Source organism: Leifsonia soli, assembly GCF_013408745.1.
Lineage (GTDB): Bacteria > Actinomycetota > Actinomycetes > Actinomycetales > Microbacteriaceae > Leifsonia > Leifsonia soli.
The window spans coordinates 1,637,980-1,694,827 of record NZ_JACCBJ010000001.1; the positions used below are offsets into that span (position 1 = coordinate 1,637,980).

The 56,848-nt window shown below is 71.3% G+C and carries 50 protein-coding genes and 1 tRNA gene (2 of these 51 running past the window's edge); 15 read left to right on the forward strand and 36 right to left on the reverse strand.

Going from position 1 to position 56,848, the window contains the following annotated elements; all coding sequences use genetic code 11:
* From BJ963_RS07915 to hisS, 7 genes are all read right to left on the reverse strand, one after another.
* Positions 1-47, reverse strand: the 5' end (the start) of a protein-coding gene (locus tag BJ963_RS07915) for an NAD(P)/FAD-dependent oxidoreductase (protein ID WP_089909486.1). The gene continues 1,369 nt to the left of window position 1, outside the view; the window shows 47 of its 1,416 coding nt (coding positions 1-47); it begins with the start codon at positions 45-47; the stop codon falls past the left edge of the window.
* A 39-nt stretch (positions 48-86) separates the two neighbouring features.
* A complete protein-coding gene (locus BJ963_RS07920) occupies positions 87-1,460 on the reverse strand; it encodes a S8 family serine peptidase (RefSeq protein ID WP_179455753.1) in 1,374 nt (457 codons plus the stop codon).
* Positions 1,461-1,481: 21 nt separating this feature from the next.
* Entirely contained in the window at positions 1,482-1,997 is a 516-nt protein-coding gene (locus BJ963_RS07925; protein ID WP_020077199.1) for a DUF501 domain-containing protein, read from the reverse strand.
* A gap of 4 nt (positions 1,998-2,001) precedes the next feature.
* Positions 2,002-2,535, reverse strand: a complete 534-nt coding sequence (locus BJ963_RS07930) for an FtsB family cell division protein (protein WP_089909475.1) — start codon at positions 2,533-2,535, stop codon at positions 2,002-2,004.
* A 108-nt stretch (positions 2,536-2,643) separates the two neighbouring features.
* Positions 2,644-2,907 carry a hypothetical protein gene (locus tag BJ963_RS07935; RefSeq protein WP_231947084.1) on the reverse strand — a complete coding sequence of 88 codons (264 nt, stop codon included), beginning with the start codon at positions 2,905-2,907 and terminating at the stop codon, positions 2,644-2,646.
* 91 nt (positions 2,908-2,998) lie between these two features.
* Positions 2,999-4,279 carry a phosphopyruvate hydratase gene (gene eno, locus BJ963_RS07940; protein WP_179455755.1) on the reverse strand — a complete coding sequence of 427 codons (1,281 nt, stop codon included), beginning with the start codon at positions 4,277-4,279 and terminating at the stop codon, positions 2,999-3,001.
* A gap of 64 nt (positions 4,280-4,343) precedes the next feature.
* A complete protein-coding gene (hisS, locus tag BJ963_RS07945) occupies positions 4,344-5,636 on the reverse strand; it encodes a histidine--tRNA ligase (RefSeq protein ID WP_179455757.1) in 1,293 nt (430 codons plus the stop codon).
* Between the two features lie 444 nt (positions 5,637-6,080).
* Here hisS and BJ963_RS07950 point away from each other — a divergent pair, with 444 nt between their 5' ends.
* Genes BJ963_RS07950 through BJ963_RS07965 form a run of 4 tightly spaced genes read left to right on the forward strand, consistent with a single transcriptional unit; the run spans position 6,081 to position 10,090 of the window.
* Complete coding sequence (locus tag BJ963_RS07950) at positions 6,081-7,133, forward strand: iron-siderophore ABC transporter substrate-binding protein (RefSeq protein WP_179455759.1); 1,053 nt, start codon at positions 6,081-6,083, stop codon at positions 7,131-7,133.
* 5 nt (positions 7,134-7,138) lie between these two features.
* Complete coding sequence (locus tag BJ963_RS07955; protein WP_179455761.1) at positions 7,139-8,218, forward strand: iron chelate uptake ABC transporter family permease subunit; 1,080 nt, start codon at positions 7,139-7,141, stop codon at positions 8,216-8,218.
* Positions 8,215-9,261 (forward strand): iron chelate uptake ABC transporter family permease subunit, encoded by a 1,047-nt coding sequence (locus BJ963_RS07960; protein WP_179455763.1) that lies wholly within the window; start codon positions 8,215-8,217, stop codon positions 9,259-9,261. The genes BJ963_RS07955 and BJ963_RS07960 overlap by 4 nt, the downstream gene beginning before the upstream one ends.
* A gap of 1 nt (position 9,262) precedes the next feature.
* Positions 9,263-10,090: an ABC transporter ATP-binding protein gene (locus BJ963_RS07965; RefSeq protein ID WP_179455765.1), complete on the forward strand. Its 828-nt coding sequence runs from the start codon at positions 9,263-9,265 to the stop codon at positions 10,088-10,090.
* Between the two features lie 9 nt (positions 10,091-10,099).
* Here the strand turns inward: BJ963_RS07965 and BJ963_RS07970 are convergent, their stop codons facing one another.
* Positions 10,100-10,846 (reverse strand): nucleoside triphosphate pyrophosphohydrolase, encoded by a 747-nt coding sequence (locus BJ963_RS07970; protein WP_089909461.1) that lies wholly within the window; start codon positions 10,844-10,846, stop codon positions 10,100-10,102.
* Between the two features lie 113 nt (positions 10,847-10,959).
* Between BJ963_RS07970 and nhaA the strand changes: the two genes are divergently transcribed.
* Positions 10,960-12,114: a Na+/H+ antiporter NhaA gene (nhaA, locus tag BJ963_RS07975; RefSeq protein WP_179455768.1), complete on the forward strand. Its 1,155-nt coding sequence runs from the start codon at positions 10,960-10,962 to the stop codon at positions 12,112-12,114.
* Between the two features lie 76 nt (positions 12,115-12,190).
* Here nhaA and mfd read toward each other — a convergent pair whose 3' ends face one another.
* Together mfd and BJ963_RS07985 are read right to left on the reverse strand one after the other, a co-directional pair.
* A complete protein-coding gene (mfd, locus tag BJ963_RS07980; protein WP_179455770.1) occupies positions 12,191-15,811 on the reverse strand; it encodes a transcription-repair coupling factor in 3,621 nt (1,206 codons plus the stop codon).
* Between the two features lie 58 nt (positions 15,812-15,869).
* Positions 15,870-16,574 (reverse strand): alpha/beta fold hydrolase, encoded by a 705-nt coding sequence (locus BJ963_RS07985; protein ID WP_179455771.1) that lies wholly within the window; start codon positions 16,572-16,574, stop codon positions 15,870-15,872.
* 98 nt (positions 16,575-16,672) lie between these two features.
* Here BJ963_RS07985 and BJ963_RS07990 point away from each other — a divergent pair, with 98 nt between their 5' ends.
* Entirely contained in the window at positions 16,673-17,143 is a 471-nt protein-coding gene (locus BJ963_RS07990; RefSeq protein ID WP_089909448.1) for a hypothetical protein, read from the forward strand.
* Positions 17,144-17,591: 448 nt separating this feature from the next.
* On the opposite strand, the gene pth is transcribed toward BJ963_RS07990, so the two are convergent.
* The 11 genes from pth to BJ963_RS08045 all read right to left on the reverse strand — a co-directional run bounded on the left by pth (position 17,592) and on the right by BJ963_RS08045 (position 28,375).
* Positions 17,592-18,206, reverse strand: a complete 615-nt coding sequence (gene pth, locus BJ963_RS07995; RefSeq protein ID WP_089909445.1) for an aminoacyl-tRNA hydrolase — start codon at positions 18,204-18,206, stop codon at positions 17,592-17,594.
* Between the two features lie 9 nt (positions 18,207-18,215).
* Positions 18,216-18,833, reverse strand: a complete 618-nt coding sequence (locus BJ963_RS08000) for a 50S ribosomal protein L25/general stress protein Ctc (protein ID WP_179455773.1) — start codon at positions 18,831-18,833, stop codon at positions 18,216-18,218.
* Between the two features lie 346 nt (positions 18,834-19,179).
* Complete coding sequence (locus tag BJ963_RS08005; RefSeq protein WP_179455775.1) at positions 19,180-19,683, reverse strand: gluconokinase, GntK/IdnK-type; 504 nt, start codon at positions 19,681-19,683, stop codon at positions 19,180-19,182.
* 25 nt (positions 19,684-19,708) lie between these two features.
* Positions 19,709-20,968: a D-mannonate dehydratase ManD gene (manD, locus tag BJ963_RS08010; RefSeq protein WP_179455777.1), complete on the reverse strand. Its 1,260-nt coding sequence runs from the start codon at positions 20,966-20,968 to the stop codon at positions 19,709-19,711.
* Complete coding sequence (locus BJ963_RS08015) at positions 20,965-22,260, reverse strand: mannitol dehydrogenase family protein (RefSeq protein ID WP_179455779.1); 1,296 nt, start codon at positions 22,258-22,260, stop codon at positions 20,965-20,967. Before BJ963_RS08015 ends, manD begins: the two co-directional genes overlap by 4 nt.
* Entirely contained in the window at positions 22,257-23,120 is an 864-nt protein-coding gene (locus BJ963_RS08020; protein ID WP_179455781.1) for a sugar phosphate isomerase/epimerase family protein, read from the reverse strand. The genes BJ963_RS08015 and BJ963_RS08020 overlap by 4 nt, the downstream gene beginning before the upstream one ends.
* A complete protein-coding gene (locus BJ963_RS08025) occupies positions 23,117-24,253 on the reverse strand; it encodes a Gfo/Idh/MocA family protein (RefSeq protein ID WP_179455783.1) in 1,137 nt (378 codons plus the stop codon). Before BJ963_RS08025 ends, BJ963_RS08020 begins: the two co-directional genes overlap by 4 nt.
* Entirely contained in the window at positions 24,250-25,095 is an 846-nt protein-coding gene (locus tag BJ963_RS08030; protein WP_179455785.1) for a sugar phosphate isomerase/epimerase family protein, read from the reverse strand. Before BJ963_RS08030 ends, BJ963_RS08025 begins: the two co-directional genes overlap by 4 nt.
* A 27-nt stretch (positions 25,096-25,122) precedes the next feature.
* Positions 25,123-25,995 (reverse strand): carbohydrate ABC transporter permease, encoded by an 873-nt coding sequence (locus BJ963_RS08035; protein WP_179455787.1) that lies wholly within the window; start codon positions 25,993-25,995, stop codon positions 25,123-25,125.
* Positions 25,992-27,005 (reverse strand): carbohydrate ABC transporter permease, encoded by a 1,014-nt coding sequence (locus BJ963_RS08040; RefSeq protein ID WP_179455789.1) that lies wholly within the window; start codon positions 27,003-27,005, stop codon positions 25,992-25,994. The genes BJ963_RS08035 and BJ963_RS08040 overlap by 4 nt, the downstream gene beginning before the upstream one ends.
* Positions 27,006-27,013: 8 nt before the next feature.
* Entirely contained in the window at positions 27,014-28,375 is a 1,362-nt protein-coding gene (locus BJ963_RS08045; RefSeq protein ID WP_179455791.1) for an ABC transporter substrate-binding protein, read from the reverse strand.
* A 134-nt stretch (positions 28,376-28,509) separates the two neighbouring features.
* On the opposite strand from BJ963_RS08045, the gene BJ963_RS08050 reads away from it, so the two are divergent.
* The 4 genes from BJ963_RS08050 (at position 28,510) to BJ963_RS08065 (ending at position 33,028) form a co-directional block, all read left to right on the forward strand.
* Positions 28,510-29,571, forward strand: coding sequence for a LacI family DNA-binding transcriptional regulator (locus BJ963_RS08050; RefSeq protein ID WP_179455794.1), 1,062 nt, complete (start codon positions 28,510-28,512; stop codon positions 29,569-29,571).
* Positions 29,568-30,983, forward strand: coding sequence for a glucuronate isomerase (gene uxaC / locus BJ963_RS08055; RefSeq protein ID WP_179455796.1), 1,416 nt, complete (start codon positions 29,568-29,570; stop codon positions 30,981-30,983). The genes BJ963_RS08050 and uxaC overlap by 4 nt, the downstream gene beginning before the upstream one ends.
* Positions 30,984-31,156: 173 nt before the next feature.
* Entirely contained in the window at positions 31,157-32,566 is a 1,410-nt protein-coding gene (gndA, locus tag BJ963_RS08060) for an NADP-dependent phosphogluconate dehydrogenase (RefSeq protein WP_218857441.1), read from the forward strand.
* Between the two features lie 111 nt (positions 32,567-32,677).
* A complete protein-coding gene (locus tag BJ963_RS08065; RefSeq protein ID WP_089909409.1) occupies positions 32,678-33,028 on the forward strand; it encodes a hypothetical protein in 351 nt (116 codons plus the stop codon).
* Positions 33,029-33,462: 434 nt separating this feature from the next.
* Here the strand turns inward: BJ963_RS08065 and BJ963_RS08070 are convergent, their stop codons facing one another.
* The 3 genes from BJ963_RS08070 to BJ963_RS08080 all read right to left on the reverse strand — a co-directional run bounded on the left by BJ963_RS08070 (position 33,463) and on the right by BJ963_RS08080 (position 35,986).
* Entirely contained in the window at positions 33,463-34,440 is a 978-nt protein-coding gene (locus BJ963_RS08070) for a ribose-phosphate diphosphokinase (RefSeq protein ID WP_089909400.1), read from the reverse strand.
* The gene (gene glmU, locus BJ963_RS08075; protein ID WP_179455800.1) at positions 34,441-35,883 is read right to left on the reverse strand and encodes a bifunctional UDP-N-acetylglucosamine diphosphorylase/glucosamine-1-phosphate N-acetyltransferase GlmU; all 1,443 of its coding nucleotides are present in this window, start codon (positions 35,881-35,883) and stop codon (positions 34,441-34,443) included. It abuts the gene before it with no gap.
* A gap of 31 nt (positions 35,884-35,914) precedes the next feature.
* A tRNA-Gln gene (locus tag BJ963_RS08080) sits at positions 35,915-35,986 on the reverse strand.
* A gap of 67 nt (positions 35,987-36,053) precedes the next feature.
* Between BJ963_RS08080 and BJ963_RS08085 the strand changes: the two genes are divergently transcribed.
* Positions 36,054-36,557 (forward strand): MarR family winged helix-turn-helix transcriptional regulator, encoded by a 504-nt coding sequence (locus BJ963_RS08085; RefSeq protein ID WP_089909394.1) that lies wholly within the window; start codon positions 36,054-36,056, stop codon positions 36,555-36,557.
* Between the two features lie 39 nt (positions 36,558-36,596).
* Here the strand turns inward: BJ963_RS08085 and BJ963_RS08090 are convergent, their stop codons facing one another.
* Genes BJ963_RS08090 through BJ963_RS08110 form a run of 5 tightly spaced genes read right to left on the reverse strand, consistent with a single transcriptional unit; the run spans position 36,597 to position 40,198 of the window.
* Positions 36,597-37,697, reverse strand: a complete 1,101-nt coding sequence (locus tag BJ963_RS08090; protein WP_179455802.1) for a hypothetical protein — start codon at positions 37,695-37,697, stop codon at positions 36,597-36,599.
* Positions 37,694-38,314: an ATP-binding cassette domain-containing protein gene (locus BJ963_RS08095; RefSeq protein WP_089909386.1), complete on the reverse strand. Its 621-nt coding sequence runs from the start codon at positions 38,312-38,314 to the stop codon at positions 37,694-37,696. The genes BJ963_RS08090 and BJ963_RS08095 overlap by 4 nt, the downstream gene beginning before the upstream one ends.
* Complete coding sequence (locus BJ963_RS08100) at positions 38,314-39,396, reverse strand: peptidoglycan-binding domain-containing protein (protein ID WP_179455804.1); 1,083 nt, start codon at positions 39,394-39,396, stop codon at positions 38,314-38,316. Before BJ963_RS08100 ends, BJ963_RS08095 begins: the two co-directional genes overlap by 1 nt.
* An 8-nt stretch (positions 39,397-39,404) precedes the next feature.
* Complete coding sequence (locus tag BJ963_RS08105) at positions 39,405-40,013, reverse strand: hypothetical protein (protein WP_179455806.1); 609 nt, start codon at positions 40,011-40,013, stop codon at positions 39,405-39,407.
* Positions 40,010-40,198, reverse strand: a complete 189-nt coding sequence (locus BJ963_RS08110; protein WP_179455808.1) for a hypothetical protein — start codon at positions 40,196-40,198, stop codon at positions 40,010-40,012. The genes BJ963_RS08105 and BJ963_RS08110 overlap by 4 nt, the downstream gene beginning before the upstream one ends.
* A gap of 173 nt (positions 40,199-40,371) precedes the next feature.
* Between BJ963_RS08110 and BJ963_RS08115 the strand changes: the two genes are divergently transcribed.
* Entirely contained in the window at positions 40,372-42,870 is a 2,499-nt protein-coding gene (locus BJ963_RS08115; RefSeq protein WP_179455810.1) for a glycosyltransferase, read from the forward strand.
* 118 nt (positions 42,871-42,988) lie between these two features.
* Here the strand turns inward: BJ963_RS08115 and BJ963_RS08120 are convergent, their stop codons facing one another.
* Together BJ963_RS08120 and BJ963_RS08125 are read right to left on the reverse strand one after the other, a co-directional pair.
* Entirely contained in the window at positions 42,989-44,620 is a 1,632-nt protein-coding gene (locus BJ963_RS08120; RefSeq protein WP_179455812.1) for an acyl-CoA dehydrogenase family protein, read from the reverse strand.
* Between the two features lie 40 nt (positions 44,621-44,660).
* On the reverse strand, positions 44,661-45,284 hold the full coding sequence (locus tag BJ963_RS08125; protein ID WP_179455814.1) for an Abi family protein: 624 nt from the start codon (positions 45,282-45,284) through the stop codon (positions 44,661-44,663).
* A 414-nt stretch (positions 45,285-45,698) separates the two neighbouring features.
* Here BJ963_RS08125 and BJ963_RS08130 point away from each other — a divergent pair, with 414 nt between their 5' ends.
* Together BJ963_RS08130 and BJ963_RS08135 are read left to right on the forward strand one after the other, a co-directional pair.
* Positions 45,699-47,513 (forward strand): ABC-F family ATP-binding cassette domain-containing protein, encoded by a 1,815-nt coding sequence (locus BJ963_RS08130; protein ID WP_179455816.1) that lies wholly within the window; start codon positions 45,699-45,701, stop codon positions 47,511-47,513.
* Between the two features lie 130 nt (positions 47,514-47,643).
* Positions 47,644-50,475: an AAA family ATPase gene (locus BJ963_RS08135; RefSeq protein ID WP_179455818.1), complete on the forward strand. Its 2,832-nt coding sequence runs from the start codon at positions 47,644-47,646 to the stop codon at positions 50,473-50,475.
* A 253-nt stretch (positions 50,476-50,728) separates the two neighbouring features.
* On the opposite strand, the gene BJ963_RS08140 is transcribed toward BJ963_RS08135, so the two are convergent.
* The 5 genes from BJ963_RS08140 to rsmI form a co-directional block, all read right to left on the reverse strand.
* Positions 50,729-51,664 carry a 4-(cytidine 5'-diphospho)-2-C-methyl-D-erythritol kinase gene (locus BJ963_RS08140; protein WP_089909361.1) on the reverse strand — a complete coding sequence of 312 codons (936 nt, stop codon included), beginning with the start codon at positions 51,662-51,664 and terminating at the stop codon, positions 50,729-50,731.
* 111 nt (positions 51,665-51,775) lie between these two features.
* On the reverse strand, positions 51,776-52,627 hold the full coding sequence (rsmA, locus tag BJ963_RS08145) for a 16S rRNA (adenine(1518)-N(6)/adenine(1519)-N(6))-dimethyltransferase RsmA (protein ID WP_179455820.1): 852 nt from the start codon (positions 52,625-52,627) through the stop codon (positions 51,776-51,778).
* Positions 52,624-53,553 carry a TatD family hydrolase gene (locus BJ963_RS08150; protein WP_089909355.1) on the reverse strand — a complete coding sequence of 310 codons (930 nt, stop codon included), beginning with the start codon at positions 53,551-53,553 and terminating at the stop codon, positions 52,624-52,626. The genes rsmA and BJ963_RS08150 overlap by 4 nt, the downstream gene beginning before the upstream one ends.
* Positions 53,550-55,139 carry a methionine--tRNA ligase gene (metG, locus tag BJ963_RS08155; RefSeq protein WP_179455822.1) on the reverse strand — a complete coding sequence of 530 codons (1,590 nt, stop codon included), beginning with the start codon at positions 55,137-55,139 and terminating at the stop codon, positions 53,550-53,552. The genes BJ963_RS08150 and metG overlap by 4 nt, the downstream gene beginning before the upstream one ends.
* A 122-nt stretch (positions 55,140-55,261) precedes the next feature.
* Positions 55,262-56,080 carry a 16S rRNA (cytidine(1402)-2'-O)-methyltransferase gene (rsmI, locus tag BJ963_RS08160; RefSeq protein ID WP_179455824.1) on the reverse strand — a complete coding sequence of 273 codons (819 nt, stop codon included), beginning with the start codon at positions 56,078-56,080 and terminating at the stop codon, positions 55,262-55,264.
* 57 nt (positions 56,081-56,137) lie between these two features.
* On the opposite strand from rsmI, the gene BJ963_RS08165 reads away from it, so the two are divergent.
* On the forward strand, positions 56,138-56,848 hold the beginning of the coding sequence (locus BJ963_RS08165; RefSeq protein WP_179455827.1) for a phospholipid carrier-dependent glycosyltransferase. Its footprint extends 903 nt past the window's final position; the window shows 711 of its 1,614 coding nt (coding positions 1-711); the start codon lies at positions 56,138-56,140; its stop codon lies beyond the right edge, outside the window.

The following is a 56,848-nucleotide window of genomic DNA, read 5'->3' on the forward strand; positions in this document are numbered from 1 at the left end:
GTGTAGAAGCCGGCGTATCCGCCGCCGACGATCAGGATTTTGGGCACAGTGATGCGTCTCCTCTAACCGATAAGTTTGGGCCTACATTACTCCTTGCTGCGCATCCGCCTGAAATGCAGCCACGCGCCGACGCCGCCGAGGGCGACGAGAGCGAGCAAGCCGGCGATCAGACCGAATGGCAGCCAGAATGCGGTGAGGACGCTCCATTGCGGCCAGAAGAACCGACTCCATGGTAGCGCGCGCTCGGGGGTCAGTTTCGCCGGGACGGGCGCTGCCTGCGGATCCCCGCCGGGAGCGGGGGTCGACGGCGCCGGCGTCGACGGCGATTCCGCCCGGCGGTGGATGCGGATCCAGTCCCCCAGATCGCCCATCGGGTTCGCGGTGACGTGCGGGACGGAGGCCGTCACCGCCGCTGCGGCATCCAGCAGGCCGTAGCCGTAGATGGGGCTCGGAACGGCCCCTCCCGCGGGTCTGGCCGTGCGGATGATGCGCTCGATCACATCCGGGGCCTTCAGTTCGGGATGCGCGGCGCGCACCAGGGCGATGGCTCCCGCGACCAGCGGCGTCGCACCGCTGGTGCCCGCCCACTGCACGTACCCTCCGCCGGGGCTCGCGCCGACGAGCTGCTCGCTCGGCGCCGAGACGCCGATCGTGATGCCCTGGGCGGACGCGTCGAAGCTCGCCTTGCCCGCCCGGTCGACACCCGCGACGGTGAGCACCCCGGGGATGGTCGCCGGCGCCCCGACCTCGCTGGTTCCGCTCCCCCGGTTGCCCGCGGCGGCCACGATCACCACGTCGTGCGCGAAGGCGTACTGGAAGGCGTCGTCCCAGCTGGTGGGCCAGTCGAGCGTGTTGCGGGTCAGCGACATGTTGATCACGGACGCGCCGTTGTCCACCGCCCAGCGGACGGCCTCGGCGATCTGCTCGTCGCTGCCGACCGGTCCCATCGCCTTCCCCAGGGCGACGGAGGCGGTGAGGATGCCGGCCTCCGGCGCCGCGCCCAGCACGCCGCTGTCCGGTCCTGTCCCCCGGCCGGCCAGGAGGGAGGCGACCCACGTTCCGTGGTCGGCGCTCTCCGCATCGCCGAGCGGCTTCTGCCCGGAGGCGGCGCCGACGCCCGAGACGTCCGTGCCGCCGACGACCGCGCCGGCGAGGTCGCGCACGGAGCCGTCGACGCCCGTGTCGATGACGGCGACCTTCACGCCCGCGCCGCGGGTCGTCTTCCAGGCCTGGGTGAAGCCGTAGTCGTTCAGCCAGTACTCGAGGTCGCGCACCTGGTCGGCGTGGGCGGCCGTGACCGGGACGAGGGCGGAGGCGACGGCGATGGCGGCCACAGCGGCGGCCGAGGCGAGGCGGCGGACCCGGCGTGCGGCAGCAGGCGGACGCGCGCTGCGACGACGGACAGGCGCCTCCCCGCCGCGCCCCGCCCCGTCGGGCTCACGCGCGGCCGATCGCCGCATCCGGTCCCCCACCGTGCACCCCTACCCGGCGACGTCGATGCGGCACTCGCAGACCGCGGGCGACCAGTCGCCGCGGGCGAGCGCCAGGTCGCCGATCGGGTTGACGCCCGGGCCTGCGGCGAGGGCGTGCGCGGCGAGGGCGTGCAGGCACTTCACACGGGAGGGCATGCCGCCGGCCGAGATGCCGGCGATCTCCTCCACCACGGCGATGGACTCGCGGTCCGCCAGGTACTGTTCGTGCGCCGCGCGGTAGGCGGTCGCGACGTCGTCGTCCTCCGCGAGGAGGTCGTTGTACTCGGCCATCACCTGCGTCGCCTCGAGGGCGGACATGGCCGCGGTGGCGGCGGGATGCGTCAGGTAGTAGAAGGTCGGGAACGGCGTGCCGTCGTCCAGGCGCGGCGCCGTCGAGACCACGGTCGGGCGGCCGCAGACGCAACGTGCGGCGATGCCGACCACATTGCGCGCGGGGCGGCCCAGCTGCTCGGAGACGACGGCGATGTCCTCGTCGGTCACGGGGTCGAACGGAGGTCTGGTCATGGCGCTACTTCTTCGGGGTGGGCGACCCGGTGGCGGGAGCCGTCGGGTCGGGGGCCGGGGTTCCGCTCAGCTGCTGCGGGGTCGCCTGCGTCAGTCCGGCGCCCATGAAGGAGCCGAACAGGGAGCCGACCCAGTCGGTCTGCGTCTTCACCAGCTTGGAGCTGACCGGGGTCGTGTCCTGCTTCGCCGCCGGAGGGCGGTCGTCGATCACGAGGTAGCTGACCTCGCCGGGCATGACGTAGTAGAGCCGGTCGCGGGCCTGGGCCCGCAGATAACTGGGGTCGTTCCAGCGCGCCCGCTGGTCGGTGAGGGTGTCGACCTGGGCCGCGAGCTGATCGACGGCGTGCTGCTGGTCGGCGATCTGCTGGCGCTGCGCGATGAGCGCCTGGACGGTCGGCGCGAGGATGAGGACGGCGACCACGAGGACGCCCATCATCACCAGCGAGAACGCCGAGAAGTGCAGCTGGCGCAGCCACCGGCCGGTGCCGCTCGGGCGGGACATGCGCACCGGGACGCGTTGCGTGCGCGGCTTCGGCATGAGCCCTCCGGGTGGGATGCTGCTGGCGGATCGGGACCGGTCGGCCCCCTCCCATCGTAGGCGATCGCATCCCCGCGGCCCGTGGCGGCACGGGGTGTCGGGATGCGCTCAGCCGGCGGTCAGGATGCCCGCGAGACGCACGGCGCCGAGCGCGACGAGCGCGCCGCCGCCGACGAGGAAGACCGCGCCGAGCGCCCGCACGTCGCGTGCGCGGAACCGGCGGTGCGCATCCTCATCGGCGAAGAACTCGGCGCTCCGGCCCGGCCGCAGCACGAGGAACAGCCCGAGCAGGGCGAAGAGCGCCGCGAGCGCCAGGAACAGGACGAGCGGGACGACCTCCGACTCGGTCCGCATGAGCTGCTCGATCCGCACCCCAGCACCCTACCCTCGCCCCGCGAGGTGCTCGCAGTGGCGCGCGACACGCCGCGCGGGGGCGCATCTACGAGCACCTCGCGGCCAGGCCCTACGCGGTGAAGCGCGGGAACGCGCTGCGGCCGGCGTAGACGGCGGCGTCGCCCAGCTCCTCCTCGATGCGGAGCAGCTGGTTGTACTTGGCGACGCGCTCCGAGCGGGCCGGGGCGCCGGTCTTGATCTGGCCGGCGTTCGTTGCGACGGCGAGGTCGGCGATCGTGGTGTCCTCGGTCTCGCCGGAGCGGTGCGAGAGCACGGCGGTCATGCCGCTGCGCTGCGCGAGCGACACGGCGTCGAGCGTCTCGGTCAGGGTGCCGATCTGGTTGACCTTGACGAGGATGCTGTTCGCCGCGTGCTTCGTGATGCCCTCTGCGAGACGCTTCGGGTTGGTGACGAACAGGTCGTCGCCGACGAGCTGCAGCTTCGTACCGAGCTCGGCGGTAAGGTGCGCCCAGCCCTCCCAGTCGTCCTCGGCCAGCGGGTCCTCGATGGAGACGAGCGGGTAGTTCGCCGCGAGCTCCTGGTAGTAGGCGCTCATCTCGGCGGCGGTGCGCTCCTGGCCCTCGAAGCGGTAGACGCCGTTCTCGAAGAACTCGGTGGATGCGACGTCGAGGCCGAGGGCGATGTCGCGGCCGACGGTGAAGCCCGCCTTCTCGATCGCCTCGGAGATCAGGTCGAGCGCCGCACGGTTGTTCTCGAGCTCCGGGGCGAAGCCGCCCTCGTCGCCGAGGCCGGTGTTGAGCCCCTTCGACTTCAGCAGCGCCTTGAGCGAGTGGTAGGTCTCGACGCCCCAGCGGAGACCCTCCGAGTACGTCTCCGCACCGAGCGGGAGGACCATGAACTCCTGGATGTCGACACCCGTGTCGGCGTGCGCGCCGCCGTTGATGATGTTCATCATCGGGACGGGCAGGACGTGGGCGTTCGGTCCGCCGACGTAGCGGAACAGCGGCAGGTCGGCCGAGTCGGCCGCGGCCTTCGCGACGGCCAGGCTGACGCCGAGGATGGCGTTCGCGCCGACGCGCTTCTTGTTGTCGGTGCCGTCGAGGTCGATGAGGGCCTCGTCGACCAGGCGCTGCTCGGAGGCCTCGAAGCCCTCGATGGCCGGGCCGAGCTCGTCGAGCACCGCGTCGACGGCCTTCAGCACGCCCTTGCCCTGGTAGCGCTCCTTGTCGCCGTCTCGCAGCTCGTAGGCCTCGAACGCCCCGGTGGACGCGCCGGACGGGACGGCGGCACGGCTGACCGTGCCGTCCTCGAGGAGCACCTCGACCTCGACGGTCGGGTTGCCGCGCGAGTCCAAGATCTCGCGAGCGCCTACAGCTTCGATTGCAGCCACAACTGTCTCCTTGCGTGGTTTTCGTGGGATTACGACGTCAGTCTAGTGATGCCGGATGAGCCGGTCAGTTCAGCGGCTTCACCTGGAGGGCGGCGGCGTCCGCCGTGTCCGCGTCGACGAACGCGAAGGAGCGGAAGCCCGCCGCGGCCGCGCGGTCGAGCACGGCCTTCAGGTTCTTGGCGCGGCGGTCCAGGCGGACCCGGTGGCCGCGTGCGATCAGCTCCGACTTGATGGCGACGAGACGGTCGAGCGGGACGCTGGGGTCGTACACCAGAACGACGGACTCCGCGGAGGCGTCCTCGGGCACCTCGATCAGGTCGACGACCCGCTCGAAGCCGATCGAGAACCCCGCGGCCGGCACGTCGGTGCCGAGGAACCGGCCGATCATGCCGTCGTAGCGGCCACCGCCGCCGACCGAGCTCCCGGAGCCCGGGTGCGCGATCTCGAAGATGGTGCCGGTGTAGTAGCCCATTCCGCGAACGAGCGTCGGGTCGAACCGCAGCGCGACGCCGGGCGGGAGGGTGTCGAGCGCGTGCGCGAGCGCCTCCAGATCCGCGACGGCGTCGGTGTCCATCCCCTCGGGGAGGATGCTCGTGATCGCCTCGACGGTGAGCTCGACGCCGCCGTCGGCCAGGTGCGGCTCCAGGTCGGAGAGGATGCCGCCGAGCACGGCCGCCGCGTCCGCCCCGCCCTCGGCGAGCTCGGCGACGACGCCGTCTGCGCCGATCTTGTCGAGCTTGTCGATGGAGATGAGCACCTGCGGCCAGCGCGTCTCGTCGAAGCCGCAGTACTCGAGCAGCCCGTTGAGGATGCGCCGGTCGTTGATGCGGATCGTGCAGTCCGTCAGCCCCAGGGCCTCCAGCGCGGCGGCCGTCGCGGTGATCAGCTCGACCTCGGCCAGCTGGGACGCCTCGCCGATGATGTCGATGTCGCACTGCACGAACTGCCGGTAGCGGCCCTTCTGCGGACGCTCGGCCCGCCACACCGGGGCGATCTGGATGCTGCGGAACACCGGGGGCAGCTCGGCTCGGTGCGTGGCGTAGAAGCGGGCGAGCGGCACCGTCAGGTCGAACCGGAGGCCGAGGTCGGCGAGGCTCAGCAGGTCGCCGGTGTCGATCGCAGCGGTGAGGTCGTCGCCGTCGAGCCCACGCTTCAGGATGCTGAACGAGAGCTTCTCGTTGTCGCCGCCGAGACCCGAGTGCAGGCGCTCGACGTCCTCGACGACGGGGGTCTCGATCTCATCGAACCCGTGCGCCGAGAAGCTGCGTCGGATCACCCCGAGGGCATGCTCGCGGCGGGCCTTCTCAGCGGGGAGGAAGTCGCGCATGCCGCGGGGCGGGGTGATCGGAGTGGCCATGGCTCGATTCTTCCATGACGGGGCGGCGAGGCGCCGATTCCGGGTATGGTGCACGCCCGCCGCTCCGGCGTAAACTCCCCCCGTTGCCACCCTGAGGCCGCGCCGTTGTGCGGGGCTCGGTGGTGTCCTCACCACAGGACCTGGCATGAGTCGCATCCGTCCGACCACGGCGCTTGCTCGCTGCCAGACACAGGCCGACAACGCGTCCGCCGACCACCAGGAGCGCGCCGCCGCGAGGCGCCGTCTCACCCGAATGGCGACCTGAACCGGGCGGACGCGCTGCCGGCCATCCGCGCGCTGCTGCGTTGCCGCACGTCTCGCGGCCGCGCGCCCGGCGCTCACGACGGGTCTTGGTTCCGTCATCCGGATTAGGTTAGGCTTGCCTTACATCGCGCCGACCGTGTCGTCGGCAGCCGCCCATCCCATCCCCTCCCGAGGAGAACCATGCTGCCTGTCCCCCGTGCCCGCCGCCGGTCGCGTCTCGCCGTGATCGCCTCCGCGATCGTGGCCTCCGCCGCCCTCGTGCTCACCGGCTGCAGCGCCGGCGGATCGGCTGCGCAGAGCAGCTCGAGCGCCGACTCCGGCTCCTTCCCGGTCACGGTGAAGAGCGCCCTCGGCTCCGCGACGATCGACGAGAAGCCGAAGCGGATCGCGACCTGGGGATGGGGTGCGCAGGACATCGTGCTGGCGCTCGGCATCGTCCCGGTCGCCATGCCCTCGTTCAGCTACGGAGGCGACAGCGACGGCGTGCTGCCGTGGGATGCCGACCGCATCACGGAGCTCGGCGGGAAGACCCCGCAGATCATCGACGCCGACAGCGGCGAGGTGCCGTTCGAGCAGTTCGTCACGGCCAAGCCCGACATCATCCTCGCGCCGTACTCCGGCCTGACGCAGGCCGAATACGACACCCTCAGCAAGATCGCCCCGGTCGTCGCGTACCCGGACAAGCCGTGGGCGACGAGCTGGCGCGACCAGACCGCCATCGTCGGCAAGGCGCTCGGCATGACGAAGGAGACCGACGCCCTGGTCGCGAAGACCGAGGACTCGGTGGCCGCGCTGGCCGCCAAGTACCCGGTGCTGAAGGACAAGACGTTCTTCTACGCCGCCGCCAACGAGCCGGGCAAGCTCAACGTCTACCGCGCGGAGGACCCGCGCGTCCAGCTCCTCAACGACCTGGGACTGAAGAACTCCGCGAGCATCGCCGCGCTCGACTCCTCGAAGGGCGACGGGAGCTTCTTCTACCAGCTCAGCTACGAGAACCTGTCGAAGATCGACACCGATCTCCTCGTCATGTACTTCGACAAGCAGTCGTCGGTGGATGCATTCACCTCCGACCCGCTCGTCGCCGCGATGCCCACCATCAAGGACGGCCGTTTCGCCCCGATCGTCGGCGAGTCGTTCGTCGCCGCCACCAGTGCGCCCAGCGTGCTCAGCATCCCGTGGATGCTCGACCGCTACGTGCCCGAGCTGGCCAAGGCCGCCGACAAGGTCGAGTAGAGCAGGTGTCCGCGAGCGTCGACGCGCCCGCCGCCGGGATCCCGGGCGGGCAGGCGGGCGGTCGCGTGGGGTCGTCCCCGCGCGCCCGGCGCCGCCGCCTGCTCGCGGGCTTCGCCGTCGCGGCCGTCCTGCTCGCGGTCGTGGCGGTGCTGAGCCTCATGGTCGGCGCCCGCACCATCGCGCCGGCCGACGTCGTCCACGCCCTGCTGCACTACGACCGCACCGACCAGGACTCCCTGGTCGTCGTGGACAGCCGGCTCCCCCGCACGCTGCTCGGGCTCGTGGCCGGAGTCGGTCTCGGCCTCGCGGGAACCGTCATGCAGGGACTGTCGCGCAACCCGCTGGCCGACCCCGGCATCCTGGGCGTGAACTTCGGGGCGTCGCTCGCCGTCGTCGTCGCGATCGCCGTGCTGGGCGTCACGTCGCCGTCGGGGTACCTGTGGTTCGCGTTCGCCGGGGCGGCGCTCGCCTCCGCGCTCGTCTACGCCGTGTCGTCGCTGGGGCGCGAGGGCGCGACGCCGGTCAAGCTGGCGCTCGCGGGGGCGGCCGTCTCCGCCGCGCTCGGCTCCCTGATCACGGCGGTGGAGCTGACCAGCCGGACATCGCTCGACGCCATGCGGTTCTGGCAGGTCGGGTCGCTCGCGGGCCGCGGGTTCGGCGTCCTGTGGCAGGTCCTGCCGACGCTCACGGCCGGCGCGATCCTGGCGCTCGGTCTCGGGCGGCTGCTCAACGGCCTCGCGCTCGGCGACGACGTCGCCCGGGGCCTCGGGCAGCGGGTCGGCGTGACCCGTGCCCTGTGCGGCGTCGCGATCGTGCTGCTCTGCGGCTCCGCCACCGCGGCGGTCGGCCCGATCGCGTTCCTGGGCCTCATCGTCCCGCACATCGCCCGGCGGGTGGTCGGGGCTGACTACCGCTGGATCCTCGCGTACTCCGCGGTGGCCGCGCCGGCGCTTCTGCTCGCCTGCGACATCCTGGGCCGCGTCGTCGCCCCGCCCGGAGAGCTGCAGGTGGGCGTCGTCCTGGCGTTCGTGGGGGCTCCGGTGTTCATCGCGCTGGTGCGGCGCCGGCGGCTGGTGAGCCTGTGAGCGGGACGGTCGAGGCGGCCCGTGCCGACGTCCGCGCCGACCGTCGGCGCGGACGCTCGCGCGCACTCCGGGTGTCGCTGGTGCTCGCGCTGCTCGTCGTGCTCGTCGCCGCCGTCTCGCTCACCCTGGGGGCCGCAGCGGTCGCCCCGGCGGACGTGCTGGCCGCGCTGATCGGCCGGGCCGACCGGCTGACGTCGTTCGTGATCCTCGAGCTGCGCCTGCCGCGGCTGGTCGCGGGCGCCCTGGTCGGAGCGTGCCTCGGGATGTCCGGCGCGCTCATCCAGTCGGTCGCCCGCAACCCGCTGGCGAGCCCGGACATCATCGGCATCACCGCTGCGGCGAGCGCCGCCGGCTCCGTCGCGCTGATCTGGTTCGGGCTGACCGGGCCGGCGCTCTCGGCCGTCGTGCTCGCAGGCACCCTCGTCGCCGCCGCCCTGATCTACCTGCTGGCGTGGCGGCGCGGCGTCAGCGGCTATCGCTTCGTGCTGATCGGGATCGGGATCGCAGCCTTCAGCGCCGGGATCGTCTCGTACGTGCTCACCCGGGCCGACATCTCCGATGTGCAGCAGGCGCTGGTCTGGATCACCGGCAGCCTCAACTCGGTCGACCCGGCGGCGCTGCTGGTGCTCGGCATCGGGACGGCCGTGCTCATCCCGTGCGCCCTGCTGATCGGCCGCCCGCTCGGCGCGCTGTCGCTCGGCGACGACCTCGCCGCCGGCCTCGGCGTGCGGCCGGAGCGCACCCGTCTGCTCGTGGTCGCGGTGGCCGTCGCCCTCGCCGCGCTCGCGGTCGCCGTCGCCGGCCCCGTCTCCTTCGTCGCGTTCCTGGCGGCGCCGATCGCCCGGAGGCTGCTCGGCCGCGGGTCGCTGGCCCTGGTGCCGTCGGCGCTCCTCGGCGCGCTCATCCTCGTCGTCGCGGACATCGTCGCCCAGTTCGCCCTGCCCGGGGTCGTGCTGCCGGTCGGCGTCGTCACCGGGATCGTCGGCGCCCCCGCCCTGCTCTGGCTGCTCGCCAGGACCAACCGCATCGGCCGTGGAGGCTGACATGACACACGACACCCCATCCGCCGTGCCGGAGCTGGCCGCCCGCGACCTGTCGCTCGCCTATGAGGGACGGGTGGTGGTCGACGCGCTCGACCTCGACATCCCGTCCGGCCGGGTGACCGCCATCGTCGGACCGAACGCCTGCGGCAAGTCGACCCTGCTGCGCGGGCTGTCGCGGCTGCTGCCGCCCGCCTCCGGCAGCGTCCTGCTCGACGGCTCCGACATCCACTCGCTGCCGACGAAGCAGGTGGCGCAGCGCCTGGGGCTGCTCCCGCAGTCGCCCACCGCACCCGACGGCATCACCGTCGCGGACCTCGTCTCGCGCGGCCGCTACCCGCACCAGGGCTGGTTCCGGCGCTGGACGGCCGCCGACGACGAGGCCGTCGCCGAGGCGATGACCGCGACCGGCGTCACCGACCTCGCCGACCGGCCCGTCGACGAGCTGTCCGGGGGTCAGCGGCAGCGCGTGTGGATCGCGATGGCGCTCGCCCAGCGCACCGACATCCTGCTGCTGGACGAGCCGACGACCTTCCTCGACCTCAGCCACCAGCTGGATGTGCTCGACCTCATGCTCGACCTCAACGCCGCCCGCGGGACGACCGTCGTCATGGTGCTGCACGACCTCAACCTGGCCGCGCGCTACGCCGGGCACCTGGTCGCCATGCGCTCGGGGTCGGTCGTGGCGGCCGGCGATCCGGCCGCGGTGGTCACCGCCGAGCTCGTTCGCGACGTGTTCGGGGTCGAGTCCGTCATCGCCGACGATCCCGTGACAGGGACCCCTCTCGTCGTCCCCCTCGGCCGCCACCACCGCCCGGGCGTCGAACGGTGAGCGGATGCCCTAATCCGGGTCGAATTCGGACGTGATGTCACCACTCGGCGGGAGGGACTCCTGGTCGCGGATCTCGTCCTGCAGGTCGCGCAGCGTCGAGCGCAGCGCGCGCTCCGCATCCAGCCCCTGCGCTTTGGCCGACGCGACGATCGCGAGAAGCAGCGGGCCGAGCTCGTCCTCGCTTCCCACCTGGACGCCGCCCGACTCCTGCAGATCGAGCAGCCCGACCTTCTGAGCGCGGCCGAGCAGCTTGTCGGCCAGCGCGAGCGACGGCATGCCCTGAGGGATGCCGTCGAGCACGCTCGTGCGGCCCGGCTTCTCCTGCTTCTTCAGCTCGTCCCAGAACCCGACCACGTCGTCCGCGGTCTCCGCGCGCCGGGCGTCCGCGGCGGTGCGGTCGCCGAAGACATGCGGGTGGCGGCCGACCATCTTCGCGGTCATGTGGGCGGCGACATCCTGGATGTCGAAGTCCTCCCCGGGCGTGTGCGCGGCGATGTCGGCGTGGAAGAGCACCTGGTAGAGCACGTCGCCCAGCTCCTCGAGGAGCTCGTCGCGGTCACCGGTCTCGATGGCGTCGATGAGCTCGTAGGTCTCCTCGATCAGGTACTGCACCAGCGATTCGTGGGTCTGGTCGGCATCCCACGGGCACCCGCCCGGAGCGCGCAAGCGGGCCATCACGGCGACCAGCTCGTCGAGCTTCGTCGCGGCCTCCGGAACCACGACCGGTCCGGCGTCCCGACCCACTGCCTCGCCCATGCGGACCTCCTCGCTCTACGATTCATCCATCCTGCCACCGGGTAGAGTCGAGAGCGGTGTGCCGGGAAGTCTGGTCGGCGTCGTTTCCGTGACCCCGCATGATTGGTGACCGCATGAGCATCATCCGATCCGAGCGCACCGCCGCCGGACTCCTCCTCGGCGCCGCCGCGCTCGGCCTCCTCCTCGCCAACACGCCCGTGGGCCCTGCGCTGCTCGACGTGCAGCACGCCCACCTCGGCTCCGGCCCGCTCGACCTCAGCGTCGGCCATTGGATCAGCGACGGCCTCCTCGCGGTCTTCTTCTTCATCGTCGCGGTCGAGCTCAAGCACGAGCTCGTCGTCGGCGAGCTGAACAGCGTGCAGAAGGCCATCCACCCGGCGATCGCCGCGGTCGCCGGCGTCATCGTGCCGGCCGGGATCTACCTGGCGTTGACCGCGGGCACCGGCCTGTCGCAGGGCTGGCCCATCCCGACGGCGACGGACATCGCCTTCGCCCTGGGGGTGCTCGCCGTCTTCGGCCGCGGTCTGCCCAACCGGCTGCGCGTCTTCCTGCTCGCCCTCGCCGTGCTCGACGACCTCATCGCGATCGTCATCATCGCCGTGTTCTTCACCACCGACCCGAACCTGGTGGAGCTCCTGCTCGCCGCCGTCGCGGTCGCCGTGTTCGGCGTGCTGAGCCGGATGCTGCACGGGCGGATGCGGTGGCCGCTGGGCGTCCTCATGGTGCTGCTTGCGCTGCTCACCTGGTGGCTGGTCTACGACTCCGGCGTGCACGCGACCATCGCGGGCGTCGCCCTCGGCCTGGTGATGTCGCGCCGGCCCGCCGGGCGGGTCACCCACGTGCTGGAGCCGTGGTCGAACGGCCTCATCCTGCCGCTGTTCGCGTTCTCGGCGGCGCTCGTCCCCATCCCCGCCGTGGCTCCGTCGGAGCTCTCGCCCGCGTTCTGGGGCATCCTGGTCGCGCTGCCGGTGGGCAAGCTGATCGGCATCACCCTCGGCGGATGGCTGGGCTCGTTCACGAAGCGCGGCGACGAACGCGGCCGCATCTCCCTCTTCGGGCTCATCACCGTCGCCGCGCTCGGCGGGATCGGGTTCACCGTGTCCCTGCTGATGAACGAACTGGCGTTCGCCGGGTCGGAGGAGGTGCGGGCGGAGGGCACGCTGGCCGTGCTGCTCGGGTCGGCGGTCGCGATCGTCGTCTCCGGGTTCCTCGTCAGCGCGCTGGCCCGCCGCAACCGCCGCGAGCACCCGCACCCGGCACACCCCTGACCCTGCGCATCCGTGGGTCGCAACACGCCGTTTCGGCTGCCGCATAACGGCGTGTTGCGACCCACGGATGCGGCGGTCAGCTGGCGCGCTCGGCCGCGGCCGGCTCCTTCTCGGGGAACAGCGCGCCGAGCAGGTCCGCCACCCAGGTGATGAGCGACGTGTCGTCCAGCGCCTCGCCGTTCACCCGCGGAAGCGGGACGGTCGCGACCTTCGGCGCGGCGTGGTACTTCGACCCCGGGTACATGCGCTGCAGGCGCACCTGCAGCGAGTCGGGCAGGACGGCCGGCGCCAGGCGCAGGTTGGATCCCATCGCCACGACCTCGCCGAGGCCCGCCTTCTGCGCTGCGCGACGCAGACGGGACACCGCGACCAGGTTGGTCACGGCCTCCGGCGGCGTGCCGTAGCGGTCGGTCAGCTCCTCCAGCACGAGATCGATCTGGCCGTCCTTCGCGGCGGGCGAGCTGGCCGTCGAGAGCTTCTGGTACGCCTCCAGCCGCAGCCGTTCGCTGTCCACGTACTCCTCGGGGATGTGCGCGTCGACCGGGAGCTCCAGCCGCAGCTCGGTCTGCCCCTCGGCGACCTCCCCGCGGAAGGTGGAGACCGCCTCGCCGATCATCCGCAGGTAGAGGTCGAAGCCGACGCCCGCGATGTGACCGGACTGCTCGCCGCCGAGCAGGTTGCCCGCTCCACGGATCTCGAGGTCCTTGAGGGCGACCTGCATGCCGCTGCCCAGGTCGTTGTTGGCGGCGATGGTCGACAGCCGGTCGTGGGCCGTCTCGCTCAGCGGCTTGTTCTCGTCCCACAGGAAGTACGCGTACGCGCGCTCGCGGCCGCGGCCGACACGACCGCGCAGCTGGTGGAGCTGGCTCAGGCCGTACTTGTCGGCCCGGTCGATGATGATCGTGTTCGCGTTGGCGATGTCGAGACCCGTCTCGATGATCGTCGTGGAGACGAGCACGTCGAAGCGCCGCTCCCAGAAGTCGACGACGACCTGCTCCAGGGCGTGCTCGTTCATCTTTCCGTGGGCCACGCCGATCCGGGCCTCCGGCACGAGTTCGGCCAGCTTCGCCGCCATGCTCGTGATCGAGCCGACCCGGTTGTGCACGAAGAACACCTGGCCTTCGCGCAGCAGCTCGCGGCGGATCGCCGCCGCCACCTGCTTGTCCGAGTACGGCCCGACGAAGGTCAGGATGGGGTGCCTGTCCTCCGGCGGTGTCGCCAGGGTCGACATCTCGCGGATGCCGGTGACCGCCATCTCCAGCGTGCGCGGGATCGGCGTCGCGCTCATCGCGAGGATGTCGACGTTGGTCTTCAGCTTCTTCAGCGCGTCCTTGTGCTCGACGCCGAAGCGCTGCTCCTCGTCGATGATGACGAGCCCGAGGTCTTTGAAGCTCACGCCGTCGGCCAGGATGCGGTGGGTGCCGATCACGACATCCACCGTGCCGTCGGCCATGCCGCGCAGGGTCTCACGCGCCTCTTTGTCGGTCTGGAACCGGCTGAGCTGGCGCAGGTGGATGGGGAACCCGGCGAAGCGCTCTTGGAACGTCTCAGCGTGCTGCTTCACGAGCAGCGTCGTCGGAACGAGCATCGCGACCTGCTTGCCGTCCTGCACCGCCTTGAACGCGGCGCGCACGGCGATCTCGGTCTTGCCGAAGCCGACATCGCCCGAGATCAGGCGGTCCATCGGGATGGGCCGCTCCATGTCGGCCTTCACCTCGTCGATGGTCTGCAGCTGGTCGGGCGTCTCGGCGAACGGGAAGGCCTCCTCCAGCTCGCGCTGCCACGGGGTGTCCGGAGCGAACGCGTGGCCCTTGCTGGCCATGCGGGCCGAGTAGAGCTTGACCAGCTCCACGGCGATGTCGCGCACCGCGCGGCGCGCGCGGCCCTTCGCGGCCGCCCAGTCGCTGCCGCCCATCTTGGAGAGCTGCGGAGCCTCCCCGCCGACATAGCGCGTGAGGAGGTCGAGCTGGTCGGTGGGGACGTACAGCTTGTCGCCTGGATAGCCGCGCTTCGACGGCGCGTACTCGAGCACGAGGTACTCGCGCTTCGACTTCACGGCGTTGCGCCCGCCGCTGGAGACCTCGCGCTGCGTGAGCTCCACGAACCGGCCGATACCGTGCGTCTCGTGCACGACGTAGTCGCCGGGCTTCAGCGCCAGCGGGTCGACGACGTTCTTCCGCCGCGCGGCCAGCTTCTTGACCTGGCGGGAGTCGTAGCCGGCCGCACGGCCGTAGAACTCCGCCTCGCTGATCAGCGCGAGCTTCGTCTCCGGCATCTCGAAGCCGTGCTCGGCCGTGGCCTTGACGAGGTAGGCGATGCCGGGCTCCGGGTCGGCCGGGAACTCGTCGACGGGACGCGCGGGCAGCTCGGACTCGGCCAGCACGTCGGCCGCGCGCTCGACCAGGCCGTTGCCCGCGGCGACGATGGCGACGCTCCAGCCGTCGCGCAGCCGGGCGGCCACGTGCTCGACGGCGCCGGAGACGTTGCCCTGGAAGCTGGGGACGGCCTCGGCGTGGATGCGCACCTGCAGGTGCTCCTCCAGCTCGCGCTCCTCGGGGAGGACCTCGTCGGCCTGGAAGCCGCTCATCGTCCACCACGCGTGGTCGGGGCTCGGGGAGCCGGGACGACTGAACTTCACCGAGTCCTTCAGCTGCTGCAGCGTGAGGAAGTCGCCGGCGGCGAGGTCGATCGGGGCGGCCGCGCCGACGGTCGCCGCGCTCCAGGCGGCGGAGAGGAACTCGCGATTGGTCTCGGCCAGGCTCACCGCGCGCGAGGCGACGCGCTCGGGCGACAGCACCGCGACGGCGGCGCCGTCGGGGAGGTAGTGGGTGAGCGGGACGAGGCGGTCGACGAGCGCGGGAGCCAGCGACTCCATCCCCTCGACGGGGATGCCCTCGCCGATCTTGGCGAGCATGGCCGACAGGCTCGGGAACTCGTGCTCCATCTCGCGCGCCCGCTGGCGCACCGACTCGCTGAGCAGCAGCTCGCGGCTCGGCGGCAGGCTCACCTCGGCGATCGGCTCGGGCATCGAGCGCTGGTCGGCCACCGAGAAGGCGCGGATCGCATCCACCTCGTCGCCGAAGAAGTCGATGCGGTACGGGTGGTCGGCCGTCGGGGGGAAGACGTCGAGGATGCCGCCGCGGACGGCGAACTCGCCGCGCCGGGTGACCATGTCGACGCGGCCGTACGCCAGGTCGACCAGCTGCGACGCCAGACCGCCGAGGTCGAAGCCGCGCGCGCCGGTCCGCAGGGCGACCGTCGCATAGTCGGTGAGGTTGTCGGCGAGCGGCTGCAGCGCCGCGCGCACCGATGCGACCAGGATGAACGGGGTGCTCCGGTCGCCCTCCGACCAGTCCGCGAGCCGCCGGAGGGCGCTCAGCCGCTTGCCGACGATCTCGGGGCTGGGGCTCAGCCGCTCGTGCGGCAGCGTCTCCCACGCGGGGAACTCGACGATCTCGGCATCCGGCAGGATGCACGGCAGCGCGCCGCGGATGGACTCGGACTCGCGACCGGTCGCGGTGATGAGCAGGATCGCCTGCGACGCCCCCTGCTCGGCACGGCGCCGCAGCAGCCCCGCGAGGAGCGGTGCGCGCAGGCCGTCGGTCAGCGAGAAGTCGGCGTCGCGCGCCGCATAGCCGAGCGCATCGGCGAACGAGGACTCGCGTGCGAGAGCGGCGACCAGACCCTGGAGTATCACTCGGACGATTCTACGTGGGACGGCCGACAGATCGAGGGGGTACGGACAGGTCGGAGGCTCAGATCCATCCCTCGAGCGCCCGCATGAAGCCCTCGTGGTCGTCGCGGTTGATGACATGCCCGGAGCCGGGCACGATCCGGACCTCGTACCCCTCCGAGCTCAGCCGCTCGGCCAGCTCCGGCTTCACCAGCTGCGAGTTGTCCGCCAGCATGACGAGCGACGGCACCGACATGACCTCGGGGGCGCGCATGGCGGAGGGGGTCACCACCACCGGGAGGACGGCCCGGTCGAACGCTTTGAAGGTCTCGACCTCGATGGCGACGTCGGCCGGATCCCAGCGCGGGTTGCGCTTCGCGATGCGCGCCGCCGACTGCCGCGCCAGAGTGCGCAGGAAGGCCGGAGCGAGCAGCTGCTGGAACCGGTTCGCGGCCGGGCACGAGAAGGCGGGGTCGACGTAGATCACACGCCGCGGGTCGAGGCGCTCGATCGCGAGGCTGACGGTCAGCCCGCCGAGCGAGTGGCCCATGACCAGCTCGGGATGCGCGGGCACCGTGTCCACGATGTCCTGGGCCATCAGCTCGGCCGAGTACTCCTCCGTGCGGGGGCTGTGGCCGTGACCGCGCAGGTCGACGGCGATGACGCGGTAGCCGCGCTCGGCGAGCACCGGCCCGACCCGGCGCCAGTTCCGCGAGTCCGACATGACCCCGTGGACCAGGATCGCGAGGCGGTCGCCGGTGCCCCACTCGCGCGTGAACAACTCCATGCCGCTCACGGTACGCGTGATGGCTGACCCGGGGCCGCGTGTCCGCTACGCTCTGGCTGAGCATCCGCCGTGAGGCGGCCCGAATACGAGGGGGACCCGTGACCGACCCGAACCAGCCCGCGTACTACAGCGCCTATCCGCCCCCGCCTTCGGCCTTCGCGCCGGCCGGCTGGGCGGCCCCGCCCGCTCCCCCGCGCTCGCGTGCCCTGGGGGTCACCGCGATGTCGATCGCCATCCCGGTGTTCGTCCTCTCGGTGATCGCGTCCGTGGTCGTCGGCGTCTCGGCCGGACCGCTCGCGACGCGCACGTCGTCCAGCTTCTCCTTCAACACGAGCGACCTGACGGCGCAGCAGGCGGAGGCGTTCGCGCCCGTCGCGGTCCTCATGGGCGTGCAGATCCTGCTCGGGACGGCGCTGGGCATCCTCGCGCTCGTGCTCGGCATCGTGGCGGTGGCGACGAAGCGCGGACGGCCGTTCGGCGTCGTGGCCATCATCGTGGCCGCGGCGGCGCCGATCGTCTCGTTCGCCGTGTACACGGCGACCCTGATCGCGACGCTCCCGCCCGCCTGACGGTCCCTCGCGGCCCCCGTCCCTCCGTTTCCGGCGGCGTCGCGGACGGAGGTCGCCGCGGCCGTCCGTGACGCTCTCGCCTCCGTTTCCGGCCGACACGCGGTAGACGGCTGCGTTTCTCCTCCCTTTCCGACCTGCAGAGAGGGAGGCGAAAGCGGAGGTTCGGCCGAGCAGGGAGGACGAAGTGACGGAAAGGGAGGATCGCCCGGGCCGACACGGGGTGACCAGCGTGCGGAAAGGGAGGACATTTCGCCGCGACGCGCCGGCCGACGCGGAGTAGCAGCGTGCCGAAAGGGAGGACATTTCGCCGCGACGCGCCGGCGGACGCGGGGAACGGAGGTTGCGAGGGCCGGGAGGGCCGAGATGTCCTCCGTTCGCTGCGCCGAGCGGCGCGCGAGCGGCGCGGGCGGGGGCGGCGCAGGGGACGGACGGCTCCGGGCGGTGCGGGTCAGCGCGCGTGGAAGCGGTTCTGCGCCGGGGTGAGGCCGTCGGAGGCGATCTGCTCGACGGCGTCGGCCGCATCCGCCACCAGCACCGGCAGGTTCGTACGCTCCGTCGACGAGAAGCCCTTGAGCACATGGTCGGCCGCGGCCGACGAGCCGGGCGGCCGGCCGACGCCGACGCGGACGCGCGTGAAGTCGCCCGTTCCGATCGCGGCGATCACGTCGCGGACGCCGTTGTGGCCGCCGTGTCCGCCGCCGTGCTTGAGGCGGATGGTGTCGAACGGGATGTCGAGCTCGTCGTGCACCACGATCAGGTGCGACGGGTCGAGCGAGTAGAAGCGCAGCAGCTGCGACACCGGGCCGCCGGACACGTTCATGTACGTGTTCGGCTTGGCCAGGACGAAACGCGGGCCGCCGGGGGTCAGCCGACCCTCGGCGACCGTCGCGTTCGTCTTGTGGGTCTTGAAGGTGAGACGACCGCGCGAGGCGAGCTCGTCGAGCACCATCTGACCGACGTTGTGACGTGTGGCGGCGTAGCCGGGCCCGGGGTTGCCGAGCCCGACCACGAGCCACGGCCCGTCGGCGGGTCCCGTGGACGACGCCGGACGGGGGGATTCCATGGGAGGGACTTACTCGGCGCTCTCGCCGGCCTCGGCGTCCGCGGCGGCCTCGGCCGCTGCGGTCTCCTCGTCCTCGGCACGGGCGGACGCCGGCACCGCGATGTTGACGATGAGGAGGTCCTCGTCCTCGGCCAGGGTCGAGCCGGCCGGGAGGTCGAAGTCCTTCGCGAGGTACTGGGTGCCCTCCGGCGCGTCGGTGACGTCGACGACGATGCGCTCCGGGATGTGGGTCGCCTCGGTCTCGAGGCGGATGGTGCTGACCTCGAGCATGGCGATCGTGCCGGAGTAGGGCTCGCCCTCGATGTGCACGGGCACCTCGACGGTGACCTTCTCGCCGCGGCGGATCAGGATGAGGTCGAGGTGCTCGATGATCTGCGACACCGGGTCCTTCTGCACGTCCTTGACGAGCGCGAGCTGTGCCTTGCCGGCGATGTCGAGGTCGAGGACCGCGTTCGCCTTGCGGAGCAGCAGGCCGACCTGGTGCGCCGGGACGGTGATGTGGACGGGGTCGGTGCCGTGACCGTAGATGACGGCGGGGATCTTGCCTGCGGCACGGATCTTGCGCGCCGCGCCCTTGCCGAAGCTCTCGCGCAGCTCGGCTGCGACCTTGTTGGACTCGTCTGCCATGGTGTCTCCTCACCGGACGGGGTCCGGCTGTCGGGCGAGCCGCGAGGCCCGCAGTGTGGTTGTTGTTCGACTCGAACGCATCGAAGTGCGCGAGGAAAGACTGCGTAGCCTGCTCCACCGCGTCGATCACGGATGCTGGGGGCAGCATCCCTCGCCGAAGTTCAGTTGCCGAGTCTACCCGATCGCGGCGCCCTCGCAGGTCGGCCGTACTCTGCCGCGGCTGGACGTGACCGGCGCACTCATTCCCTGGGTCGCAACACGCCGTTACGGCCACGCCATGACGGCGAGTTGCGTCCCACAGACGGACCGGACGGGCCGGTCGGACCGGACGGGCCGGACGGGCCGGTCAGGCGCGGGCGGCCAACTCTGCCGCGATCGCATCCACGAGCTCGTGCGGCGGGCGGGCGACGTCGAGGCGCATGCCCCTCTCGTCGTCCTGGAGCGGCTGGAGGGTGGCGAGCTGCGAGTCGAGCAGCGACACCGGCATGAAGTGGCCCGGCCGGGCGGCCATCCGCGTCGCGAGCAGCTCCCGCGAGCCGTCGAGCTCCGCGAACACCGCACCGGGCGCCTCCGACCGGATCAGGTCGCGGTACGCCCGCTTGAGCGCCGAGCACGCCACGACGACGCCCTCCGGGGCGGTGTCCTCCAGGACCCGGCCGACCTCGCGCAGCCACGGGATGCGGTCGTCGTCGGTCAACGGGATGCCCGATGCCATCTTGGCGACGTTCGCGGGCGGGTGCAGCGCGTCGCCGTCGACGAAGGGCACGCCGAGGCGCGCCGCGAGCTGCTCCCCCACCGTGCTCTTGCCCGAACCGGACACGCCCATCACCACCACCTGCACACGCTCCACGTGCGCTCCTTCCCTGCGTCGCCGGTCACCAGTCGTGCATCGAGCCGTCGAGCAGACGGTTCACCGGCAAGTATGCCGCCTGGTACGGGAAGGATTCGGCGAGCACCTCGTCGTAGTCGACGCCCAGGCCCGGCTCCTCGCCGGGGACGAGCAGTCCGTCCTCGAACCGGTACCCGGGCCGGAACACCTCGTCCGTCTCCGGGCTGTGCTTCATGTACTCCTGGATGCCGAAATTCGGGATCGCGACCCCCAGGTGGATGGCCGCGGCGAGGCCCACGGGCGACACGTCGGTCGGCCCGTGCACTCCGGACTTGATCTGGTACACCGCCGCGTAGTCGAAGATGCGCCGCAGCCCGGTGATCCCGCCGGCGTGGGTGACGGGGCTCCGCACGTAGTCGATCAGCTGCTCCTCGAACAGCTCCCGGTAGTCCCAGATGGTGTTGAAGACCTCGCCGATCGCGAGCGGCGTCGTGGTGTGCTCCCGCACGCGGCGCAGCACGGCCTGATTCTCGGCCGGGGTCACATCCTCGAGCCAGAACAGGTCGTACGGCTCCAGCGACTTGCCGAGCTTCGCCGCCTGGATGGGCGTGAGCCGATGATGGGCGTCGTGCAGCAGCGGCAGCTCCGGCCCGAATTCGTTGCGCACCGCCTCGAAGACGCCGGGGATGTGGCGGAGGTACGCACGCGTGTCCCACTGCTCCTCCACCGGCACCGCACTGCGGCGGGCCGGCTCGTGGTCGTAGCGGGCGGTGCTGCCTCCCGCGCCCGCGTCCGCCCCAGCGACCGCGTTCGGCGACGACGCCACGCCGTACACCGAGCCGAGGCCGGGCACGCCGGTCTGGATGCGGATCGCCCGGTAGCCCTGCTCGAGGTGCGCACGCACCGAGTCGAACAGCTCCGGCAGCTCGGCGCCGGAGGCGTGGCCGTAGGTGAGGCACCCGGTCCGGCTGCGGCCGCCGAGCAGCTGGTAGAGCGGCAGGCCGGCGACCTTGGCCTTGATGTCCCACAGCGCCGTGTCGACCGCCGCGATCGAGGCCATCGTCACGGGGCCGCGCCGCCAGTACGCGCCGCGGTACAGGTACTGCCAGGTGTCCTCGATCCGGTGCGCGTCGCGGCCGATCAGCAGCGGGACGACGTGCTCGCTCAGGTAGGCGGCGACCGCCAGCTCCCGGCCGTTGAGGGTGGCGTCGCCGAGTCCGACGACGCCGTCCTCCGTCGTGATGCGGAGGGTGACGAAGTTGCGGCCGGGGCTGGCGACGAGGACGTCGGCGGAGGTGATTCTCATGCGGGGGCTCCTTGCAGGGATGCGATGCGGTCGGCGATGAGGCCGGCCAGGTCGGTGCGTTCGGTGAGGTCGGGGGCGAGGGCGTCGAGGACGAGGGCGGCGCGGTCCCGGTCGGTCCGCGCGTCGCGGAGGCGCACCGCGAGCCCGGCGGCCCCCGCGTCGTTCACATCCGCGGGGGCGGAACCGGCGAGGTGCCGGGCCCACGCGGCGAGGACGCCCGCCTGCGCGACGCCCGGGGCTCGGCCGCCGGCGAGCCGGGCGCGCAGCGGGTCGAGGATGCGCGGGCCGAGCTTCTGCGAGCCGTCCGCCCCGATCTGGGCCAGCCGGTGCGCGATGCGCCCGTTGGCGAACCGGTCGCGCAGGGCGGCGAGCGCCTCATCCACGACGGCGTCGTCGAACGGGAGCTCGGTGCGCTGTTCGGACCAGAGCAGCTCCAGCTCGTCGCGCAGGGCGGGGTCGCCGACGGCCTCGGCCACGGTCGCCCGGCCGCGCAGCAGCCCGTGGTAGGCCAGCAGCGAGTGGCCGGCGTTGAGCAGCCACAGCTTGCGGCGCTCGAACGGCTCGATGTCGGCGACGAACCGCGCTCCCCCGGCCTCCCAGTCCGGCCGTCCCGCGGGGAAGGCGCCCGCGAGCACCCACTCCGTGAACGGCTCGGTGACGACCGGCGCCGCGTCGTCCCAGCCGGTGAGGCGGCGCACCTCCTCGCGGTCGGCGTCGGTGGTCGCTGGCGTGATCCGGTCGACCATGCTGGAGACGAACGACACTTCGGTGCGGATCCAGTCGCTCAGGCCGGCGTCGGCGGCGGCGAGCGCGAGCACCGCCTCCCGGATGACGTCGCCGTTGCTCGGGAGGTTGTCGCAGCTCACCACCGCGAGGGGGCCCGCGCCCGCCGTCCGGCGGGCGGCGAGGCCGTCGAGCACCCGCGCCGGGGCTCCGGCGCCCGGCCGGTACCCCGCCTCCGTGATGGTGAGGGTGAGCACCGCGACGTCCGGGTCGGCGATGGTCGCGCGCCAGGCGTCGCCATCGGCGCCGTCGTGGACGCGGCTCAGGGCGTCCACCGCCCGGGCGGCGTCGCCGTCCGCGCCGCGCTCGACCAGCGTGTAGACGGCGTCCTGCGCGGCCAGCACGCGTGCGGCCTCGGGGCTGCGACCGGTGAAGGCCGCGATCCCCCAGTCGCCGCCCGCGTCGTTCGCCGCCTGCGTGTACCAGGCCTGGTGGGCGCGGTGGAAGGCGCCGAGGCCGAGGTGCGCGACCCGGACGGCGTGGCGGGCCGACCTCGGCGGCGGCGTCATGCCGCCGCCGTCGTGGCGGTCCGCGCCGCGACCGCGCGCAGATAGGCGAGGTCGTCGCGCGTGCGCTCCCGGAGCGGCACGTCGGTCGAGAAGTCCTCGCAGGTCACCCAGCCGTCATACCCGAAGGCGTGCAGCGCGCGGAAGTACGCATCCACGTCGCCGGCACCGGTGCGGAGAGGCGCCCACTCGTGGTGCCAGCGGACCGTGCCGTCCTCCTCCGGGTCGCCCGGCACCCACGCGGCGTTCTTCACGTGCACGTGGGCCAGGTACGGGCCGAGCAGCTGGAGAGACGCCAAGGTCTCCTCGCGCCCCTCGATGACGAGGTTGCCGAGATCGTGGATGACGCCGACGTGCTCCGGATCGAGCCCGTCGAGCAGCCGGAACGCCGCGGAGGCGGACGGCGTGATCGTCTCGTGGTGAAGCTCGACCAGCGCTTTGACCCCGTGCGCCGCCGCCCGTTCGGCGGCCCAGGCGATGTCGGCGCGGGCGGCGGCGAACAGGGCGCGGTAGTCGCCGGTGTCGGTCCGCGGCATGGTGACGCGCACCTGCCCGGCGCCGAGCCGCGCGGTGGCGGCCAGCATCCGCTCGACGTCCTCGTGCTGGTCGCAGCGGGCGTAGCCGCCGATGCCGGAGAACGCGAGGCCCGACTCCCGGGTGATCCTGGCGATGTCGTCCAGCCGGTCCTCCAGCCCGGTGAGCGGCCAGGTGGCGCGGTTGCCGGCCCAGAATCCCGGCTCGGCGGCGTCCTGCTGGTCGGTGATGCGCCACTCGATGCCGTCCCAGCCCTGCTCGGCGAGGATGCCGGCCGCCTGCTCGGGCGTCCATTCCGGAGTGGATGCGGTGAAGACCGAGAACCTCATGCCGGCACCCCCGTCGTGACGACGACATCGTCGAGCTCGCCCGCGACCACCTCGTCGAAGCGGACCGGTCGGCCGAGCGTGGCCGACAGGTACACGGCGCGGACGACGCACAGCGACGCGAACGCGTCCTCCACCCGCACGCCCGGGGCGCGACCGGAGTCGATCGCGTCGACGATGTCCTCATACTGCCGCAGGTGCCCGGTCACGAAGGCGTCCGGTCCGCGGTCGCCGCCGCGCAGCTCGCCCGCCGGGACCACGTCGGCTGCGCGGTCGGCGGTGTCGCCGTCCGCGAAGAACGCCTCCAGCTGATCGTCGTGCACGACCGCAGAGCCGCGGTCGCCGTGCACCTGGATGCGCACCGCGAGACCCGGGAACGCCGCGGTGGTCGCGTGCAGCACGGCCAGCGCGCCGGACGCGAAGCGGATGGTCGCGACGGCGATGTCCTCGACCTCGACCCGCTCGTGCGCGAGCAGGGCCGTGTGAGCGGTGATCTCGACCGGGCGGCCGAGGAACCAGACCAGCAGGTCGACGGTGTGGACGCCCTGGTTCATCACGGCGCCTCCCCCGTCGAGCTCCCAGGTGCCGCGCCACTGCCCGGAGTCGTAGTACTCCTGGCTACGCCACCAGGCGACCGACGCGACCCCGCTCGTGACGCGGCCGAACCGTCCGGTGTGCGCGGCGTCGGCCATCGCCCGGGAGGCCGGGTCGAACCGGTGCTGGCTGATCACGGAGACGACGAGGCCGTCGCGCTCGGCTGCGCGGGCGAGGTCGAGGATCTCCCGCGCGCGGCCCATGTCGGTGTCGAGCGGCTTCTCGATGACCACGTTCGTTCCTGCGGCGATCGCCTCGCGCGCCGCCGCGACGTGGAGTCCGCTCGGCGTGCAGATGACGACGAGGTCGAGCGGAGCGGCCGCGAGCGCCGCGGTCAGCGTCGTGAACTCGGCCGGGCGGGCGGCGCCGGACTCTGCGGCGATCGTGTCGGCGAGCGTGCGCGCGGCCGCGGGGACCGCATCCACCAGAGCGGTGATCGCGAGGCGGGAATGCCGCAGGATCGCGCGGGCGTGGTTGAGGCCGATGATGCCGCAGCCGACGATGCCGACGCGCAGCGGGGCTGCGGGTGAGGGGTCTGTCATGCGAGGGTCACTCCGATCCGGTCGGTGAGGAGGCGGAACGCGCGCCCGGCCCGCCCGAAGGCCGCAGGCCCCGAGAAGCCGCCGAGCGCGTTCACGTCGGTGAGATGGGGTTCGAGCGAGGCGAAGCCGGCGTAGCCGTCGTCGCGGAGCGCGGTGAGGGTCTCGAGCAGCTGGCCGTCGCCCTCGCCGGCGGGGACGACCTCGCCGGTGGCCGAGAGCGCATCCTTCACCTGCAGGTACTCCAGGTGCGGACGCAGCAGCGCGTAGCCGTCGTCGAAGGGACGCGCGACGCCGACCTGCACGAAGTTCGCGCTGTCCCACGCCAGCCGGAGGGCCGGGGAGCCGACCGTCTCGACGATGTCGAGGCAGCGCTCCGGGGTGTCCCCGTAGATGTCCTTCTCGTTCTCGTGCAGCAGGATCACGCCGGCGGCCTCCGCGCGATCGGCCAGCGCGCGCATCCGCACCATCACGTCGTCGCGGATGCTCTCCACCGCGACGCCCTCCGCACGGAAGAACGAGAACAGCCGGATGTAGCGGGAGCCCAGGCGCTCGGCCGCGGCGATCGCGCGGCCCAGCCGCTCCACTTCGTGCTCGACCGGCAGCGCCACATCCACCTTGCCGACCGGCGACGCGATGGCCGACACGCCCATCCCGCGCTCCTCGAACACGGCGGCGAGCCGGTCGAGCTGCGCCGCGTCGAGGTCGACGATGTTGACGCCCCACGCGCTCCGCACCTCGATGAAGCTCGCACCGAGGGCCTGCAGCACCGCCGTCTGCACGACGGGGTCCGCGTCGATCTCGTCGCCGAACCCGGACAGGGTCCACGTCGCGCGATCGGTCATTCCTCCACTGTTCACGTCACTCACTGGTCACTTCACTCCTCCGGATGTCAATCCGCCCACCAGGTACCGCTGGAAGACGAGGTACAGCACCACCACCGGCAGTGCGCAGATCAGGGATGCGGCCATCATCTGGCCGTACAGCGGCACCGCGCCGCCCTCCTGCGTCGCCCCGAACACCTGCAGCGCCACCGCCGCCGTCCGCGTCTCGGGGTTCGTCAGCACCGACGCGAACAGCACGTCGTTCCAGCCGAGCAGGAACGCGAAGATGCCGGAGACGACGATCCCCGGCCAGCTGAGCGGCACGACGATGCCGGTGAGGATGCGCCACGACGACGCTCCGTCGATGCGGGCCGCCTCCTCCAGCGCCTTGGGCAGTCCGCGCAGGTAGGTCACCATGACCCAGGTCGAGAACGGCAGGGCGAAGGTGAGGTAGGTGATGAACACCGCCCAGCGCGTCCCGATGATCTGCACGCCCAGCAGCGACGCGGTCGACGAGAACAGCACGAACACCGGGAGCAGCATCAGCGTGCCGGGAATGGACTGCAGGCCGAGCAGCGCCCGGAGGAACGACAGCCGCCCGCGGAACTCGTACCGGACGAGGACGTACGCGGTGGCCACGGCAAGGAACGCGCACACGATCGCGACGGCGCCGCAGATCACGACACTGTTGGCGAGACCGGTTCCGAGGTCGACGGTCGTCCACACCTTCAGGTAGTTGTCGAGGTGCAGCTCGGTCGGGAGGAACGCACCGGCCGCGACCGACACATCCGCGTTCACCGACGCGAACAGCATGTAGAGCACCGGGCCGAGCACGATCACGAGCAGCACGGCGATGATCGTGACGATCAGCCAGCGCGGGAGCAGGCGGTGCACGTCGGCACTCGAGCGGACGACGGTCATCGCTGCGCCTCCTCTCCGGAGTCGAGTTTCACGGCCCGCAGGTAGACGAACAGCGGGATGGCGATCAGCACGAGCGAGCAGATCGCCATGGCCGCGCTCAGGCCGAACCGGAAGCTCTGGAAGCTGGTGGTGTAGGTGAGCACGGGCAGGACGTCGACGTCCTGCGGCGCCGGGACGCCGAACAGCACGAAGGGCAGGGTGAAGGCGTTGATGTTGTGCAGGAACGCGATGATGAGCGCGAGCAGGATCGAGCCGCGCAGGTAGGGCAGGATCACGTAGCGGAGCTTGATCCACCAGGTCGCGCCGTCGATCGCCGCGGCCTCGTGCACCTCCGGGTCGACGCTCTGGAGGCCGGCGACGACCAGCAGGTAGAAGAACGGCCACGACGTCCAGAGCTGCACGATGATCAGCGACCAGTAGCTGAGCGGCCCGTTCAGCCAGAGCCCCGGATGCGCACCGACCGCGCCGAGCATGCTGTCCACCACACCGCCCGGCTGCAGCATCGTGCGCCACAGCGTGCCGACGACGAATGCGGGAAGCACGTACGGGATGAGGAACAGCGAGCGCACCAGGGCACGGCCGCGGAAGCGGTTCTGCGTGGCGAGCGCCGCCGCCAGCCCGATCGGCAGGGTGACGACCGCGGCGATGACCGCGAACGAGACGCTGATCCCGATCGAGCGCAGCAGGGGCGACGACGCGACCGCCTCCACGTAGTTGCCGAGTCCGACGAACGGCGCCTGGAGCCAGCTCTGCAGCGTGTACTGGTCGAGGTCGAGGGTCGACATCACGACGGCCACGATCAGCGGGACGACGATGACGACCAGCATCAGGATGCCGCCGGGGAGCAGCATCCAGAGCGGGCGGTTGCGTCGTTCGAGGCCGCGGCGGCGGCCGCTGCGGGCGGAGCCCCGGCGGGCGGAGCCGGGGCGGCCGCCCGCGGGAGCGCGTCCCGCGGGCGAGCCGTCGGCCGGCGCCGTGCCCTGCGGCGCGGCGATGGTGGGATTCGACATCGGTCCGACTACTTCGCCTTGCTCAGCGCGGCCTGGGCGGTCGCTTGCGCGGCCTTCAGCCGCGACTGCAGGTCGGACGACGACACACCGCCCGACGAGAGAGCCGGGATGGACTGCACCACCACGTTCACGAGCGCCAGCTGGGTGTCGCCCCAGGCGCCGGAGAACGGCGTCCCGTAGGCCTTCGTCCCGGCGTCGAGGATGGGGCCGAGCAACTGGTTGCCTTCCTCGATCCGCTTGGCGGCTGCGGCGTTCGTCGGCAGGTCGCCGAACGTCTTGGTGTACGCGACCTGGTTCTCCTCGCTCGTCAGCATCTTGATGAGCGCGAAGGCGAGGTCCTGGTTCTTCGAGTACTTCGCGACGACCATGTTGTCGCCCGAGATGATCGTGGCGGCGGCCTTGCCGTCACCGGGCAGCTTCGACGCCCCGGGCGGGACGGTCGGCATGACGGCGTACGCGTACTTCCCGGCGACCGGCGACGCGTCGAGCGACACCTGCGACGACGAGGAGACCATCGGGAGGAAGGCGGCCTTCCCCGCGGCGAAGGCGGCGACGGCCTGCGCGTTCTTCCAGCCGATCGCGGCCGGGTCGACCACCTTGTCCTCGGTCAGCCATCCGAAGTACGTCTGGTACGCCTTCTTCACGGCGGCGTCGTCGATGGTCGCCTTCTTCGTCTTCAGGTCGAGCAGGGTGTTGCCCTGCTGCATCGACATGGCCCAGACGAACTTCCAGGGGTCGAAGCTGTCCGCGTAGGCGACGGCCATGCCGTGCACATCGCCGCTGGTGAGCTTCTTCGCCTGCGCGGCCAGACCGTCCCAGGTGGTGGCGGGCTTGTCGATGCCCGCGGCCTTCAGCAGCTCGGTGTTGTACGCCAGGACGAACGGGCGGCTGAGGAACGGGATGCCGACCTCGTCGGACGCGCTCGGACCGGAGATGCCGAGTGTCGCCGGGACGAAGCGGTCGCGGCCTCCGACCTTCTCCCAGTCGTCCTTCGTCAGCTTGACGAACGCGCCCGTGGAGTACGCGGTCGGTGTGAACGTGGTGCCGAGGTCGTAGATGTCGGGCCCCTGGCCGCTCAGCACCGACGTCTGGATCTTCGTGAGCTCGTCGTTCGCCGACGCGAACGTCTCGAACTTCACGGTCGCCCCCGTCTCCTTCTGGAACTGGGCCGAGACGTCGGAGAACCATTTCTGCTGCTGGGTGGGATAGAGCGCGTTGGCCGCGATCATGACATCGAGGGTCTTCCCGGTGCCGTCGACCTTCCCTCCCGCCGACGACGAGGAAGAGGAACCGGAGCCGGAGCATCCGGTGAGCGCGAGGGTTGCGGCCGCGAGGGCCGCCACCGCGCCGAGCGCAAGACGTGATCTCATTCGTGACTCTCCTTTGAGCAGGGATCGTGGCCTCGACCCGGTGGGGCCGGGGAGGATGGCTGCGACTCTAAGAGCGAGGCAAATCGGACTGCAAGCGATTGCCAGAATTTGCCATCGTGTGCTCTGATATCGGCATGAGCCCTCTCACCGGTGCGGGGAACGACCGCCCAGCGACCCTCGCGGACGTCGCAGCGCTCAGCGGCGTCGCCACCTCCACGGTCTCGCGGGCGCTCTCCAACCCGGGCCGAGTGAACGTCCTCACGCGCGAGCGCATCGAGCGCGCCGCACGCGAGCTCAACTACGTGCCGAACTCGCAGGCCCGCGCGCTGACGAGCGGACGGACCCGCGCCATCGCCGTGCTCGTCTCGGACGTGACGAACCCGTTCTACTTCGGCATCATCCGGGGCACCCAGCACCAGCTGAAGGCCGCAGGCTACACGCAGCTGCTCGTGGACACCGAGGAGTCGGACGAGCTGGAGGACGGGACGCTGCACAAGCTCCGGCGCTCCTTCGACGGCGCCATCCTCGCCGCCTCCCGGCTCACCGACCGGCGGCTGACGGCCCTCGCCAAGGAGATCCCGCTCGTCGCCGTGAACCGGCAGACCCGGGGCGTTCCGAGCGTGTTCATCGACACGCCGAGCGCGATTGAGCAGGCCGTCGGCCACCTCGTCTCGCTCGGCCACCGCCGCATCGCGTACGCGGCGGGGCCCGCCACCTCGTGGCCGAACGAGGGCCGCTGGCGCGCACTGGTCCGCGCCGCCGAGCACTACGGCGTCGAGGCGGTCCGCCTCGGGCCGTTCGCGCCGAGGCAGTATGCGGGGGCGGCGGCGGCCGATGCGGTCCTCCACTCGCGCGTCACCGCCTGCATCGCCTTCAACGACCTGCTCGCGATCGGGATGCTCCCGCGCTTCCGCGAGCGCGGCGTCCGCATCCCGAACGACCTGAGCATCGTCGGCTGCGACGACATCTTCGGCGCCGACTTCTGCAACCCTCCCCTCACGACGCTCACCGCGCCGATCGAGCAGGCGGGCCGGACCGCGGTCGCCATGCTCCTGTCCCGTCTCGACGGCGGGCCGGCGCCGATGGCGCGTCAGGCGGTCACGCTCCCCACGCACCTGACCGTCCGCGACTCCACCGGACCAGCACCCCGGACCGCACCGACCGCACCGACCACGAACGGAGTCCCGACCGCATGACCGCCCTCGCGCCGCATCCCGACCGCCTGTTCCCCGCCGACCCGGGCGTGCGCGACATCGCCAGGCGCCTGTACGCCGAGGTGGCGACGGCGCCGATCCTGTCGCCGCACGGACACGTGGATGCGCGCATGCTCGCCGACGACGAGCCGTTCCCGGACCCGGCGGCCCTGCTCATCACGCCCGACCACTACGTCACACGCATGCTGCACGCTGTCGGCGTGCCCCTCGACGAGCTGGGGCTCGCCCGCGACGGCCGACCGTCCACGGCCGACGGGCGCGCGATCTGGCGGCGGCTCTGCGAGCACTGGGACGTCTTCCTCGGCACGCCGGTCCGGCTCTGGTTCGAGACGGAGTTCAGCGAGGTCTTCGGCCTCACCGAGCAGCCGTCCCCCGCCACCGCCGACGCGCTCTACGACCAGCTGAGCGCGACGCTCGCCGACCCGGCCTTCCGGCCACGGGCGCTGTTCGAGCGCTTCCGCATCGAGGTGCTGGCGACCACGGACGACCCGGCCGACGACCTGGCCGCGCACCACCGGCTCGCCGCCGACGCGACTTTCCCCGGCCGCGTCATCCCGACCTTCCGCGCCGACCGGTACATGCACCCCGACGAACCCGGATGGGCGGCGCGGCTGGAGCGGCTCAGCGCCGTCGCCGACGTCGACACCACGACGTACCCCGGGCTGCTGGAGGCGCTGCGCCGCCGCCGCCGGGCGTTCGCGGAGGCGGGAGGGACGGCTACCGACACGGGCGTGATCGACGCCGGCAGCGATCCGCTCCACGAGGCCGAGGCGTCGCGCATCCACCGGGCGGCACTCGACGGAACGCTCACCGCCGGCGAAGCGGCCGCCTACCGCCGCAACCTGCTCTACCGGCTCGCCGAGCTCTCCGCCGAGGACGGCCTGGTCATGCAGCTGCACCCCGGCGTGCTCCGCAACCACCACCGGCCCACCTTCGACGCGTACGGACCGGACACCGGCCACGACCTCCCCGCCGTCGGCGCGTTCACCCGGCCGCTCACGCCCATCCTGCGCGACTTCGGGACGCATCCCACCTTCCGGCTCGTGCTGTTCACGGTCGACGAGACGACGTTCTCACGCGAGATCGGCCCGCTGGCCGGCTTCTACCCCTCCGTGTACGCGGGGGCGCCGTGGTGGTTCATCGACACACCGGACGCCATCCTGCGCTACCGGCGGGCGGTCACCGACAGCGCCGGCTTCACCAAGACCAGCGGGTTCATCGACGACACGCGTGCCTTCTGCTCCATCCCGGCCCGGCACGACATGTCGCGTCGGGTGGATGCGTCCTACCTCGCCACGCTGGTCGCCGAACACCGGGTGAGCGAGGAGGACGCCGCCGTGCTCGCACGCCGGCTGGTGGACGACATCCCGCGGACCACGTTCCGGCTCGGCTGACCGGGCGTCGCGCTACGCTGGAGGGACTGCTCGATTCTTGCCACCCGCGGGAGAGCTGACCCCCGACTACATCCCCGTCGTGGCGGACGGCCCTCGTCCGTCGCGGCTATACGAAGGAGCACTACGTGTCACAGGAAGCAACCGCCAACATCGGCGTCGTCGGTCTGGCGGTGATGGGGTCGAACCTGGCCCGCAACCTCGCATCGCGCGAGGGCAACACCGTCGCCGTGTACAACCGCACCTACACGCGGACCGAAGACCTGATGAACGCGCACCCCGAGGCCGGCTTCGTCGGCTCCGAGGAGATCGACGACTTCGTCGCCTCGCTGTCGAAGCCGCGCACCGCGATCATCATGGTGCAGGCGGGGAAGGGCACCGACGCGGTCATCGACCAGCTGGTCGAGCGGTTCGAGCCGGGCGACATCATCGTCGACGGCGGCAACGCGAACTTCCACGACACCATCGAGCGCGAGAAGCGCATCGCGCCCACCGGCATCCACTTCGTGGGCGCCGGCATCTCCGGCGGTGAGGAGGGCGCACTGAACGGCCCGTCGATCATGCCGGGCGGCTCGGTGGAGTCGTACAAGACGCTCGGACCCATCCTCGAGTCCATCGCCGCGGTCGCCGAGGGCGAGCCGTGCGTGACCCACGTCGGCACCGACGGCGCCGGGCACTTCGTGAAGATGATCCACAACGGCATCGAGTACGCCGACATGCAGCTCATCGCCGAGGCGTACGACCTGCTCCGCACCATCGGCGGCCTGGAGCCGGCCCAGATCGCGGACGTGTTCGCCGAGTGGAACAAGGGCTACCTGGAGTCGTACCTGATCGAGATCACCGCCGAGGTGCTGCGCCAGGTGGATGCGGAGAGCGGCAAGCCGTTCATCGACATCGTCCTCGACCAGGCAGGATCAAAGGGCACCGGCGTCTGGACCGTGCAGAACGCGCTCGACCTGGGCGTCCCGGTCGGCGGCATCGCGGAGGCCGTCTTCGCCCGCGCCGTCTCGTCGAAGCCGGCCCAGCGCGCGGCGGTTCAGGCGACCATCCAGTCGCGGCCGGACGTGCAGAAGGCGGAGGACGTCCAGGCGTTCGCCGACGACGTGTCGAAGGCGCTGTACGCCTCGAAGGTCGTCGCGTACGCGCAGGGCTTCGACGCGATCATCGCCGGCGCCGAGAAGTACGGCTGGGACATCCACAAGGACAAGATCGCCAAGATCTGGCGCGGCGGCTGCATCATCCGCGCACAGTTCCTCAACCGCATCGCCGACGCGTACGACGAGAACCCGGACATCGCGACGCTGCTCGAGGCGCCGTACTTCGCCGACGCGGTGCGCGAGGGCGAGGCTGCCTGGCGTCGCATCGTCGCCACCGCTGCGCTCTCCGGCGTCCCGGTGCCCGGCTTCGGCTCGGCGCTGTCGTACTACGACTCGCTCGCCTCGAAGCGCCTCCCGGCCGCCCTCGTGCAGGGCCAGCGCGACTTCTTCGGCGCGCACACCTACAAGCGGGTCGACAAGGACGGCGTCTTCCACACCCTGTGGTCCGGCGACCGCACCGAGATCGAGACCGAGCCCTCCACCCACTGACCCTCCTCGCGACTCCCGCCCGCCGTCGAGTCCGCAAAAATTGCACGCCGATCCCACGATCGGCGTGCAATTTTTGTGTACTCGACGGCGGGAGCGAGGGAGGATGGGAGGGTGACGTACGACGACCATCCGGAACTCGCGGAGTACGAGCCGCTCGGAGAGCGACCGCTCCGCGGGCGGACGATGACGGTCGCCAGCCGGGTCTTCGTCGTCGTCGCGCTGAGCGCACTGCTGCTGCCCGGCATCCTGCTCACGATCAGCATCCAGACGCAGACGGCCGAATACACCTGCTCGGTGTACGCCCGCCACTACCAGCCGGAGGCGCAGGGCTCGTCCGCGCGGTTCGAGTTCGCCGGGCCGGTCGGCCCGGGCTGGCAGTGCTACGCGCTCAACACCGAGGGGGACGCGACCTGGGTGGCGCCGCTCGGCCTCATCCCGTCGACGCCGCACCAGCTCCCGTAGGCGTCACGAACGGAGGCGTTCCCGGCTGCGGCTAACTGCCACATCCTCCGTTCGTGGCGACATGCCGGGGCCGGCACGCGCATCTCCTCCGTTCGCGCTCGGAGGTGTGCGAGGCGAGGCGGTGCGTAAAGGGAGGTGGAAGCGGCAGCAGCCACCCCAAAAGGCGCAAAACGGAGGATGGCTCGTCACTGCACGGCGGAACATCCTCCGTGCGCGCCGTGGCCACCGGGCCTCATCCCGTCGACGCCGCACCGGCTTCCGTGATGAGCGTGCGGGGGCACCGCTCTCCAACGGCTCGCCGCATCACACCGACCGGCCACCCGGCCGGCCGATGGAAACGGAGGAGAGCGCAGCCGACACGCCGAGCGGATACGCGAAAGGGAGGGCCCCGGGCACAATCGGCCCGGAAAGTCCTCCCTTTCAGACGGAGGGTGCTACGCGGCCCCGTCGAACATCGACGTCACCGAACCATCGGTGAAGACCTCGCGGATCGCGCTGGCGAGCAGCGGAGCGATCGGCAGGACCGTCAGGCCCTCCCAGCGCTTGTGCTCCGGCAGGGGCAGGGTGTCGGTCACCACGACCGAGTCGATCGCCTCGCTCTGCAGCAGCTCGACGGCCGGGTCGCTGAACACCGCGTGCGTCGCCGCCACGACGACGCCCGTTGCGCCGGCCTCCTTGAGCGCCTCGGCGGCCTTCACGATGGTGCGGCCGGTGTCGATCAGGTCGTCGACGAGCAGGCAGACGCGACCGTTGACGTCGCCGACGATCTCGTGCACCGAGACCTGGTTCGGCACCAGCGGGTCGCGTCGCTTGTGGATGATCGCCAGCGGCGCACCGAGCTTGTCGCTCCAGATGTCGGCGACGCGGACGCGGCCCATGTCGGGCGACACGACCGTCAGCGTCGACGGGTCGAGCTCCCGGCGCATGTGCTCGAGCAGCACGGGCATGGCGAACAGGTGGTCGACGGGTCCGTCGAAGAAGCCCTGGATCTGCGCGGCGTGCAGGTCGACGGACATGATGCGGTCCGCGCCGGCGGCCTTGAACAGGTCGGCGACGAGGCGGGCGGAGATCGGCTCGCGGCCGCGGCCCTTCTTGTCCTGACGGGCGTACGGGTAGAACGGCGCCACGACGGTGATGCGCTTCGCCGAGGCGCGCTTCAGCGCATCCACCATGATGAGCTGCTCCATGAGCCACTCGTTGATGGGCGACGTGTGCGACTGGATGACGAAGGCATCCGACCCGCGGACGCTCTCATCGAAGCGCGCGTAGATCTCGCCGTTGGCGAAGGTGCGCGCGTCGGTCGGGATGAGCTCACTGCCGAGACATTCGGCGATCTCCTGGGCGAGCTGAGGATGCGCGCGACCGGAGATGAGGACGAGTCTTTTCTGGCCGGTCGCGGTGATCCCTGACACTTACGCTCCGCTCTCTTCCGACGCGTCGCTCTCGCGAGCCGCTCTGTCGGCGTCCGTGCCCGGCCGCTTCTCCGCGACCCAGCCTTCGATATTGCGTTGAGGAGCGACGGTGATGGCGAGGGCTCCGGCGGGGACGTCCTTGCGGACGACCGTGCCCGCCCCTGTGTACGCTCCGTCACCCATCCTAACCGGCGCGACGAGCACGGTGTTCGTGCTGATGCGCACATGGGAGCCGATGACCGTGCGGTGCTTGTTCACTCCGTCGTAGTTCGCGGTGATGACGCCGGCGCCGAGGTTGCCCTTCTCGCCCACCTCGGCGTCCCCCACGTAGTTGAAGTGCGCCAGCTTCGTGCCCTCGCCGATGACCGCGTTCTTGGTCTCGCTGAAGGTGCCGATCTTGCCTCGCGCACCGAGCACGGTGCCGGGCCGGAGGTAGGAGAACGGGCCGACCGTCGCGCCGGCGCCGATGACGGCGAGTGTCGCGTCCGTGCGGGTGACCGTCGCGCCCTCGCCGACCTCGGTGTCGGTCAACGTCGTGTCCGGTCCGACGGTCGCGCCCGTCTCGACGACGGTGGCGCCGCGGAGCTGCGTGCCGGGGAGGACAGTGACGTCGGGCGCGAGCTTGGCCTTGACGTCGATCCACGTCGTCGCCGGATCCTGCACGGTCACGCCGGCGAGCTGCCAGGTGCGGACGATGAGCGCGTTCAGCTTCGCCGCCGCGTCGCTCAGCTGGGCGCGGTCGTTGATGCCCTCGACCAGCCACGACTCGGCCACCGGGAGCGCATCCACGTCGAAGCCGGCCTCGCGGAGCAGCCCGATCACGTCCGTCAGGTACTTCTCGCCCTGGGCGTTGTCGGTGGAGACGAGCGCCAGCTTGTCGCGCAGCGCGCCGAGCCCGAACAGGTAGATTCCGGCATTGATCTCGCCGATCGAGCGCTCGGCCTCCGTCGCGTCCTTGTGCTCGACGATGCGGTCGAGGTGGCCCTGCGGGGTGCGCACGATGCGGCCGTATCCGGTCGCGTCGGCCGGGAACGACGAGAGGATAGTCGCCGCCGCCTCGCCCGCACGGTGCCGCTCGATGAGCTCGCGCAGCGTTCCGGCGTCGAGCAGCGGAACGTCGCCGTTCACGACGAGCACGTCGCCGGTGAAGTCGGCCGGCAGCGCCTCGACCGCCAGCTCGACGGCGCGTCCGGTGCCCGGCACCTCGTCCTGGTCGACGATCACCGCCTCCGGCAGGTCGGCCGCGATCACCTCGGCGAGGCGGTCGCGCTCGTGTCGCACGACGGCGATCACGTGCGCGGCGTCGAGCTCGCGCGCGGTCGCCAGCACGTGGGAGACGATCGGGATGCCGCCCAGCGGGTGCAGCAGCTTGGGAGTGGCGGACTTCATCCGCGTGCCCTGCCCCGCCGCGAGAACGACGATGGCGAGATTCTGGTCGGTCAATGTCCCTCCAGGGGGTCGGGCGGGTCGGTCGCTCCGCCTCCAGGACTCGAACCTGGACCTCACAGCTCCAAAGGCTGTCGTGCTGCCATTACACCAAGGCGGAACGCGCGTTTCGCGCACAGGACAGTCTGCCAGACGCACCCAGGACGAACCCCCAATAGCATGGGGGGATGGCCGACGCACGCGACGAGGTGGACCGCATCGTGGACGCCTGGCTGCGCGAGCGTCCGGACCTCGACTTCGCCCCCCTCCAGGTGCTCTCGCGGGTCGACCGGCTCTCCCGGCACCTCGACCGCGCACGCCGGGGAGCGTTCGAGCGCTCCGACCTCGACTCCTGGGAATTCGACGTGCTCGCCGCTCTCCGACGTGCGGGCGCGCCGTACCAGCTGAGCCCGAAGTCGCTGCTGCAGCAGACGCTCGTGTCGTCCGGCACCATGACGAACCGCATCGACCGGCTGGTCGCCCGCGGCCTGGTCGAGCGCCGTACCGACCCCAACGACGGCCGCGGCATCCTGGTTCAGATGACGGCGCAGGGGCTCACCCGGGTGGATGCGGCCATCACCCGTCTGGTGGATGCGGAGGCCGACCTCCTCGACGGCCTGTCCGCGGCCGACGCGGAACGCCTCGCCGGCCTCCTCCGCAAGCTGAGCCTGGGGTTCGACGCGGAGGCGTGAGCGGCTCCGAGCAGACTGCAGCGAGGCAGGAACCGCCGATCACCGCGCCTTGAAGTACCGGAACAGATGGCGTTCGCGAACGCAGAGCGTGGCTGCCAGGGTGCCCAGAATCGCGGCAGGTGTCACCACCGCGAGGGTCTTCCCAGCCAGACCGGAGAGGGATGTCGGATCCGTCGCCGTCTGAGCGAGGATCAGACCGGTCAGCCCCGGGAGGGCCAGAATGCAGCCTCCCACCGCCCAGGCGACGCACTCCGCTGCCTGTTGCAGCAGCTGCGCACCCGGCAGCACACCAGCATGACGGGCCGCGGCCAATTCGAGCCGTCGACGCGTCGTTGCCGCGAAGCCGAGACCCAGGATGACCACGGCTGCCACTGCGGGCGCGAAGCGCGTCAGGCGTTGATCGAACAGTGAACCGCCGTCGAACTGCGTCCCATGGGAGGCGTTGAGCTGAAGCAATTGCGGGCCGACAGCGGCGGGCCCGGACTCCTCGCCCGTACCGCCCTGTGCGCCCGGCAGGAGCACCACAGGAAGTGTGCTGACCACGTCGCCTCCAGCCGGCCACGCTTCGACCCAGCACTCGTCGAAGGCGGCGCGCGTGTCGGCGGGTGCCAGAACCGAGTAGCCGTAGCCCGGCAGCCTGCCGTCGGACGGGTAGGCGAAGAGTCCGCCAACGCGCGCGTTCCCGTTGCGGAGCGCGAGATGCGATCCAGCGGAGATTCCGAGGGTGTGCGCCACGTCTTCGGAGATGAGCACGCCCTGGCCGGGCCGCGGATCCCCGAGGGAGGTGAACCGGGAGAAGCCTGGCGAGATCTCGAAGGCGGGGATCCGCTGAGCGGGCAAGGCGGCCGGGGCCAGATCACTCCCCGCGTGGCGGATCGCCCCGGAAGCGTTCACTCCGGCGAGCTCCGTGAGGCTGTCACAGGCTTCGCCGTCGATGGCGCCCGCCATCCGGTAGATCAGCGTCGAGCCTCCGCTTTCCCGGTAGCGAGCGGCGTCGTCGCCGATTCGTCCGACGGTCAGCACGTCCGCACCGGCCAGCACGGTCACCACGGCGGCCGCGATGATCGCGTAAAGGGCGACACGCGTCGTTCCCGAGGCGACGTTGAGCGCGGCTTCCGTCAGCGCGATCCGTATCCTCACGCGCTCCTCCCCAACTCGATGACGTCGGTGCACGCATCCCTCGTGCGTCGATCGTGGGTGGCGATCACCACGATGCTCCCGTGACCGGCACTCGCGGCGATGGCGCGGTTCACGTCTTCCGCTGTGGTCGTGTCGAGCTGGGCCGTCGGTTCATCGACGAGAAGCATGTCCGGTCGAGATGCGAGCCCTCGGGCGAGCATGAGCCGCTGGGCTTCTCCACCGGACAGATTCGCGAAGGGCGCCGAGGCGACGTGAGACAGTCCGACTCGCGCGAGCATCGTGCGCGCCTCGACCCGTGCACTGCGGTGTGAATGGCCCCGGGCCAGCAGCGGGAGAGCCACGTGGTCCTCAGCGGTGCGGCGGGCCACACCGAGCGGGTTCTGGAAGACCCAGGCGATCGAGTCGATGCCGTCCCGCCGGAGACTGCCTGTCGCGGGCTCGACCCACCCGGCCAGGATGCTCAGCAGTGTGCTTTTCCCCGACCCGGATGGTCCCACGAGAGCGTAGGTCCGATTCGGCCGCAGAGCGAGGTCGAGTTCGCTGAAGAGCCAGGGCCCATCGGTGAAGCGGTGGCCGAGCCCGGCCGCCACGACCTGCGGGGCATCGTCGACAGGCATCAGCAGCGAGGCGCCTTCCGGGTGTCGAGGCTGATCGAGCCGATCCGTGAGCCGTCACGGGGGACGACGAAGGTCTCGCCGAGCTGAGAGCCGACGATTGTCACAGCTCTGGCATGTCCCTCGTCGACGACACACCCCGTGCTCCCGGTCGTGGCGTAGACGGCAGCCGCGGGAACGCTGAAAACCGTCGTCGGCTGAGCCAAGCGGTACTGAACGGACATCCCCGGCTTCGACGCCGATCCGTCGGGCCCCGCCGCCTCGCTCCCGTTCGGGCCCGAATCGGAGCTCGAGCCCCGATATCGCAGGTACGCCTGCGACGCAGCCAAACGTTCGAGGTCGGCGGCGGAGGTGATCCTGCCTGCGGCGTCGACGGGGATGGTGAGACCGTCGGCAACGACCACTCGGTCTCCAGCCATGACATCGTCCGGCAACGGAGTCAGTACCGCTTCGGACACCCCCTGCGGAAGCGTTGCGACGGGCCCCTGCGCCGCGACCTCCTGACCCATGCCAGTGTCGCACGACGCGATCACGACCGAGGCCGCGGGGAGCCAGATGAACCGGGCGAAGGGAAGAGTGCTCCACGACCGTGCGTCGGACGCGCCGGCGGTCTCGGCCATCCGGCTCACCGCTCTCAGCGTGCCCGCGCCGAAACGTCCGTCGACTTCGACCGGCTGGCCGAGGCGCGAGAGTTCGGCCTGAAGTGACCGAACGTCTGCTCCGGTGTCCCCCACGCTCAGGTCCCGCCACAGCGGCTGCGAGGTAGCCAAGTGGACGAGCACGGCGTCGTTCACAGTGGGCCCAGCGCTCCCCGACGCTACGGTGCTGCCGGGCTGGCAGTCGTCTGCGGTGATGGTGCCCACCGCCCGGCTCGAGAGCTTCTGTGCCGGCCGTGCGGTCACCCGCAGTGTCGCCGTCTGTTCATCCGTCGTCGTGATCTCGGTCGCTTGCACCGAGGTCGGTCGCACCGTCGATGCGATGCTCTGCGGCGCGGCAGTGGGGACCAGCACAGCACCCGCTACAGTCCCGAGCGAGAGGATCGCGAACGCCCCGACGACAAGCAGCGGGGCGGAGAGCCGTGGCATGATCCGGTTCACTTCCCCGCCGAGAGGCCCAGCGGGTCGCCGGTGCACGCTAGGAAGTCGGCCGAGTCGACGCTGAAGGGGAACTTCTGGGTCTGCAGGTCCGCCTCATAGTCTTTGGTGCTGTAGCTGGGGGGCACCAGCTTCTTCTTGTGCAGACACGCAACCATGATCGTGTTCTCATCGAGGTGCTGCGGGTTTCGAGTCGTACTGAAGCGCAGGGCGGAGATCACCGCCATGTCGTCATTGCACGCGTTCGCTCCCGCATTGATGTCACCGTCGCCGCTGACCGTCGATTCGCCGTAGGGGCCGGTGATCTCAACCGCGAATCCCTTGTCCTTCATGCACGTCACGAACTGGCTCGACACCGAGGCGTAGTCCTGGTCCGTGATGGACCCCTTGGCGAGGATCTTGTGCACCACCTCGCTCGTCGTCGACCGATAGGCCTCAGCGAACTCGGCGGCCCACGGGCCCGTAAACTCTGGGACCTCGCCCTGGAAAGACGACGAAGCGGCCGCGGGACGATCCTGGACGTTCGCGGACGGGGAACACGCCGTGAGCGCGGCGGTCGCAACGATCGCAACCGCCGCGCCCGCGATTCTGAGAATCCGTGACGTCATGACGCCTTGAAGTTGTAGTTGTATGCCACGACGCCCGTGTAGCAGGCGGCCGGTTTGGAGTAGGTACCTTTCGGCGCCCACGACCCGTAGGTGTACTTGCCGTTGCTGAACTTGTTGTAGTGCTGAACTCTGCCGTACGAATCCGGGTGGTGGTACGCCTGCGACACGCTCAGAATCTTTCGCACCTCATACCCCTTTCATCGTGCAGTCACTCCGTTCGAGCCCCTTCCTCTAAGCATAGGAACACAGATATGAATATGCATATGTTTGCATTATCCAACGCACGTAATTCGCGCAGCGCAAACGACGGGAGCTGCTCCCAGCAGACTGTTATGCCGCTCTCATAAACTCGGGCGCGATGAGACTCTCCCGACTGAAGCGACTTCCCTCTCGGGTAAAGCGCGCCGCGCGCTACGAGATCCACGCCCACTGGCGTCGGCAGCCGATCGTGCAGGGGTCGGTCTTCTACGAATCGTTCTCCGGCAACGGGATGCTCGACAACCCCGAGGCGATCTTCCGCGAGCTGCTCGCCAGCCCCGACCTCGCTCACCTCACCCACATCTGGGCGCTGTCCGACCTGACCCAGTACCGCGCCGCCGTCCAGGAGTTCGCCGGAGACGACCGGGTGAGCTTCGTCCGCTACGGGTCCGCCGCCTACTACCGTGCGCTCGCGACGAGCCAGTACCTCGTCAACAACGCGACCTTCCCGCCGGACTTCTCGAAGCGTCCCGGCCAGGTCTACCTCAACACCTGGCACGGCACGCCGCTGAAGCGGATGGGCTATGACATCGAGGACGGCGCGCTCGCCACCGCGAACATCGTCCGCAACTTCGTGCAGGCCGACTACCTGCTCTCGGCGAACCCGTTCATGTCCGAGCAGATGTACGAGACCGGCTACAAACTGACGGGCGTCTACCGCGGCACCCTGGTCGAGGAGGGCTACCCGCGCATCGACCGGCAGTTCCTCGACGACGCCGGGCGCGAGACGGTCCGGCAGCGGCTCATCGCGGCCGGGATCCCGGTCGGCGACCGGAAGATCGTGCTCTACGCGCCGACGTGGAAGGGGCAGACCTTCGGCCGCCCCGAGGACGACCTCGACGCGCTGCTCGCGCACATCGCGCAGATCGAGGAGCGCATCGACACCAGCCGCTACGCCGTGCTGCTGAAGACGCACCAGACGGTGCACGCCCTGGCCGCGCACCGTCCCGAGCTGAAGCGGATGCTCGTCCCCAACGAGATCCCGACCAACCTGGTGCTGGGCGCCAGCGACATCCTCATCTCCGACTACTCCAGCATCTTCTTCGACTTCCTGCAGACCGGCCGGCCGATCGTGTTCTTCACGCCCGACCTCGCCGACTACGCGGGCACCCGCGGGCTGTACTTCGAGCCGGAGGAGTGGCCCGGCCCCGTGCTGCTCTCCGCCCGGGAGGTCGGCGACGCGCTGCACGCGATCGCCGAGGCAGGCGACGCCATCCCCGCCGAGTCGCGGGAGCGCTACCTCGACATGCAGCGCCGGTTCACCCCGTACGAGGACGGCGGCGCCTCGCGCCGGGTCGTCGACATCGTGTTCCGCGGCGTGCGCGACGGGTACCGCCTGCGCACCGACCTCGCCGACGACGGACGGCAGAAGATCCTGCTGTACCTCGGCGGGATGCGCCCCAACGGCATCACGACCTCCGCCCTGAACCTGCTCAACAACATCGATCACGAGCGGTACGACGTCTCCGCGTTCTTCGCGCAGAGCCGGTCACGGGTCGTCATCGCCAAGCAGCGGCAGATCCATCCCGCTGTCCGGCAGTTCCCCCGGGTCGGCGGGATGAACGGGACGAAGCTGCTCCACGCCGCCCGGCACCTCGACTTCCGCCGCGGGCGGATCGCGCAGCACGCCGACATCCCGGCCCAGAACCGGCTGTGGGACGACGAGTGGTACCGCTGCTTCGGCGAGAGCCGGTTCGACTACGTCGTCGACTTCTCCGGGTACGGACCGTTCTGGGCGACCCTGCTGCTGCACTCCCCGGACGCCCAGCGCGCGATCTGGCTGCACAACGACCTGGCGTCCGACGCGCACCGCGAGGTCAACGGCGAGAAGCGGATGCTGCACAGCCTCACGCAGATCTTCACGCTGTACAGCCAGTACGACCACCTGGTCTCGGTCTCCCCCACGCTCTCCGAGATCAACCGGGACTCCCTCGCCGAGTACGCCGCGCCGGAGAAGTTCGTGTCGGCGCTGAACACCGTCGATGCCGAGCACATCCTGGAGAACGCGGCCGCCGATCTGCACGAGCTGACCTTCGACGAGGAGACCGGGAGCATCCCGGACTGGGCCGAGCTGCTGCTCGCGGACGACGACGTCACGACGTTCGTCAACGTGGGCCGGCTGTCGCCGGAGAAGAACCAGGCGCGCCTCATCCGGGCCTTCGCCGCGGTGCACGCGGACAATCCGCGGACGCGCCTCGTCATCGTCGGATCGGGTCCGCTGGCCGGTCAGCTCGAGGGTCTGGTCGCCGAGCTGGGTCTCGAGGGCTCGGTGTTCCTGACCGGGATGCAGCGCAATCCGCACGCCATCATGGCGAAGGCCGACTGCTTCGTGTTGTCGAGCGACTACGAGGGCCAGCCGATGGTCCTGCTGGAGGCGCTGGTGCTGCAGCTGCCGATCGTGACCGTCGAGTTCGCCTCGGCCAAGAACGCCCTCCCGCCGGGGAGCGGGATGATCGTCCCGCAGTCGGTGGACGGCGTCGCCGAGGGGATGCGCGCGTTCCTCCGTGGCGACGTTCCGGACAGCCACTTCGACTACCACGCCTACAACCGCAAGGCCGTCGCCGAGTTCTACCGCGCGATCGGCGCCCCCGCCGCCTGACCCGCGCCCCCACCCCGCCCCGCCGTCCCCGCCCCCGCCGTCAAGTCCGCGATTTCTGACCGCTCGAGCGGCGTGTCGCGGTAAGGAATCGCGGACTCGACGGCGGGGCGGGGCGGGGTCAGGCGCGGGCGGTGAGGGCGGCGAGGTCGAGGCCCGCGGGGAGCTCGCCGTAGAGGGCGCCGCGCTCGGGGCCGAGGCGCGCCGCCACGAAGGCGTCGGCGACGGCCGCCGGCGCTGTGCGGATGAGCAGCGACGCCTGCAGCGCGACCGCGAGAGCGGCGACGAGCGGACGCACCGCCGCCTCCGCCGACGCGGGATCGTCGGACGCGGACGCCGCAGCGGCCGCAAGCCGTGCGCGCAGCCGGTCGTGGTGCCCGTCGAACGTCCGGTACACGCCGCGCGCGGCGGCGAGCTCGGCGTCGAACGCCTCCGCCGCCGCCGGCTCGCGCCGGAGCGCACGCAGCACATCCAGCGCGATGACGTTGCCGGAACCCTCCCAGATCGCCATCACCGGCTGCTCCCGATACCGCCGGGCCAGCGGGAACGCCTCGGTGTAGCCGTTGCCGCCGAGGCACTCCAGAGCCTCGTACGCATGCCCGGGCCCGCGCTTGCAGACCCAGTACTTGGTGACGGCCGTGGCGAGCCGGCGCAGCGCGACTTCCTCCTCGGGGGCGTCCGCGTCATGGGCGCGCGCCAGCCGCAGCGAGACGGCCGTCGCCGCCTCCGACTCCAGCGCCAGGTCGGCGAGCACCGCCGCCATCGCCGGCTGGTCGATCAGCCGCCGGCCGAACGCCGCGCGGTGCCGGACATGCCAGGCGGCCTCCGCGACCGCCTGCCGCATCCCCGCCGCACTGCCGTAGACGCAGTCGAGACGCGTGCGGTTCACCATCTCGAGGATCGTGCGCACCCCGCGGCCCTCCTCCCCCAGCAGGTAGCCGACCGTGTCGTCGAACTCGACCTCGCTCGACGCGTTGGAGCGGTTGCCGAGCTTGTCCTTCAGCCGCTGGATGAGGAAGACGTTGCGCAGGCCGTCGTCCAGCACGCGCGGCACGAGGAAGCAGGAGAGCCCGTTCGCGGTCTGGGCGAGCACGAGGAAGGCGTCGGACATCGGCGCGGAGCAGAACCACTTGTGGCCGGTGAGCAGCCAGCGTCCGTCGCCATCGGCGAGCGCGCGCGTGGTGTTGGCCCGCACATCCGATCCGCCCTGCTTCTCGGTCATGGCCATCCCGAACAGCGCGGACGTCTTGCCCGCCATCAGCCGTCCGTCGTAGTCGCGGCTGAGCAGCCGCGGCAGCCACTCGTCGGAGAGGCTCTCCGACGCGGCGAGCGCGGGCACCGCCGCGTGCGTCATCGACACCGGGCAGGCGTGGCCCGGCTCGACCTGCGCAAACTGCAGGAAGGCGGCGGCCCGGGCGACGTTCGCGCCCGGGCGGGGGTCGGCCCACGCGGACGTGTGGGCGCCGGCGGCGACCGCCGCGGCGATCACCCGGTGGTAGCCGTCGTCGTACTCGACCTCGTCGATGCGGTCGCCCCAGCGGTCGAAGGCGCGGAGCTCCGGCTCGTGCCGGTTGGCGAGCTCGGCATCCCGCTGGAACGCGGCGGATCCGACCAGCCGGCCGATCGCGCCGAGCGACGGGACGGCCCAGCCGGCGTCGTACCGCTCCACCCCTTCCCGGAGCGGCAGGTTCGCCGCGAACTCGTCCACGTCGACGCGCGGTGGGGCCTGGTTCACGACGGTGTGGGTGACCATGCCGGGAGTCTAGCTCCGCCCGCCGGATAGGGCCGTGCTCTCACCTCGGCTTCGGTTGAAGTATGCCAGCTCGGAACTCGTCGTCTTCGTCGAGAAGCGCGGACACCCGCGCCGACCAATCCGGCAGCCGGTTCATGCCCGTGAGGAAACGCTTCGCGACGACGATGCCGCTGTAGACGCTCGACGGTTCGTGGCGAGGTTCTCTCTTCTTCTCTTTTGGAAGCGTCGCGAACATGACATCGAAGGAGCGATGCCACAACTGCCCATGATGTGCACACACGTTCCGCAGGACAGCAAAGCTGTGGATACTGGACCCGAACCCCGTGCGCTGCAGACCAGCGGCGTCTGCCGTGCGCTGCGCGGCAAGCGGTGGATCCAGGTACCACACCATTTTGGCGAGCGCACCGAAGGTGACCACCTCGATAGCGACCCAAATGGGGACCGCTGAAAGGTCATCGCCGGAACGGTAGCGCGCGACGGTACGGAGCTGAGGCCGAAGCAGTTCTCGTCTGATCTTTGCGATGTGGCGCCCCACGTCCGGAGTGCTGTCCAGATAGGCGGCCGACTCGAGATAGAACGCCTGCGAACCGTGCACGCGTCCCGCCTCGTGCGCGAAACGGGAACGGACTCCGATTTCGATTTCGATCAGCGCTTCCGTCAGCAAGAGCCGGAGGCGGGGCATCGCGGTCCATGAGTCCAAGAATGCGCTCCAGCGACGCGCCGGCGTCGTAGTCGTCGTCTCCCCGCGAGGGCGCGACCTGGAACTCTCGCCCATATCCGCTCACGCGGTAGTAGTTCAGGCGATGAAGCGCGTGTGCGGCTTGCTGGGCGTCACCCACATCCAGTCCTCGCTGAGCGAGGAGTTCAACCTGCTCATGGAGGGAGAGAAACGGCTTGTGCACACAATCGATGTTATGAGAATGGCGACGCAAACAACATCTGGCATAAAAAAGACCCCCCGCATTTGAGGAAGCCGAACGGCTCGAGCCTTGGGGGGGGCGCTGATACGGAAACTGTAACAGGTCCCACCGACGGCGCGGGAGTCTAGCTCCGCCTCCCGGGTAGGCTGGAGACCCTCATGGCTCACCTTCTCGGCGCGGAATCCCTTCACCTGGAGTACCCGACGCGCACCGTCTTCGACTCCGTCACGCTGGGCCTCGCCGAGGGCGACCGTGTCGGCGTCGTCGGGCGCAACGGCGACGGCAAGTCGACCCTGCTGCAGCTGCTCGCCGGGCGCATCGAGCCGGACTCCGGCCGGGTGACGCGACGGAGGGGCGTGACGGTCGGGATGCTCGACCAGCGCGACGAGCTGCCGTCGCAGCTGACCGTCGGGCATGCCATCGTCGGCGACCGCGACGAGCATCTCTGGGCGGGCGACCCACGCGTCCGCGACGTCCTCGCCGGACTGGTGTCCGACATCCGCTGGGAGGCGACGATCGGGGAGCTGTCCGGCGGCCAGCGCCGCCGCGTCGCGCTCGCGGCCCTGCTGGTGCACGACCACGACATCCTGTTCCTCGACGAGCCGACCAACCACCTCGATCTGGAGGGCGTCGCCTGGCTCGCCCAGCACCTGAAGGGACGCTGGTCGCCGGCCTCCGGCGCCCTGGTCGTCGTCACCCACGACCGGTGGTTCCTCGACGAGGTCTCCACGACGACGTGGGAGGTGCACGACGGCATCGTCGAGCCGTTCGAGGGCGGGTACGCCGCCTACGTCCTGCAGCGCGTGGAGCGCGACCGGATGTCCTCGCTCGCGGAGACGAAGCGGCAGAACCTGATGCGCAAGGAGCTGGCCTGGCTGCGCCGCGGCGCTCCGGCCCGCACCTCGAAGCCGAAGTTCCGGATGGACGCGGCGGCGACCCTGATCGCCGACGAGCCGCCGCCCCGCGACACCGTGGAGCTGACCACGCTGGCGACCTCCCGCCTCGGCAAGGACGTGGTTGACCTGATCGACGTGTCCGTCTCGTACCCGCCGAAGACCGTGCTGCGCGACGTGGAGTGGCGGATCGCCCCCGGCGAGCGCACCGGCATCCTCGGCGTGAACGGCGCGGGCAAGTCGACGCTGCTCGGGCTGGTCGCGGGAACGGTGAAGCCGGACTCGGGGACGGTGAAGCGCGGGAAGACCGTGCGGATCGCCACGCTCACGCAGCAGCTCGCCGAGCTCGACGACGTGCAGGACGAGCGGGTCTCCGCGGTCGTCGCGGGCAAGCGGACCACGTACCTCGCCGGCGGCAAGGAGGTCACGCCCGGGCAGCTGCTCGAGCGTCTCGGCTTCTCGAACGCCCAGCTCTCCACCCCGGTGAAGGACCTCTCGGGGGGTCAGAAACGCCGCCTCCAGCTGCTCCTCATCCTGCTCGACGAGCCGAACGTGCTCATCCTCGACGAGCCGACGAACGACCTCGACACCGACATGCTCGCCGCCATGGAGGATCTGCTCGACTCCTGGCCGGGGACGCTGCTGGTGGTCTCGCACGACCGGTACCTGCTGGAGCGTGTCACCGACCAGCAGTACGCCGTGCTGGACGGCCGCCTGCGGCACCTGCCCGGCGGGGTGGACGAGTACCTGCGGCTTCGGCGGGCGGAGAGCGCCGCAGGCCCGGCGCCCTCCGGCGCCGCAGGCACGGCAGCGGTCGCGGCCGGCTCCGCCACGACGCCGTCGGCCCCCGCGCTCTCCGGCGCAGCCCTGCGCGCCGCCGAGAAGGAGCTGTCCGCGCTCGACCGCCGGCTCGCCAAGGTGGGCGACCAGGTCGCCGCGAAGCACGAGCAACTGGCGCGTCACGATCAGAGCGACTACGTGGGTCTCGGCCGTCTCACCGAGGAGCTGCGCACGCTGGAGGGTGAGATCGCCGACCTCGAGACGCGCTGGCTGGAGCTGTCGGAGCAGCTGGAGGGCTGAGCACGCACGCGGAGGGTTCAACGTCCACTCCCCCGGACTGGGGACCGAACTCGGGTGGATGCTGTGCGATGATCCTGAGGATCGGTCGCGAAACCCGACCCGACGCGGCCGACGGGGACGGGAGCGGTACGTGACTGACCAGGTGCGGGCCGACGAGCGGCCCCTGTTCGGACGGGACCGCGCCCGCGAGACGATGCTTCTGGTCGCCCACCGTGCCCAGGAGCGCGGCGGCGCCGTGCTCGTCACCGGCGAGGCCGGGATGGGAAAGACCGCGCTGCTCGCCGACGTCGCAGAGCGGCTCGACGGCTGGACGGTGCTGCGGGTGCACGCCGACTCGTTCGAGTCCGACCTCGCCTACGCGACCGTCGAGACGCTCGTCCGCGGGCTGAACGCCCTCCGGTCGGGCACGAGGCGGGGCGCGGCCGGCGCCATCCGTCCCCCGTCGCCCGGCGACGACCCGCTGACGGTCGGACGCCTGCTGCTCGACGCGATCGACGCGATCGACGGGCCGGTGTGCCTCATCGTCGATGACGCCCAATGGGTCGACGAGCCGTCCGCGCGCGCCCTCCGCTTCCTGGTCCGGAGGCTCGCCGAGCAGTCGTTCCTGTTCACGGCGGCCACGCGGCCGCAGCAGAACAGCGTCTCCGGACTCTTCGACGACCTCGCGTCCACCACGACGAACCACGCCCGCATCGAGCTCACGCCGCTCACCGTCGGCGACACCCAGGAGCTCGCCAGGCACATCCTCGGACATCCGGTCTCGCGCCGAACGGCCACGCGCCTGACGGAGGCGACGCAGGGCTCGCCGCTGCTGCTCAGCGTCCTGCTCGGCCAGCTGCGCGACACGTTCGCCCAGGCCCTGCACCCGGCGGGATGGGACCTCCCGGCCACCGCGATCACCCCGCTGGCCACCGCGATCGCCGCCTCGCTGGACGGCGCCGATCCGTCGGTGCGCGCCGCGGCGGAGCTCATCGCGGTGCTGCGGGATCCGCTGCCGCTCCCGGTGGCCGGCACGATCGCCCAGCGCCTCGGGATGGATGTGGACGTCCACGGCGCCGTCGCCCGCGGCCTGGTCCTCGCGGAGACGCGCGACGGCGTCGTCCGGGTCGAACCGGCGCACGCCATCCTCGCCGACGCCCTCGCGGGCGAGCTGTCGCTCGAGAGGCGGGTCGCCATCCACCGCGTCGCCTCCGAGGTGCTGTCCGGTCACCGCGCGCTGCGGCACCGGGTCGAGGCCGCCGACCGGGCCGACCCGACCCTCGTCGCCGAGCTGCTGTCGGCCGCGCTCACCGTGTCCGACCTCGGACAGGCCGAGCAGGCCCTCAGCTACGCGCGCTCGGCGGTCGACCTCGCCGACGACGGCGATGCGGAGCGCGCGCTGCTCGAACTCGGGCTCATCGCCATGCGGTTCCGGATGCACGAGCGCATCCTCGACCTGCGCCCCGCCTTCGAGGCGACCCCTCCCTCGCCGACGCGCGACGCGGTCCTGCTCGAACTGCGCACGCTCTCCCGCGACCTGCCCGGCGCACTGGCCCTCGCACTCGAGTTCGAGCGACGCCCTGCGCGCACCCCGGACGAGCGGGCCCTGCGCTCCCACGCGGCGGAGGCGCTTCCGAAAGTCCTCATGGCGATGGGCGACTTCGCCGGGGTGATCGACCACCTCGACGCCGCGCGCGAGCACATCGCCGCGTCGCCCGCGCCCGTGGAGGTCGCCGACCCCGCCCTCCGCTGGCTGGCGGCTCCGCAGGACGACCTCACCCGGCTGCTCGGCTGGGCGATCAACTCGGCCGCCCACTCGCGGCGACCTGACCTGTTCGGCCCCCTCACCGCGGAGCTGGACGAGCTCCTCGTCGGGCACGAGTCGCCCGCGGCGGTGGATGCGCTGGTCAGCCGCTCCCGCGTCTTCATCCTGAGCGGCGACATCGGCCGGGCACGGGCCGACCTGGCCCGCGCGGCAGAACTGGTGCGGCGCTTCCCCTCCAGCTGGACGGCCGGATTCGCGCGAACCATGTACGCGCACATCCTGTTCCTCACCGGCGAATGGGAGGACTCCGTCACCCTCGCCGACACGGCCGTCGCACTCGCGCTCGACGAGACCGACCTGTCCTGCTGGCCGATCGCGCTGTGGACGTCCGCCCTGGTGCGCGCCGGTCGCGGAGAGGCGGAGGCGGTCGAGGAGCGCCTTCGCGCGGCCGCGCACGCCGACCCGCGCATCACCGGATCGTACGACGGCGACCTTCCGCACCTCGCGCGCGCCGAGCTCGGCCGCGCGCTGGGCCGCCCGCGGGACCAGCTGGCCGCCGTCGAGCAGGCGGAGGCGGCGGCTTCACGGGGCTCGACGCTCGGCTGGCTCAGCTACCGCGTCGACGCGCTCGCGGCCCTCGGCCGGCCGGAGGAGGCGCGCGAGGCGTACGAGCGCGCCGCCGCCTCCCCGATGTGGCGCCCGTACTACGGCTCGCTGCGCTGGCTGGAGGGGCGGGCGCTCGAGGCGGAGGGTCGCATCCCCGAGGCCGTCGAGGCCTACCGCGACGCCGTCGACGAGCCGGGAGCGGAGCTCTTCCCCTTCCCCCGCGCCGTCGCCGCGCTGGACGCCGGGCGTCTCGCCCTCGCGCAGCCCGGGGCGTCCCCCGCCGCCACCGAACGCGGGCGGGCGCAGCTGGAGGCCGCGGCCGAGACGTTCCGCCGGCTGGGCGCCGCGGGGTACCTGGCCCGCTGCGTCCGGCTGCTCGACGAGACCGCGGTGGCAACCTCGGCCGTCGACCCGCTCGCGACGCTCACCACGCGGGAGCGGCAGGTCGCCCACGCGCTCGCGGCCGGGATGACCAACAAGGAGATCGCGGAGCGCCTCTACGTCTCCGTCACGACCGTGAACTTCCACGTCCGCAACATCCTGTCGAAGCTCGGGCTGCGCTCCCGCCGCGACCTCCGGAGCCTGTCGCGGAGGAGACCCGTCAAGTCTTGACGGTTTCCCCGTCCGGGTAGCAACCGGCGGCCCGGCGCTGGCTACGCTGGAGACACCTGGGATGCCCGGCCCGGGACGTGGATACGCTTCTGATTTCCGAGCGGATCGTCTCAACCCGACGCGTGTCGTGGCCGGGCATCCTCGGGCATCGCCTGTGTCGGGCCGGCGTGGCTCCGCCTCCTGCCGGACCTCCGGTCGCCCGCGAAGGAGATCTGCCCCCGATCGCCTGGCAGTACGGGGGGCGACGATGCCCTCAGTCGCCCAGGATGCGCGCCCCGTGCACCGGACCCGTGGCCCGCACGGCCCGCACCCGCGCCGCGCTGAGCGCGATCTGCAGGTCGATGGCCGAATCGAGGTCGGCCGCCAGGAACGCGACGGTGGGGCCGGAGCCGGAGACGATCCCGGCGAGCGCGCCGTTCATCTCGCCCAGCTCGATCACGTCCGCGATCTCGGGCACGAGGTGGATGGCCGGAGCCTGCAGGTCGTTCGTCAGCGCCTCGGCCAGCATGGCCGGGTCGCCGGCGCGAAGCGCCTGCAGCACCGACGACTCGACGGTCGGCGACACCTGCGCCGGCGCGATGTCGGCGGCGTGACGCTCGCGGTGCCGGTCGAGCTCGCTGTAGACGCGCGGGGTGCTCAGCTCCCCCTCCGGAAGGGCCAGCACCCAGTGGAACTGCCCGGTGGCGAGCGCCGGGCTCAGCCGGTCGCCGCGGCCGGTGCCGATGGCCGTTCCGCCCACCAGCGCGAAGGGCACGTCGGCGCCGAGCGTCGCGGCGAGCGTCAGCAGCTCCTCGCGCCCGAGCTCTGTGCCCCAGAGGGCGTCGCACGCGACCAGGGTGGCGGCGGCGTCGGCCGAGCCTCCGCCCATCCCCCCGGCGATGGGGACGTGCTTGTCGATCTCCAGCCGGACCCCGCTCGCGTAGCCGGTCCGCGTGGCGAGCAGCCGAGCGGCCTTGATGGCCAGATTCGACTCGTCGCGCGGGAGGCCGCTCGTGTCGACGCTGCCCCCGAAGCTCACCGAGAAGTCGTCGGCGTGATACGCCCGCACATCCTCATAGAGCGAGACGGCCTGGTAGGCGGTCGCGACGTCGTGGTAGCCGTCCTCCATGACCGCACCGACGCGCATGAACACGTTGATCTTGCCCGGGGCGCGAACATGCACGCCGTCGACGTCCCACGCGTCCACCATGCCTCCAACCTACACACCCGAGGACCGTCAGGCTGGGCGCCGCCTGGGCGCATGTCCGCACGGATCAGTGGGTGCGATGCACGAGCCTCCGGGCCGGCCGGGGCGTCGCCGTCACGCCGGGCTGGCCGCCGCGAGGCGCGCGAAGTCGGCCAGCGCGAGCTGCTCACCGCGCAACGACGGGGAGATCCCGGCCGCCTGCAGGGCCGCCTCCGCGGACGGCGGGTCGCCGTAGACGGGGGCGAGGGCCTGGCGCAGCGTCTTGCGGCGCTGCTGGAATGCTGCGTCGACGAGGGCGAAGGTGCGGAGCCGGAGCTGCTCGTCGCCGGGCGCGTCGTCGCGGCGCTCGAAGGCGACGAGGACCGAGTCGACGTTCGGCACCGGCCAGAAGATCTGGCGGCTGACCGACCCCGCCGTGCGCCAGGTGCCGTACCAGGCGGCCTTCACGCTCGGGGCGCCGTAGACCTTGGAGCCGGGCTGCGCAGCGATCCGGTGGCCGACCTCGGCCTGGACCATCACGACACCCGAGCGGAGGCTCGGGAAGTGCTCCAGGAAGTGCAGGAGCACCGGGACGGAGACGTTGTACGGGAGGTTCGCGACCAGGCGGACGGGATCGACCGGCAGTTCGGTGATGGCGAGGGCGTCGCGGTGGACGACGGTGAGGTGCTCGGCGGCGTCCGGGGCCAGCTGCGCCACCGTGACGGGGAGCTGCGCGGCGAGACGGCCGTCGATCTCCACCGCGACCACGCGGGCGCCGGCCTCCAGCAGGCCGAGCGTCAGCGATCCGAGGCCGGGGCCGATCTCGACGACGCTGTCCCCCGCCTGCACCTCGGCGACGCGGACGATCCGCCGGACCGTATTGGCGTCGATCACGAAGTTCTGGCCCAGCTTCTTCGTCGGAGTGACGTCGAGCAGCTCCGCCAGGTCGCGGATCTCGGCCGGGCCGAGCAGCCGGAGCTCACTCACGCGATGATCCCGATCGGCCGGGTCGGCGGCGGCCCGACGGGCTCACTGTCCCAGCGGCCGTAGACCAGTTCGGTGTTGGAGTTGATCTGCGCGGCCAGGGTCGACGCGTCGGTCCCCATCACCTCGGCCATCGCGCGGAGCGTGTACGGGATGAGGTACGGCGCGTTCGGGCGGCCTCGGAAGGGCGTCGGCGTGAGGAACGGGGCGTCCGTCTCCACCATCACCAGGTGGCGCGGCGCGACCTCGAGCGCCGCGCGCAGGCCCGGCGCGTTCTTGAACGTGACGGTGCCCGCGAAGGACATGTACCAGCCGTTCTCGGCGCAGATGCGGGCCAGCTCCACGTCGCCCGAGAAGCAGTGGAACACCGTGCGCTCGGGGGCGCCGACACGCTTCAGGGTGGCGACGACGGCGGCGTGCGCGTCTCGGTCGTGGATCTGCAGCGCGATGTCGTTCTGCTTGGCGATCTCGATGTGCGCCTCGAACGAGCGGAACTGGGCGTCGCGTCGCGGGCCTTCTTCCGTGCGGAAGAAGTCGAGGCCGGTCTCGCCAACAGCACGCACCCGCGGCCGGCCCGCGAGCTCGGCGATCACGGCGAGCGCGTCGTCCAGCTCGCCACGCTCGTCGTAGTCCGGCGCGTCGTTCGGGTGCAGCGCGACGGCGGCGAGCATCCGCGGCTCCACGGCAGCCGTCTCCGCCGACCAGCGGGAGGTCTCGACGTCGTTGCCCACCTGCACGACGCCGCGCACGCCGACGCTCGACGCGCGGTCGAGCTGCTCGCGGTAGTCGAGCGGCTCCGCGCCGTCGGCCATCTCGAGGTGCGTGTGGTTGTCGTAGACGGGAACGGTGAGCGCCTCGGGCAGCGGAGGATAGCTGAGGTCGCGGCCGTCGGTGACGTGCCGCTGCCGGACGAACGACGGGTCCGTCATACCGCGGCGCCCGCCTCCGCGTCGATCCGCGGGAACAGCGCCTCGAGTCCGTTGACCTCCGTGCCCGCGGGCAGCTGCCCCCACTCGCCCGCGCTGCGGAGCGGCTGCGCTGTGAGCGCGCCCAGCTCGCCGGAGACGCCGAGCGCCTCCCACAGCTTGGCGGTGGCCGCCGGGATCACCGGAGAGAGCAGTACCGCGAGGGACCGCAGCCCTTCGGCCGCCGTGTACAGCACGGTGCCGAGCAGCTCGCGCTGGGCGTCGTCCTTCGCCAGCGCCCACGGCTCCTGCTCGGTGATGTACCCGTTCAGCTCGTCGACGATCCGCCAGATCGCCGTCAGGGCGTCGTGGATCGCCAGGCGCGAGATGGCCGCGTCGGCGTCGGCCGCCGCCGTGCGGACGACCTCCTGCACGTGCAGGTCGACATCGCGGTACGGGCCGGCCGGCGGCACGATGCCCTCGAAGTAGCGCGTCACCATCGCGACGACACGCGACGCCAGGTTGCCGAACCCGTTGGCGAGCTCGGCCTGGTACCGTGCCGCGAGGTCCTCCCAGCTGAACGAGCCGTCCTGCCCGAAGTTGATGGCGCGCATGAAGTAGTAGCGGAACGCGTCGGACCCGAAGGTGTCGGTGATCTGCGTCGGCGCGATGCCCGTCAGCTTGGACTTGGACATCTTCTCGCCGCCCACGAGCAGCCAGCCGTGACCGAACACGCGCTTCGGCACCTCGAGGCCCGCGGCCATCAGCATGGCGGGCCAGATGACCGCGTGGAAGCGCAGGATGTCTTTGCCGACCAGGTGGTTCGCCGGCCAGCGGCGGGCGAACTCCTCGTCGTCCTGCCCGTAGCCGACGGCGGTGATGTAGTTGAGCAGCGCGTCGAACCACACGTACACGACGTGCGACTCGTCCCACGGCACTTTGATGCCCCAGTCGAAGCTCGACCGCGAGATGGACAGGTCGCTCAGGCCCTGCCGCACGAAGCTGACCACCTCGTTGCGGGCCGACTCGGGCTGGACGAAGTCGGGGCGCTCCTCGTAGAGCGCCAGCAGACGGTCGGCGAACTGGCTCATGCGGAAGAAGTAGTTCTTCTCCTGCAGCAGCTCCAGCGGCTTCGAGTGGATGGCGCAGACCTTCTGGCCCTCGTACTCCCCCGTGCCGTCGACGATCTCGCTCTGCGGCTTGAACTCCTCGCAGCCCACGCAGTAGAGCGCCTCGTACTCGCCGGCGTAGATGTAGCCGTCGTCGTAGAGCTTCTGCAGGAACTTCTGGACGTTGACCTCGTGCCGCTCGTCGGTGGTGCGGATGAAGTCGTCGTTGGCGATGTCGACGGTGTCGAGCAGCGGCAGCCACTCCTCGGTCACCAGCTTGTCGGCCCACTGCTTCGGCGTCGTGCCGTTGGCGGTCGCGGTCCGCAGGATCTTCTGGCCGTGCTCGTCGGTGCCGGTGAGCAGCCAGGTGTCGTCGCCGGCCTGGCGGTGCCAGCGGGCGAGCACGTCGGCCGCGACCTCCGTGTAGGCATGCCCGATGTGCGGGACATCATTCACGTAGAAGATCGGCGTGGTGATGTAGAAGGAAGAGCCGTCGGACATGGTGACTATCCTACGGGCGCGGACGCGCGCGATTCCGTCTGTTACTCCGCCTGTGGAGAACGGGTTGCACCGTGGAGAACGGGTTGCACCGTGGAGAACGGGTTGCGCGTGGAGGGGCGTCCTCAGCCGCGCCGCTCGAGCGCCGCCTGGTAGAGGTCGCGCTTGCCGAGCCCGGTGGCCTCGGCGACCTCGGCGGCCGCATCCTTCAGCCGGCTGCCCGCCGCGACCAGCGCGAGCACCTGCTGCACCGCCGTCTCCGGGTCCGCCGCCCGCGCGGGCGCGCCGGCAACGACCACGACGATCTCGCCGCGCACCCCCTCGGCGGCCCACGCCGCCAGCTCGGCCGCGGTGCCGCGGCGCACCTCCTCGTAGAGCTTCGTCAGCTCACGGCAGACGACGACGCGGCGGTCGGCGCCGAGCGCGGTCGCGATGTCGGTCAGGGATGCGGCGAGCCGGTTCGGCGACTCGAAGAACACCATGGTGCGGGGCTCGGCGGCGACGGCTCGCAGCGTCGACAGCCGCTCCCCCTGCTTGCGCGGGAGGAAGCCCTCGAAGGTGAAGCGGTCGGTCGGCAGGCCGGACACGGCGAGCGCCGTCAGCACGGCGGACGGCCCGGGCAGCGCCGTCACGCCGACGCCCGCCGCCGCTGCCGCCTCCACGAGGTGGAAGCCGGGATCGGACACCGTCGGCATCCCGGCGTCGGAGAGCAGCACGACGTCCTGGTCGCGGGCCAGCTCCACCAGTTCGGCCGCGCGCTCGCGCTCGTTGTGGTCGTGCAGGGCGATCAGCCTCGGGCGGTTCTCGACGCCGAGACCGGCCAGCAGGCGCTGCGCGACCCGGGTGTCCTCCGCCGCGACGACCGTCGCCGCCGACAGCACCTCGATCAGCCGCCGGGACGCGTCGCCGAGATTACCGATCGGGGTCGCGGCCAGGATGATCATGCCGTCTAGTCTGTCAGTCGGAAGGCGACGCGGAGCCCGCCGCCCTAGCATGGCCTGGTGACCTCTGCTCCTCCGACCGATCTCCCGGCCGCGCACGTCGCCGCGGTCCCCGTCGGCACACGTCTGGACGACTGGTGGGCGCGCGTCCTCGGCACCCCCGGCCGCCTGCGGCTGTGGATGTGGGGCGCACCCGTCGCCGTGACCCTGCTCGCGGCCGTGCTGCGGCTCTGGAACCTCGGCCAGCCGCACGCGCTCGTGTTCGACGAGACCTTCTACGTGAAGGACTCCTGGACCATCTGGAACCTCGGCTACGAGGGCAGCTGGCCCGACAAGGCCGACGCCCGGTTCGCCGCCGGGGAGACGCAGATCTTCGACGCGGACCCGTCGTTCGTCGCGCATCCTCCGCTCGGCAAGTGGCTGATCGCGCTCGGGATGGCCGCCACCGGTCCCGCGAACTCGTTCGGCTGGCGGGTCTCCACCGCGATCGTCGGGACGATCGCGGTCCTGCTCGTCTTCCTCATCGCGCGGACGCTGTTCCGCTCGACGATGCTGGCCACGATCGCCGGGTTCCTGTTCGCGATCGACGGCCACGCCATCGTGATGAGCCGCGTCGCGCTGCTCGACAACTTCGTGATGTTCTTCGCGCTGCTGGCGTTCTGCTGCATCCTGCTCGACCGGCGCTGGGCCGCCGACCGTCTCGCCGCGAAGGTGGCGGCCGCGCGCTCGTCCGGCGGCGACCCGGCGTGGGGGCCCGTGCTGTGGTGGCGG

Bases quoted from the DNA above. Each gene is read 5' to 3' on its own strand.
- BJ963_RS07920 (WP_179455753.1), bottom strand. From the start codon at position 1,460: ATGCGGCGATCGGCCGCGCGTGAGCCCGACGGGGCGGGGCGCGGCGGG.
- BJ963_RS07925 (WP_020077199.1), bottom strand. From the start codon at position 1,997: ATGACCAGACCTCCGTTCGACCCCGTGACCGACGAGGACATCGCCGTC.
- BJ963_RS07930 (WP_089909475.1), bottom strand. From the start codon at position 2,535: ATGCCGAAGCCGCGCACGCAACGCGTCCCGGTGCGCATGTCCCGCCCG.
- hisS (WP_179455757.1), bottom strand. From the start codon at position 5,636: ATGGCCACTCCGATCACCCCGCCCCGCGGCATGCGCGACTTCCTCCCC.
- BJ963_RS07950 (WP_179455759.1), top strand. From the start codon at position 6,081: ATGCTGCCTGTCCCCCGTGCCCGCCGCCGGTCGCGTCTCGCCGTGATC.
- BJ963_RS07965 (WP_179455765.1), top strand. From the start codon at position 9,263: ATGACACACGACACCCCATCCGCCGTGCCGGAGCTGGCCGCCCGCGAC.
- BJ963_RS07970 (WP_089909461.1), bottom strand. From the start codon at position 10,846: ATGGGCGAGGCAGTGGGTCGGGACGCCGGACCGGTCGTGGTTCCGGAG.
- nhaA (WP_179455768.1), top strand. From the start codon at position 10,960: ATGAGCATCATCCGATCCGAGCGCACCGCCGCCGGACTCCTCCTCGGC.
- BJ963_RS07985 (WP_179455771.1), bottom strand. From the start codon at position 16,574: ATGGAGTTGTTCACGCGCGAGTGGGGCACCGGCGACCGCCTCGCGATC.
- pth (WP_089909445.1), bottom strand. From the start codon at position 18,206: ATGGAATCCCCCCGTCCGGCGTCGTCCACGGGACCCGCCGACGGGCCG.
- BJ963_RS08000 (WP_179455773.1), bottom strand. From the start codon at position 18,833: ATGGCAGACGAGTCCAACAAGGTCGCAGCCGAGCTGCGCGAGAGCTTC.
- manD (WP_179455777.1), bottom strand. From the start codon at position 20,968: ATGAGAATCACCTCCGCCGACGTCCTCGTCGCCAGCCCCGGCCGCAAC.
- BJ963_RS08015 (WP_179455779.1), bottom strand. From the start codon at position 22,260: ATGACGCCGCCGCCGAGGTCGGCCCGCCACGCCGTCCGGGTCGCGCAC.
- BJ963_RS08020 (WP_179455781.1), bottom strand. From the start codon at position 23,120: ATGAGGTTCTCGGTCTTCACCGCATCCACTCCGGAATGGACGCCCGAG.
- BJ963_RS08025 (WP_179455783.1), bottom strand. From the start codon at position 24,253: ATGACAGACCCCTCACCCGCAGCCCCGCTGCGCGTCGGCATCGTCGGC.
- BJ963_RS08030 (WP_179455785.1), bottom strand. From the start codon at position 25,095: ATGACCGATCGCGCGACGTGGACCCTGTCCGGGTTCGGCGACGAGATC.
- BJ963_RS08035 (WP_179455787.1), bottom strand. From the start codon at position 25,995: ATGACCGTCGTCCGCTCGAGTGCCGACGTGCACCGCCTGCTCCCGCGC.
- BJ963_RS08040 (WP_179455789.1), bottom strand. From the start codon at position 27,005: ATGTCGAATCCCACCATCGCCGCGCCGCAGGGCACGGCGCCGGCCGAC.
- BJ963_RS08045 (WP_179455791.1), bottom strand. From the start codon at position 28,375: ATGAGATCACGTCTTGCGCTCGGCGCGGTGGCGGCCCTCGCGGCCGCA.
- BJ963_RS08050 (WP_179455794.1), top strand. From the start codon at position 28,510: ATGAGCCCTCTCACCGGTGCGGGGAACGACCGCCCAGCGACCCTCGCG.
- uxaC (WP_179455796.1), top strand. From the start codon at position 29,568: ATGACCGCCCTCGCGCCGCATCCCGACCGCCTGTTCCCCGCCGACCCG.
- gndA (WP_218857441.1), top strand. From the start codon at position 31,157: ATGGGGTCGAACCTGGCCCGCAACCTCGCATCGCGCGAGGGCAACACC.
- BJ963_RS08085 (WP_089909394.1), top strand. From the start codon at position 36,054: ATGGCCGACGCACGCGACGAGGTGGACCGCATCGTGGACGCCTGGCTG.
- BJ963_RS08095 (WP_089909386.1), bottom strand. From the start codon at position 38,314: ATGCCTGTCGACGATGCCCCGCAGGTCGTGGCGGCCGGGCTCGGCCAC.
- BJ963_RS08100 (WP_179455804.1), bottom strand. From the start codon at position 39,396: ATGCCACGGCTCTCCGCCCCGCTGCTTGTCGTCGGGGCGTTCGCGATC.
- BJ963_RS08105 (WP_179455806.1), bottom strand. From the start codon at position 40,013: ATGACGTCACGGATTCTCAGAATCGCGGGCGCGGCGGTTGCGATCGTT.
- BJ963_RS08115 (WP_179455810.1), top strand. From the start codon at position 40,372: ATGAGACTCTCCCGACTGAAGCGACTTCCCTCTCGGGTAAAGCGCGCC.
- BJ963_RS08120 (WP_179455812.1), bottom strand. From the start codon at position 44,620: ATGGTCACCCACACCGTCGTGAACCAGGCCCCACCGCGCGTCGACGTG.
- BJ963_RS08130 (WP_179455816.1), top strand. From the start codon at position 45,699: ATGGCTCACCTTCTCGGCGCGGAATCCCTTCACCTGGAGTACCCGACG.
- BJ963_RS08140 (WP_089909361.1), bottom strand. From the start codon at position 51,664: ATGGTGGACGCGTGGGACGTCGACGGCGTGCATGTTCGCGCCCCGGGC.
- BJ963_RS08150 (WP_089909355.1), bottom strand. From the start codon at position 53,553: ATGACGGACCCGTCGTTCGTCCGGCAGCGGCACGTCACCGACGGCCGC.
- metG (WP_179455822.1), bottom strand. From the start codon at position 55,139: ATGTCCGACGGCTCTTCCTTCTACATCACCACGCCGATCTTCTACGTG.
- rsmI (WP_179455824.1), bottom strand. From the start codon at position 56,080: ATGATCATCCTGGCCGCGACCCCGATCGGTAATCTCGGCGACGCGTCC.